Source organism: Salipiger abyssi (assembly GCF_017311415.1).
Taxonomy (GTDB): domain Bacteria; phylum Pseudomonadota; class Alphaproteobacteria; order Rhodobacterales; family Rhodobacteraceae; genus Salipiger; species Salipiger abyssi_A.
Map to the genome: position 1 here is coordinate 219,871 of NZ_JAEKIS010000006.1, position 55,925 is coordinate 275,795.

51 protein-coding genes (2 of these 51 only partly in view) are annotated in these 55,925 nt (G+C 65.4%); 20 read left to right on the forward strand and 31 right to left on the reverse strand.

Translation table 11 applies throughout. The features are described from left to right. From I6N89_RS10785 to I6N89_RS10795, 3 genes are all read right to left on the reverse strand, one after another. Positions 1-1,263, reverse strand: partial view of a DUF2126 domain-containing protein gene (locus I6N89_RS10785; RefSeq protein ID WP_207018448.1) — the 5' end (the start) only. Its footprint begins 2,157 nt before the window's first position; 1,263 of the gene's 3,420 nt are visible here — the first part of the coding sequence; its start codon is at positions 1,261-1,263; its stop codon lies off the left edge, out of view. 203 nt (positions 1,264-1,466) lie between these two features. After that, entirely contained in the window at positions 1,467-3,233 is a 1,767-nt protein-coding gene (locus I6N89_RS10790; protein ID WP_207018449.1) for a PQQ-dependent methanol/ethanol family dehydrogenase, read from the reverse strand. Between the two features lie 122 nt (positions 3,234-3,355). Further along, positions 3,356-3,763 carry a c-type cytochrome gene (locus I6N89_RS10795; protein ID WP_076702353.1) on the reverse strand — a complete coding sequence of 136 codons (408 nt, stop codon included), beginning with the start codon at positions 3,761-3,763 and terminating at the stop codon, positions 3,356-3,358. 272 nt (positions 3,764-4,035) lie between these two features. On the opposite strand from I6N89_RS10795, the gene I6N89_RS10800 reads away from it, so the two are divergent. Both I6N89_RS10800 and I6N89_RS10805 read left to right on the forward strand, forming a co-directional pair. Continuing rightward, entirely contained in the window at positions 4,036-4,734 is a 699-nt protein-coding gene (locus I6N89_RS10800; RefSeq protein ID WP_207018450.1) for a hypothetical protein, read from the forward strand. A gap of 546 nt (positions 4,735-5,280) precedes the next feature. Beyond that, positions 5,281-5,877 carry a hypothetical protein gene (locus I6N89_RS10805; RefSeq protein ID WP_207018451.1) on the forward strand — a complete coding sequence of 199 codons (597 nt, stop codon included), beginning with the start codon at positions 5,281-5,283 and terminating at the stop codon, positions 5,875-5,877. 413 nt (positions 5,878-6,290) lie between these two features. Here the strand turns inward: I6N89_RS10805 and I6N89_RS10810 are convergent, their stop codons facing one another. From I6N89_RS10810 to I6N89_RS10830, 5 genes are all read right to left on the reverse strand, one after another. Further along, complete coding sequence (locus I6N89_RS10810) at positions 6,291-6,938, reverse strand: hypothetical protein (protein ID WP_207018452.1); 648 nt, start codon at positions 6,936-6,938, stop codon at positions 6,291-6,293. A 106-nt stretch (positions 6,939-7,044) separates the two neighbouring features. Continuing rightward, complete coding sequence (locus tag I6N89_RS10815) at positions 7,045-8,307, reverse strand: MFS transporter (protein WP_207018453.1); 1,263 nt, start codon at positions 8,305-8,307, stop codon at positions 7,045-7,047. 181 nt (positions 8,308-8,488) lie between these two features. After that, positions 8,489-9,019: a tetratricopeptide repeat protein gene (locus tag I6N89_RS10820; RefSeq protein WP_207018454.1), complete on the reverse strand. Its 531-nt coding sequence runs from the start codon at positions 9,017-9,019 to the stop codon at positions 8,489-8,491. Between the two features lie 32 nt (positions 9,020-9,051). Beyond that, positions 9,052-10,017 (reverse strand): YVTN family beta-propeller repeat protein, encoded by a 966-nt coding sequence (locus I6N89_RS10825; RefSeq protein WP_076702330.1) that lies wholly within the window; start codon positions 10,015-10,017, stop codon positions 9,052-9,054. Position 10,018: 1 nt separating this feature from the next. After that, on the reverse strand, positions 10,019-11,188 hold the full coding sequence (locus I6N89_RS10830; RefSeq protein WP_207018455.1) for an ABC transporter substrate-binding protein: 1,170 nt from the start codon (positions 11,186-11,188) through the stop codon (positions 10,019-10,021). Positions 11,189-11,343: 155 nt separating this feature from the next. Here I6N89_RS10830 and pedF point away from each other — a divergent pair, with 155 nt between their 5' ends. Beyond that, positions 11,344-12,027 carry a cytochrome c-550 PedF gene (gene pedF / locus I6N89_RS10835; protein WP_207018456.1) on the forward strand — a complete coding sequence of 228 codons (684 nt, stop codon included), beginning with the start codon at positions 11,344-11,346 and terminating at the stop codon, positions 12,025-12,027. 19 nt (positions 12,028-12,046) lie between these two features. After that, complete coding sequence (locus I6N89_RS10840; RefSeq protein ID WP_207018457.1) at positions 12,047-12,919, forward strand: substrate-binding periplasmic protein; 873 nt, start codon at positions 12,047-12,049, stop codon at positions 12,917-12,919. 143 nt (positions 12,920-13,062) lie between these two features. Here I6N89_RS10840 and I6N89_RS10845 read toward each other — a convergent pair whose 3' ends face one another. The 13 genes from I6N89_RS10845 to I6N89_RS10905 form a co-directional block, all read right to left on the reverse strand. Further along, positions 13,063-13,947 (reverse strand): FAD:protein FMN transferase, encoded by an 885-nt coding sequence (locus I6N89_RS10845; protein WP_207018458.1) that lies wholly within the window; start codon positions 13,945-13,947, stop codon positions 13,063-13,065. Further along, positions 13,944-16,034, reverse strand: coding sequence for a 4Fe-4S binding protein (locus I6N89_RS10850; protein WP_207018459.1), 2,091 nt, complete (start codon positions 16,032-16,034; stop codon positions 13,944-13,946). The genes I6N89_RS10845 and I6N89_RS10850 overlap by 4 nt, the downstream gene beginning before the upstream one ends. 208 nt (positions 16,035-16,242) lie before the next feature. Next, entirely contained in the window at positions 16,243-17,763 is a 1,521-nt protein-coding gene (adh, locus tag I6N89_RS10855; protein WP_207018460.1) for an aldehyde dehydrogenase, read from the reverse strand. A 275-nt stretch (positions 17,764-18,038) separates the two neighbouring features. Then, on the reverse strand, positions 18,039-18,473 hold the full coding sequence (locus I6N89_RS10860) for a Twin-arginine translocation pathway signal (protein WP_207018461.1): 435 nt from the start codon (positions 18,471-18,473) through the stop codon (positions 18,039-18,041). Between the two features lie 64 nt (positions 18,474-18,537). After that, the gene (locus I6N89_RS10865; RefSeq protein WP_207018462.1) at positions 18,538-19,581 is read right to left on the reverse strand and encodes an NAD(P)-dependent alcohol dehydrogenase; all 1,044 of its coding nucleotides are present in this window, start codon (positions 19,579-19,581) and stop codon (positions 18,538-18,540) included. Positions 19,582-19,644: 63 nt separating this feature from the next. After that, a complete protein-coding gene (locus I6N89_RS10870; RefSeq protein ID WP_207018463.1) occupies positions 19,645-21,276 on the reverse strand; it encodes a molecular chaperone GroEL in 1,632 nt (543 codons plus the stop codon). Between the two features lie 65 nt (positions 21,277-21,341). Then, positions 21,342-22,145 carry an iron-sulfur cluster assembly protein gene (locus I6N89_RS10875; protein ID WP_207018464.1) on the reverse strand — a complete coding sequence of 268 codons (804 nt, stop codon included), beginning with the start codon at positions 22,143-22,145 and terminating at the stop codon, positions 21,342-21,344. 4 nt (positions 22,146-22,149) lie between these two features. Continuing rightward, entirely contained in the window at positions 22,150-23,172 is a 1,023-nt protein-coding gene (locus I6N89_RS10880) for an amidohydrolase family protein (protein ID WP_207018465.1), read from the reverse strand. An 82-nt stretch (positions 23,173-23,254) separates the two neighbouring features. Beyond that, on the reverse strand, positions 23,255-23,629 hold the full coding sequence (locus I6N89_RS10885) for an MmoB/DmpM family protein (RefSeq protein WP_207018466.1): 375 nt from the start codon (positions 23,627-23,629) through the stop codon (positions 23,255-23,257). 22 nt (positions 23,630-23,651) lie between these two features. Beyond that, positions 23,652-24,716, reverse strand: a complete 1,065-nt coding sequence (locus tag I6N89_RS10890; protein ID WP_207018467.1) for an aromatic/alkene monooxygenase hydroxylase subunit beta — start codon at positions 24,714-24,716, stop codon at positions 23,652-23,654. A gap of 51 nt (positions 24,717-24,767) precedes the next feature. After that, entirely contained in the window at positions 24,768-25,826 is a 1,059-nt protein-coding gene (locus tag I6N89_RS10895) for a 2Fe-2S iron-sulfur cluster-binding protein (protein ID WP_207018468.1), read from the reverse strand. A gap of 80 nt (positions 25,827-25,906) precedes the next feature. Continuing rightward, positions 25,907-27,571: an aromatic/alkene/methane monooxygenase hydroxylase/oxygenase subunit alpha gene (locus I6N89_RS10900; protein ID WP_076702274.1), complete on the reverse strand. Its 1,665-nt coding sequence runs from the start codon at positions 27,569-27,571 to the stop codon at positions 25,907-25,909. A 532-nt stretch (positions 27,572-28,103) separates the two neighbouring features. Next, positions 28,104-29,360: an RNA polymerase subunit sigma-54 gene (locus tag I6N89_RS10905; protein ID WP_207018469.1), complete on the reverse strand. Its 1,257-nt coding sequence runs from the start codon at positions 29,358-29,360 to the stop codon at positions 28,104-28,106. Positions 29,361-29,452: 92 nt separating this feature from the next. Between I6N89_RS10905 and I6N89_RS10910 the strand changes: the two genes are divergently transcribed. Next, complete coding sequence (locus tag I6N89_RS10910; RefSeq protein ID WP_207018470.1) at positions 29,453-30,409, forward strand: hypothetical protein; 957 nt, start codon at positions 29,453-29,455, stop codon at positions 30,407-30,409. Positions 30,410-30,419: 10 nt separating this feature from the next. Here the strand turns inward: I6N89_RS10910 and I6N89_RS10915 are convergent, their stop codons facing one another. The 4 genes from I6N89_RS10915 to I6N89_RS10930 all read right to left on the reverse strand — a co-directional run bounded on the left by I6N89_RS10915 (position 30,420) and on the right by I6N89_RS10930 (position 33,217). Next, positions 30,420-30,599 (reverse strand): hypothetical protein, encoded by a 180-nt coding sequence (locus I6N89_RS10915; protein WP_207018471.1) that lies wholly within the window; start codon positions 30,597-30,599, stop codon positions 30,420-30,422. A 30-nt stretch (positions 30,600-30,629) separates the two neighbouring features. Beyond that, entirely contained in the window at positions 30,630-31,754 is a 1,125-nt protein-coding gene (locus tag I6N89_RS10920; protein WP_207018472.1) for a WD40 repeat domain-containing protein, read from the reverse strand. Next, on the reverse strand, positions 31,751-32,032 hold the full coding sequence (locus I6N89_RS10925; protein ID WP_207018473.1) for a hypothetical protein: 282 nt from the start codon (positions 32,030-32,032) through the stop codon (positions 31,751-31,753). Before I6N89_RS10925 ends, I6N89_RS10920 begins: the two co-directional genes overlap by 4 nt. A 303-nt stretch (positions 32,033-32,335) precedes the next feature. Then, on the reverse strand, positions 32,336-33,217 hold the full coding sequence (locus I6N89_RS10930) for a LysR family transcriptional regulator (protein WP_207018474.1): 882 nt from the start codon (positions 33,215-33,217) through the stop codon (positions 32,336-32,338). A gap of 113 nt (positions 33,218-33,330) precedes the next feature. Between I6N89_RS10930 and I6N89_RS10935 the strand changes: the two genes are divergently transcribed. Continuing rightward, positions 33,331-34,644, forward strand: a complete 1,314-nt coding sequence (locus I6N89_RS10935; protein ID WP_236016549.1) for an aspartate aminotransferase family protein — start codon at positions 33,331-33,333, stop codon at positions 34,642-34,644. A gap of 6 nt (positions 34,645-34,650) precedes the next feature. Here the strand turns inward: I6N89_RS10935 and I6N89_RS10940 are convergent, their stop codons facing one another. Beyond that, the gene (locus I6N89_RS10940; protein ID WP_207018475.1) at positions 34,651-36,687 is read right to left on the reverse strand and encodes an NADH:flavin oxidoreductase; all 2,037 of its coding nucleotides are present in this window, start codon (positions 36,685-36,687) and stop codon (positions 34,651-34,653) included. Positions 36,688-36,806: 119 nt separating this feature from the next. Between I6N89_RS10940 and I6N89_RS10945 the strand changes: the two genes are divergently transcribed. Beyond that, positions 36,807-37,448: a TetR/AcrR family transcriptional regulator gene (locus I6N89_RS10945; RefSeq protein WP_207018476.1), complete on the forward strand. Its 642-nt coding sequence runs from the start codon at positions 36,807-36,809 to the stop codon at positions 37,446-37,448. Between the two features lie 83 nt (positions 37,449-37,531). On the opposite strand, the gene I6N89_RS10950 is transcribed toward I6N89_RS10945, so the two are convergent. Next, on the reverse strand, positions 37,532-39,187 hold the full coding sequence (locus tag I6N89_RS10950) for a thiamine pyrophosphate-dependent enzyme (RefSeq protein ID WP_207018477.1): 1,656 nt from the start codon (positions 39,185-39,187) through the stop codon (positions 37,532-37,534). A gap of 186 nt (positions 39,188-39,373) precedes the next feature. Between I6N89_RS10950 and I6N89_RS10955 the strand changes: the two genes are divergently transcribed. From I6N89_RS10955 to I6N89_RS10995, 9 genes are all read left to right on the forward strand, one after another. Continuing rightward, positions 39,374-39,658, forward strand: coding sequence for a hypothetical protein (locus I6N89_RS10955; protein ID WP_207018478.1), 285 nt, complete (start codon positions 39,374-39,376; stop codon positions 39,656-39,658). Then, complete coding sequence (locus I6N89_RS10960; RefSeq protein ID WP_207018479.1) at positions 39,655-40,029, forward strand: response regulator; 375 nt, start codon at positions 39,655-39,657, stop codon at positions 40,027-40,029. The genes I6N89_RS10955 and I6N89_RS10960 overlap by 4 nt, the downstream gene beginning before the upstream one ends. 2 nt (positions 40,030-40,031) lie before the next feature. Beyond that, positions 40,032-42,170 carry a chemotaxis protein CheA gene (locus I6N89_RS10965; protein ID WP_207018480.1) on the forward strand — a complete coding sequence of 713 codons (2,139 nt, stop codon included), beginning with the start codon at positions 40,032-40,034 and terminating at the stop codon, positions 42,168-42,170. Next, positions 42,163-42,630: a chemotaxis protein CheW gene (locus tag I6N89_RS10970; RefSeq protein WP_207018481.1), complete on the forward strand. Its 468-nt coding sequence runs from the start codon at positions 42,163-42,165 to the stop codon at positions 42,628-42,630. The genes I6N89_RS10965 and I6N89_RS10970 overlap by 8 nt, the downstream gene beginning before the upstream one ends. After that, entirely contained in the window at positions 42,627-43,496 is an 870-nt protein-coding gene (locus I6N89_RS10975; protein WP_207018482.1) for a CheR family methyltransferase, read from the forward strand. The genes I6N89_RS10970 and I6N89_RS10975 overlap by 4 nt, the downstream gene beginning before the upstream one ends. Positions 43,497-43,505: 9 nt before the next feature. Beyond that, positions 43,506-43,892 (forward strand): response regulator, encoded by a 387-nt coding sequence (locus tag I6N89_RS10980; RefSeq protein WP_076695904.1) that lies wholly within the window; start codon positions 43,506-43,508, stop codon positions 43,890-43,892. Between the two features lies 1 nt (position 43,893). Continuing rightward, positions 43,894-44,250 carry a chemotaxis protein gene (locus I6N89_RS10985; RefSeq protein WP_207018483.1) on the forward strand — a complete coding sequence of 119 codons (357 nt, stop codon included), beginning with the start codon at positions 43,894-43,896 and terminating at the stop codon, positions 44,248-44,250. Between the two features lie 126 nt (positions 44,251-44,376). Further along, positions 44,377-45,441 carry a CheB methylesterase domain-containing protein gene (locus tag I6N89_RS10990; protein ID WP_207018484.1) on the forward strand — a complete coding sequence of 355 codons (1,065 nt, stop codon included), beginning with the start codon at positions 44,377-44,379 and terminating at the stop codon, positions 45,439-45,441. Further along, complete coding sequence (locus I6N89_RS10995) at positions 45,438-45,968, forward strand: chemotaxis protein CheD (RefSeq protein ID WP_207018485.1); 531 nt, start codon at positions 45,438-45,440, stop codon at positions 45,966-45,968. Before I6N89_RS10990 ends, I6N89_RS10995 begins: the two co-directional genes overlap by 4 nt. A gap of 10 nt (positions 45,969-45,978) precedes the next feature. On the opposite strand, the gene I6N89_RS11000 is transcribed toward I6N89_RS10995, so the two are convergent. The 4 genes from I6N89_RS11000 to I6N89_RS11015 all read right to left on the reverse strand — a co-directional run bounded on the left by I6N89_RS11000 (position 45,979) and on the right by I6N89_RS11015 (position 50,011). Continuing rightward, entirely contained in the window at positions 45,979-46,701 is a 723-nt protein-coding gene (locus I6N89_RS11000) for a peptidase (protein ID WP_207018486.1), read from the reverse strand. A 91-nt stretch (positions 46,702-46,792) separates the two neighbouring features. Continuing rightward, a complete protein-coding gene (locus tag I6N89_RS11005) occupies positions 46,793-47,629 on the reverse strand; it encodes a transglutaminase family protein (RefSeq protein WP_207018487.1) in 837 nt (278 codons plus the stop codon). Continuing rightward, positions 47,626-48,579: an alpha-E domain-containing protein gene (locus tag I6N89_RS11010; protein ID WP_207018488.1), complete on the reverse strand. Its 954-nt coding sequence runs from the start codon at positions 48,577-48,579 to the stop codon at positions 47,626-47,628. Before I6N89_RS11010 ends, I6N89_RS11005 begins: the two co-directional genes overlap by 4 nt. A 7-nt stretch (positions 48,580-48,586) precedes the next feature. Continuing rightward, the gene (locus tag I6N89_RS11015; protein ID WP_236016550.1) at positions 48,587-50,011 is read right to left on the reverse strand and encodes a circularly permuted type 2 ATP-grasp protein; all 1,425 of its coding nucleotides are present in this window, start codon (positions 50,009-50,011) and stop codon (positions 48,587-48,589) included. A gap of 471 nt (positions 50,012-50,482) precedes the next feature. Between I6N89_RS11015 and urtA the strand changes: the two genes are divergently transcribed. The 4 genes from urtA to urtD form a co-directional block, all read left to right on the forward strand. Next, positions 50,483-51,772, forward strand: a complete 1,290-nt coding sequence (gene urtA / locus I6N89_RS11020; protein WP_207018489.1) for an urea ABC transporter substrate-binding protein — start codon at positions 50,483-50,485, stop codon at positions 51,770-51,772. Positions 51,773-51,855: 83 nt separating this feature from the next. Continuing rightward, positions 51,856-53,814: an urea ABC transporter permease subunit UrtB gene (urtB, locus tag I6N89_RS11025; protein ID WP_207018490.1), complete on the forward strand. Its 1,959-nt coding sequence runs from the start codon at positions 51,856-51,858 to the stop codon at positions 53,812-53,814. 193 nt (positions 53,815-54,007) lie between these two features. Next, on the forward strand, positions 54,008-55,249 hold the full coding sequence (gene urtC / locus I6N89_RS11030; protein ID WP_207018491.1) for an urea ABC transporter permease subunit UrtC: 1,242 nt from the start codon (positions 54,008-54,010) through the stop codon (positions 55,247-55,249). Next, positions 55,249-55,925 carry the 5' portion of an urea ABC transporter ATP-binding protein UrtD gene (urtD, locus tag I6N89_RS11035; protein ID WP_207018492.1) on the forward strand. 64 nt of this gene lie beyond the right edge of the window, so 677 of the gene's 741 nt are visible here — the first part of the coding sequence; it begins with the start codon at positions 55,249-55,251; its stop codon lies off the right edge, out of view. The genes urtC and urtD overlap by 1 nt, the downstream gene beginning before the upstream one ends.

A 55,925-nucleotide genomic window follows, 5' to 3' on the forward strand; every position in this document is an offset into this window, starting at 1 on the left:
GGTGGCGCCCTTGGCGCTTTCCTTGGCGACCAGATCGGAGTTCTTCCAGATCGGTTTGCCGTCGCGGCGCCAGTAGAGCGAGAAGGTCCAGCGCGGCAGCGTCTCGCCGGGATACCACTTGCCCTGCCCGTAATGCAGGAAGCCGCCCGGTGCGAAACGATCGCGCAGGCGCCGGATCAGCGTATCGGCGAGCCCGCGTTTCTGCGGCCCCACGGCGGCGGTGTTCCACTCGGCGCTTTCGAAATCGTCGATCGACACGAATGTCGGCTCGCCGCCCATGGTGAGCCGCATGTCCTGTGCCTTGATGGCGTCGTCCACTTTGTGGCCCAGCGTATCCAGCGCCTGCCAGGCCTCTTCCGAGAACGGCTTGGTGATGCGCGGATGTTCGGAAACCCGCGTCACCGACATGTCGAAATTGAAATCGACCTCGGCAAAGCTCGCCATGCCGGTGATGGGGGCCGCGTTGCGGTAATGCGGGGTCGAGGCGAGCGGGATGTGGCTTTCGCCGGTCAGCAGGCCCGAGGTGGGGTCGAGCCCGATCCAGCCGGCGCCGGGCAGAAACACCTCGCACCAGGCATGCAGGTCGGTGAAATCGTGATCGGTGCCCGCCGGCCCGTCGAGCGAGACGAGATCGGGCTTGAGCTGGATGAGATAGCCGGAGGTAAACCGCGCGGCAAAGCCCAGATGCCGCAGGATCTGCACCAGCAGCCAGGAGGTGTCCCGGCAGGAGCCGCGCGCGTGCTGAAGCGTCTCTTCCGGGGTCTGCACGCCGGGCTCCATGCGGATCACGTAGCCGATATGCTGTTGCAACGTGGCGTTGAGATCGACCAGGAAATTGACGGTGTTCTCGGCCTTTTTCGGAAGCTGGTCGAGATAGGCCTGCAAGCGCGGCCCGGCCGCCTCGGGCATGCGGTAAATGTCGAGATCGCTGCGGAACTCCTCGGGGTATTCGAAGGGCCAGGTCTGCGCCTCTTCATCGACGAAGAAGTCGAACGGATTGTAGACCGTCATGTCGGCGACAAGATCGACCTCGATCTTGAACTCGGTCACCGGCTCGGGAAAGACGAACCGCGACAGCCAGTTGCCGTAGGGATCCTGCTGGTGGTTCACGAAATGCCCGGTCGGGCTGACCTTCAGCGAATGCGAGATCACCCTTGTGCGCGAATGCGGCGCCGGTCGCAACCGGATGAGCTGCGGGCCCAGCGAAACCGGCCGGTCGTACTTGTAATGGGTGAGGTGATGAATGCTCGCCGTAATGGCCATGGGGGATCCGCGCGCGCTGTTTCCGTTTGATTACCGGTCACAAGAGCCGGTTCCCCCCGGCTTGTAAAGTCCGGCCCAAAAATGCCGTACCAATGGTGGCTTGCGCGCCATCGCAATGATCGCCGCTTGCGCAGATCCGGGGCGGCGACGGCAAAAAACGATACGCCGCAGGCGCGGCGTATCGCTGGGATCCCAGAGCCGGATCAGTCGGCGTTGGCCAGTTGCTTGGGCAGCTTGAAGGTCCAGACCGTGCCGCCCTGATTGAGGTAGTTCACCTTCTTGGCGACCTCGCCGCCCCAGAGCGGCACAGCGCCACCCCAGCCGGAGACGACCGAGACATATTGCTCGCCCTCCATGTCCCAGGTGACGGGCTGTCCGACGATGCCGGAGCCGGTCTGGAACGACCACAGCTCTTCACCGGTCTCGTCATCCAGCGCGATGAACTTGCCCTCAGGCGTGCCGAAGAACACCAGACCGCCGGCAGTGGTCATCACCCCGCCCCAGAGCGGCGCGTCGTTCTTGTACTCCCATTTCCACTCGCCGGTGGCCGGGTCGATGGCCTTGAGCGAACCGATATGGTCCTCGTACATCGGCTTGATGGTGAAGCCCGAGCCGAGATAGGCGGCGCCCTTTTTGTAGGTCACCGGCTCGTTCCAGATATCCATGCCCCATTCGTTCGAGGGCACGTAGAACAGACCGGTATGCTGGCTGTAGGCCATGGGCATCCAGTTCTTGCCGCCGAGGAAGCCCGGCGCCGAGAACACCACCTCGCCCTTGCCGCCATCGGCCGCCGAGGAAGGATCGCCCGGACGGTTGTCCTCGTTGTAGATCGGCCGCCCGGTCTCGTCGATGCCGCTTGCCCAGGTGATGTCCTTGACGAAGGGATGGGCGCTGACGAAAGAGCCGTCCTCGCGGTTCAGCACGTAGAAAAAGCCGTTGCGGTCTGCGGTGGCGAACAGTTTGGTGCCGTCCGCGTCCTCATAGGCCACGACCTCGTTCACGCCGTCATAATCCCAACCCTCGCGCGGGGTGGACTGGAAGTGCCACTTGATCTCGCCGGTGGCCGGGTCGATGCCGAGGCGCGAGGCGGCATAGAGGTTGTCGCCGGCATTGCCTTCGGTGGGCGCGCCTGCGTTGCGCAGGTGGCTGTTCCAGGGCGCCGGGTTGCCGGTGCCAAAGACCAGCGTATCGGTCTCAGCATCGTAGGAGCCGCCGAGCCAGGTGGCGCCGCCGCCGGTCTTCCACATGTCGCCCGGCCAGGTGGCGTTGAGCTCACCGGTCATGGTCGACTCTTCGCCGTTCAGCGTGCCCATATGGCCTTCGATCACCGGACGGGTCCAGACCATGTCGCCGGTCTCGACGTCACGCGCCTGCACCTCGCCGACAATGCCGAACTCGCCGCCGGAATTGCCGGTGATCACCAGCCCGTTCACGATCAGCGGCGCGGCGGTGTAGGAATAGCCCGCCTTGTAATCGGCGATCTTGTCGCGCCAGACCACATCGCCGGTCTTGCGGTCGAGCGCCACAAGCCGGGCGTCGAGCGTGCCGAAGATGATCTTGTCGCCATAGATCGCGGCGCCACGGTTGATCACGTCGCAGCAGGGCAGAATACCCTCGGGCAGACGCGCATCGTATTGCCAGAGCTCTTCGCCGTTCATCACGTCGATGGCGTAGAGCCGCGAATAGGAGCCGGTGACATACATCACGCCGTCATAGATGATCGGCTGCGTTTCCTGCCCGCGCTGCTTTTCGCCGCCCATGGAAAAGGCCCAGGCGGGCACGAGGTTTTTCACGTTGTCCTTGTTGAGCGTCTCCAGCGGGCTGTAGCGCTGAAGATGGCGCCCCATGCCGTTGGTGACGACCTGTTCGGTCATGGTCTGGTCGTTGGCCAGATCCTCTTCGGTGACCTGCGCCTGCGCGACACCGGCGGCGAGCAGGCTGGCCGTGACGGCCAGGATAAAGCGGTTCATGATGTCCTCCCTTCGAGACGGTTCGGAAATGCCGGCGTGGCGGGCCGGTCCTCCGGTGAAAATCATCCCCGGCAGGGCGCCGGAGATGAATTGCACCATGGTCGTACGACCTTTGGGCCGGATCACTCCTGCCCTTCGATGGCGCGGTTGTCCTGGGTGGTGATCGACGTCAGATAGGCGAGGATAAAGTCCTGCACGGTGCGGTCCTCGATGCCCACATGGCGCATCTTGGTGCCCGGCATGAAGCCGTCATTATCCGCCATCCAGGCGCGCAGGGCCGCCGGGGTCCAGACGATGCCGGAGGCCGAAAGCGCGGTGGAATAGTCGTAATCCGGATAGGTGCCGGCGCCGCGATAAAGCACGTTCTCCAGCGGCGGACCGTAGGAAGGATCCGTGGAATCAACGGCATGGCAGCGGCGGCATTCGGCATCGAAGAGCTGCTTTCCCGCCGAGACCTTGACCTCGTCGAACGTGTTGGACAGGGCCGGCGTGGCCAGGCAAAGCGCGGCGAGCGCAATGAAACGGTGCATGGTGTATCTCCCGGGGTTTGCATCGGTTCCGGACGCGCGCACAGCACCGTTCGCGCAAGGGGCCCGCGCATCCGCCCCGAGTATCCCGCCTGCGCTGTGCGGGGTGTATTGCACCATGGTCTAGGGGGCTGGCCGGAGTTCGGCAGGGCCTGTCTCAGACATCCCGGCCACCCGCACGCAACATGGCAAGGCACGTTCACACCAATCCCCGACTCTGATGACACCGGACCTCCGCTCCGGATAGAGTCAAGAAAGGCACTCAGGAAACGATCATGTCGAATATCTGGATATTTCTACTCGGAACCTTGATCATCTTTTCGATCGCGATCCTCGCGACATCTCTGCTGTTCCTGAAATTGTTTGCGCATTCCTCGGCGCCGCTCCCCTCCTCCGCTTCAATCGAAAATGCACGGGAGTGGATCGGGGCAACCAGCGGATGGTTTGCCGGGTTCGTAGCCATCATTGCGGTGCTCGCCTCCGTGCTGATGATATCGCGGCAGATTTCCAGCGCATCGGACCAGCACCTTGAGCTTATGAAGTTCCAAGCGCATGAAAAGCTTGTGCTGGCGACACAGGTTCAGACCGCCGCAAGCGGCGCGCATGGGACCATCGTGCAACTCCATGACTCCGTCATAAACCGGGACGACGAACTCACAGACGGGAAGCTCCACAACGATCTCGCGGCGGCCAGATCGGTCTCGAAGCTGCTGAGCGATACCGGCCTGTCAGATAAGGCCTACCAGCTATTCGGGCACCGATCTGCCTTCGGATCTTTCGAGGCTGCGCTAGACGACTGGATTGCAAAGGCCATGTTGATGCTGAGAACATCGGTGGAGCCGGAAACCGGCGAGACGCGGAGACAAATGCTCAAGCGATTGAGCGGGGCTCTGGTGATCCTAGAGATCGAATTACGACATACGCAGAGTGAAGCGCGAGATTTCATCAAGATATGGGGGCATTTAACGCCTTAAACGACGGGATAATCTGCCGCAGAGTGCCGGAGACCCGCGCCGACAAACGCCAGAGGCACGGGCACAGCACAGTTGGCGCAAGGGGCCCGCGCGTCCGCGCCGAGTATCCCGCCTGCGCGGGGCGGGCTGTATTGCACCATGGTCTAGGGATTAGGACGACAGTGCTGTTGATGAGCAGCACATTTATCCTTTGGGGTCACAAACTGCCTTTTCGACCCGCTGCATGAAAATCTGAAGGGCGGCTATGAGCCCGAAGTTACCTATGCTGCGCATTGCTCGAATGTCTGCGTTTCAGGATGCGGCCAAAAACGTGACAAAATCATAGATGGTTTTGCCGAGGGTTTGTGGCACAAGGTTTTCCAATGATCTCGGTGAACCCACGGTTCGTGACAAAAACGACCGTTTTTGGCCGAGGTGTTTTGGCAGGGGGTATTTGTCCCATGTGCGTGCAGTGCTGACGTACGCGCGAAGTCCGCTCTTGGAGTGCGAACTTTTGAACGAGATTGTCAAACGGGTTCATTCTTTCGGATCGTTAACAGGGCTTTGGTGCTGGGAACTCTTGCTTTCCCTGTGCTTTTGGCAAAGCATTCACACCATAACAAACTGGAAGAACGGTATTTCATCATGGGTGCACTAGCACAGCAAGTTTCCATCATACTACCGTTCGTCATTGGACTTTTGGTTGGTGGCTTGGGTGTTTGGTTGTGGACGCGAATTTCAACCGAGACATCGAGAGAAGAATTGAGGCTGTCGTTTGTGAGCGAAACGGCCCTGATTGATCAGCTTCGGCATCATACCAATGAAAATAATAGGCTAGCAGGCTCAGAAGGTGAGGAGGCCCTCTTCGATTTTATAACTTCGGAAGCATTGTTAGCGGGTAGAATTGATGAAATTGCGGAAGCAATTGATAGCTCGGACAGTTACGACGAAGCCTTCGCTAAGGCTCGAGTCATTCCGTTTCGACCAAGAGAAGCCCCTGGAGAAGACAATAGCGACCTCCAACCACCAGAAGACGATCCCTCTCGCTGGGAGCGTATAAAAGGGAAAGCCAAGGGAGTGAAGGATAAAGCTCTAAAGGTTGCCAACCAAAAGCTTCAATCAACTGTCAAAAGTTGGGCTGGCGATGCCTCCCAAGACGAATAGTAGGAAGATCGCGACCCAGCTGGCAGCTTCTGGTGGAAATCGCAGTGGTTGCTCGATCTCCCTATTAACAAATATTAATTTCTAACATGCCAAAACTCATACGTTTATGACACCAGAAAAAACGACCGTTTTTGACCCGGCGATTTCCCGGAAGCCGCCGTTGGCGCATCCGCAACGAAAGCCCGCTTTGTCCGCATAGCTACCCTCTGGCTCTGTCCACCCCGGTCAAAACCCGTGACAAAAAAGGCACTTTCGTTGCTGATCCACAATCGGTCCACATGTTTGCAGCGGGTTGCCGAAGTCCGACAGGACAAATTCGGTGCCTCGGGAGAAGCGCGCCAGGCAGCCAGCGATCACACCGGCAATTTCAACTCAAGCACCTGTGACCGGATATCCGGCGGGGCCAATCCGGATCAGCCCTGATACGCGGCCTCACAGTTCAACGCGTATTCTTCCAGCAGATCGATGAATTCGTCGGTTTTCTCGGGTGCCATGAAAAACGTGACCGAAGACGCGCGCAATGGCGTGGTCAGTTCTGCGCCCGAACAATACGAAACGGTCTCTCTTGATTTAGAATAGCTCTGCGGGTCGATCTCTTCCCGGTATCTTTCACTGAGCGACTCGAGCCGGCTGGCGACGTCTTTGGGGTATTTCCTGAACTCTTCGTCGAAAATCCGATCGCCGGTTGCGTTCGCAACCTTCAAAAGCCGGTTGTAGGCCCACCTGTAGGAATAAACCAGGCCCGCTCCGGGCGCACCGGGAAACGGTCTCGCCGGCCTGCTATGTTCGACATCCGCCCTGTCGGCTTTGAGGATCCGGATATCAATATAGGTGTCTGACCTTCCGACACTGGCGCCCTTCGAACAGGCATCCAGTTTGTCCAAGGTCAGTTTGAGAACGCAGCCTTCGAAGGAGGCGGTTTTCCGGGATGCAAGCTGTCCCTCGGGGGTGACGTAATCCCATGCCAGGATGTCCGCCAATCGCTCGGCCGGACCGGCCTGTACTGAACCGGACATTAAAGATAGGACAGTCATCACCGTCGCAGCAACAGAACGTTTCATCGGGCACCCTTTTCACTCATGACGAGTGTCGGGTTACACGACTCTCAACCCCAAGGCCACCCGGTCCAGGTCGCAAATGCCCTTCGGGCGACCCCACGCCGCACCGTCAGCTCTCCTCCTCCTCGCGTTCCGCTTCGGCGTTTTCCGCCGCCCAGACACCCGCCGCTTCGACCGCGACCATCGAACTCGTCGGCAGCACGTTCAGATAGCTCTCGCTTTCCTCCTGCGGCGCGCTCACGCGCTGGGTCATCCGGTAGACCGCGTAGAACGCAATTGCCGCGAAGGTCACGCTCAGCACCAGCCAGAAGGCCTGCGGCCCCAGCACCTCCATCGCCCAGCCGGCAACCAGCGGGCCGGCGATGGCGCCGAGGCCGAAGGTAAAGACCAGCCCGCCCGACGCCGCCGGCATGTCCTCGGTCGAGAGCACATCGTTGGTGGTCGCGATGATCAGCGCATAAAGCGGCGTGGTGACGCCGCCGGCAAAGAACGCCGCCGCGAGCAGCGCCCAGAACCCGCCGCCCATGGCCCAGCCGAGCGCACAGACCCCGGCGCCGAAGATCGAGGAGCCGAAGATCAGCTTGCGCCGGTCGAGCTTGTCCGAGAGCCAGCCGATCGGGTACTGAAGCACCAGCGCGCCGGCAAAGAGCATGGCGATGAAGAGTGCGATCTGCCCCGCGCTCAGCCCGATCTGCGTGCCAAAGACCGCCCCCATGCCCGATTGCGTCGCGTAGACGCCGCCGAGCAGGAACATCCCCACCGTGCCCAGCGGCGAGGCGCGGAACAGCGCGCGCAGCGGCATCGGCCGCGCCACCTCGACCGCCGGCACCGGCGTGATCGACAGCAGGATCGGCGCGAAGGAGATCGACACAAGGATCGAGGCGCCGATGAACAGCACCGAGGTGCCCGCATCGCCCAGCGACAGCAGCCCCTGCGCGCCGATGATGCCCAGGGTCTGGGCGATCATATAGGCCGAGAGCACCTTGCCGCGGGTCTCGTTCGTGGCCGCGTGGTTGAGCCAACTCTCGGCGGTGACATAGACCCCAGACATACAGAAACCCAGCAGCAGGCGCAGGATGGTCCAGGCCCAGGGCTCGGCGATCAGCGGAAAGGCGATCAGCCCGGCGGACATGAAGCTGCCCAGCGCCGCGAACACGCGCACATGGCCGACGCGGCGGATCAGCTTGGGCGCGGTCTGCGCCCCGGTCAGGAAGCCGATGAAATAGCCGGAGGTGACGACAGCCAGTTCCGCTGCGGAAAACCCTTCGATCCCGCCGCGCAGACCGATCAGGGTGAAGTGCATGCCGTTGCCCAGCATGATCAGGACGATACCGAGAAGGAGCGCCCAGACGCCCGCCAACACATTGATCATGACGACTGCTTCCAGCTCCCGGGCACGCGCACTTACCGCTTTGTCGCCGAGATCGGGCCGATCCGCTTACATATGCGCGGCATGAATCTTCCGCTTTGCGACACCGGAGCCCAGTTCTGACACCAGCGGGTATCTCTGCCCCCTGCCCGTTTGCTTCGCCGCAGCACGATTCGTAAAAACCTCAGAACAAAGGTGCGTAGCGCCAGTTGTCGGCATCCGGCGTGATCTCGTCGAGATCGTAGCCCGCGCCCTGCAAGCGCTTCGCGACAGGCAGGCCCGCACCCGCCGCCTCGTCGATCAGGCGGCGCCCGGCGGCCTCGTCCTGTGCGATACCGAAGCCGCGCATCAGGTTCACACCGTGGTTGAATTTGCCCACCGGGTCGCCGGCCTCGGCGGCCTGCCGGTCCCAGCGCGCGGCGGCGTCGGGGTCGAAATCGCCGCCGAACCCGTTCTGCTCCATATAAGACATCCAGGTCATCGCCCCGGTATAACCCGCCGCCGCACAGGCCTCGAAGATGGCGCGGGCGGTGGCGTGATCGCCGGATTTGGTCATCAGATAGCCCGAAGCGCAGACCATCATGTCGGTGTCACCCTCCGCCGCGCGGTCGCGCAGGGACTGCCAGGTCAGCTCTTCGGGATTGGTTGTGCCGTATTCGTCCGCCGTCACGGGCAAGGCCGCCAGCAGGCAAAGGGCCGTGAAAACCGTTCGCATTCTCCGTCTCCTCTCGCGATTGCGCCGGCGGGTCAGCCCCCTTCCGGCCTGAAGGCCGCGCCCCAGGGGAAGCGCCCGACCTTGATCGTCTTCACCGGCTTGCGCGCCGCCACGTCGATCACCGTCACGTCGCCCGAGACGCCGTTCGTGGTGAAAAGCCGGCTGTGATCGCCGTCGAAGGCCATATGCCAGACACGGCGGCCCACCAGCAGATACTCCTCGACCTCATAGGTCTCGGCATCGACCACGGCGACGTGGTTCGCCGGGCCCAGCGCGATAAAGGCGGTCTTGCCGTCCGGCGTCAGCTCGAACCCCACCGGCTGGAGCCGATCCTGGTGCACGCCCTTGATTTCGAAATGGATCTTGGCCTTTTCCGCCTGCGTCGCGGTGTCGAACACGGTCACCGTGCCGCCGATCTCGGCAGAGACCCAGAGCTCGGCCCCGTCCTTTACGAATTCGGCATGGCGCGGACGGCTATCCACCAGCGTATTGGCAAAGATCGCCTCGCTCTCGGTGTCGATCCAATGCGCCATATTGGTGGTCTCAGAGGTGGTGATGACTATCTTGCCGTCCGGGCTCACCGCCATGCCCTCGGGCTCGATGCCCACGTCGATCTGTTCGATCACCCGGCGAGTTTCAGTATCGACCACGGTGGTGATCGCATCGTCCTCATTGGCGATATAGAGCCGCCGGTCGTCGGGATGCAGCACGAATTGCTCCGGGTCTTCGCCCGAGGGCAGATCGTGCAGGATCTCGCCCGAGACCGGGTCCATCACCTGCACCGCGTCGCTGTCGGAGGCGCAGATATAGACGCGGGAATAATCGTGGCTGAAGGTGATGCCGCGCGGGCGCTCGCCGGTGGGGATGGTGCGGGTGACTTCAAGGCTGTCGATGTCGATCACGCTGATCGTGTCGTCCTTTTCATTGGTCACCCAGATCTCGCCGCCCGCCAGCGCGGGCGCGGCCAGAAGCGTCAGGATGGCGGTCAGTCGCAGCATGTCAGTTCTCCTCGAATGCGCGGCAGGCGCTTTCCGGGGCGTCGCGCCCCAGCGTGTCGAGCTCGTTGCCCTGATGGAAAAACCCCTCCAGCGGCGCGGTGGCGACCACGGCGCGGTCGGTGACGATCGGGATCGGCTGGCGCAACTGCCCGTTCCACGGGCGGAAACTCAGCGGACGGCCCTTGAAGCCGGCCAGTTCGAACGCGTCCGAGAGGATATAATCGCGCAGCACGCCCGCCTCATCCGAGCCGGTGCGGGTCACCGCCTCGCCCAGCGTGCGCAGCGCCGCCCAGGTGGCGTAGTCCTCGGACGTCATGTCGCGATGCGCGAGATCCTCGAAGCGCGATTGCAGCTGCGCCGCGCCCCATTGCTCGACCACCGGCGCCCAGGCCTGCGGCACCAGCTCTTCGGAGCCCGCGACCGGGCGCGGCAGCCAGGTGTTGTAGACCACGTAGCGGCCGAAATCGCCGATCTCGTCGGCGATGAGCAGAACGTCGTGATCGCCGAACTCCTGTGTGAAAAGCGGCACCTCGGCACTGGCATTGCGACGCATGTCGGCATCGAAGATCCAGTCCTTCTCGCCCACCAGCTTCAGCCGGAATTTCTCGACCGAAGCTTTCAGCGCCCCGGCAAAGGCACGGTCACTGTCATGCCCGCCGGAGATCAGCGCGACATCGCTCCAGCGGCGCTGGACGAGGAACTGCGCCAGCGCATCCGCACGCATCGCGTCCGACGGGATCGCGTGCAGCAGGTTGGCGCGGCAGGCATCGTCGCGCAGCGCCGCATCCGGCGCGCTGGTGTTGAAGAGCAGCGCGCCTTTCGCCTCCGGCAGATCGGCGATGGCGGTCAGGGTCTCGGCGGGCGCGTCGATCACCAGAAAGGGCGTGCCGGCCAGTGCTGCCCGCGCCGCCGCCAGCGCGTCGCCGCCCTCGGGCACGGCGGTTTCCATGAGCGTCCAGCTCTGGCCCAGGAACTTGCCGGTGGTGGCATTGTCGGCCAGCCCCAGCCGCGCCCCCGCGAGGCCCAGATCCTCCGGGTCGGGATCGAGATTCGACAGCACCGGCGGCGCCGGACGCTCCACCGAAAGATAGCCGACCCGAACCGTCGTTTCCGACGCCGCGGCGGCGCCGAGCGACAGTGACAGCAAGGCTGCAAGCCCGAAAACACGCATGGATTGTCCTCCCTGCGATCAGGCTACCCCGGCGCGCGCGCCGGCGCCGTAAGACCATGGTCGAAGACAGGCCGGTTTCGCGACCAAGGTCCAATATGGCCCCCGGGGGCGCCTTGCTAACCAAACTGAAACCAGTGGAAACGGAGGAGGTCCCCATGTCCGCATTTCGAGTGTCTCGCCCTGTCCTGACAGGCGCCGCCGCCTGTGTTCTGACCGCAACCCTCGCCTTCGCCCATGGCGATGTGGCGCCGCAGCCGGTCGATACCGATGCACTGCCCGAGGTCGGCGAGGAGTGGCTGACCGAAAACCCCTATCGCGACGCCGGAGAGGATGTCTGGCTGAAGGCGGTGGAGATCGGCTCCTCCGGCTACAACCAGAACTGCGCCCGCTGCCACGGGCTGGAGGTGATCTCGGGCGGGCTGGCGCCGGATCTGCGCTTTCTCGAGGCCGAGGAATACGGCGACGAGTGGTTCATCGAGCGCTTCCGCCACGGCTATACCCAGAACGGCACCACCAAGATGCCGGCCTTTGGCGAGCTCTTGGGCCAGAAAGCCGCCTGGGCGATCCGCACCTATGTCGAGGCGCGCCCCGACGACATGGCGGTGGAGGATCAATCGGACGAGCTGAAGGGCATCCGCGACCAGCTCGCCGCCGGTGAGGGCGACGTGGCGGCGTTGCAGGCGCGGCTTGCCGAGATCGCCGGCGAGATCGAGACGCTTTCCGGCGCGCCGGTGGCCGACAGCATCGCCTTCCGCGCCGCCAATCAGCTTGCCGCCGATCCCGGCGCCACGGCGCATGCCGCCGAGACGCTGACGATCGGGCTCTCCGCGGCGCACTGACATGTTGCGGCGTCATCTGATGGCCGCGCTCGCCGGGCTTGCGCTTGCAGGCCCGGCTTTCGCGCGTTGCGGGGACTGGGTGCCTCAGCCGAAACCGCAAAACGCCAGCCGCGACATTGTCGGCCAGGATCTCGATCAGATCGTCGAGCGCGGATTTATCGACTTCGCCGCCTATGAGGATTTTGCGCCCTGGTCCTATCAGGAGAAGGGCAAGCCTGTGGGCGTGGATATCGAGATCGGCCGGCTGATCGCTCAGGATCTCGGCGTCGAGGCACGGTTTCAGCTGGTGCCGGCGGGCGAGAATCTCGACGCGGATCTGCGCAACAATGTGTGGAAAGGCCCGGTGATCGGCGGGCGCGTCTCGAACGTGATGCTGCATGTGCCCTATGACAGCGAGTATGCCTGCCGGGTGGAGCAGGTGGTGTTCACCGGGCAATACGCAGCCGAGCAGATCGCCATCGCCTATCGCGAAGAGGCCTATCCCGAGGAAAAGCCCGTTCCCGCCTATTTCCGCTTCGACACGGTGGCGGTGGAGAACGACTCGATCTCGGATTTCTACCTGACCTCCTTTGCGAACGGGCAGCTCGCGCAGGGCGTGCGGCGCTATCCCAGCTATGCCGCCGCGATGGGCGCGCTGGCGGCGGGCGAGACCATGGCGGCGATGGGGCCTTTGGCGCAGCTCGAAGCGGGCGCGGCGCCGGGCATCGGCATCCACCAGCCGCCGCTTGCGGGCTTCGCGGTGAGCCGCTGGACGGTGGGCGTGGCGGTGCACATGCGCTACCGCGCGCTGGGATATGCGGTCGACGACGCGATCCGCGCGGGGCTGGAGGACGGGCGCATCGCCGCGATCTTTGCCGCCCACGGGGTGACGCATCTGCCGCCGGAGCGGTAACGGTTGCGGCCAAAATACCCGCCCCGGACCTGATCCGGGGCCTCCACCTCACCGCCCCACGCTGCCTCGGGGCATGAGGCCCCGGGTCGAGCCCGGGGCGGGTAGCGCCCCCCGTGGGGTGGGCAATCCGCCCACCGCCCGCGCTACACCTCCACCACCCGCAAATCGCCCCCCCGATCCACCAGCGTCACACGCCGGATCCCGGGCAACGCCCCTGCCGCCCGCGCGAGCTCCTCCGCGCTCATAAGACAGCCCGCTGTCGAGACCCCGTCCGCAACCGTGGCACTCTCCGCCTCCACACTCACCGTCGACCAGCGCGCCGCGCCCTGCCCGCGCGGATCGAGGATGTGGCCCCCCTTCCCCAGCATCAGCGCGCCGGGGCTGGAGGTGGCGATCGCCCCGCCCTCCAGCGTGCGCGTGCCGAGATAACCCTGCGCGGGATCGGAGAGACCCAGCCGCCACGGCCCGCCCAGCGCCCGGAACTCGCCGATATTCACCAGCGCCCGGCCAAAGCCCCGCGCCGCCAGAAGATCCGCCACCAGATCCGTGGCATAGCCCTGCGCGATGCCGTTGAAGGTCAGCGCCTGCCCACGCGCCAGAACGATCCGCTCGCCCCGCGCCACCCGGTCCCAGCCGATGGCCTCGCGCGCCACACGCACATCGCCCCCCATGGCCAGCGCCCGCCAGAGCGGCTGCACACTCGGATCGAAGGCCCCGCCAGTGGCGCGATGGATCGCATCCGCCTGCGCCATCAGCGCGCGGAAATCCTCCGACGGCACCAGCCGACCCTCGCGGTTCAGCACAGACAACTCAGAACGCGGATCATACAGGCTGAAGCACCGCTCCACCCCACGCAGCCGCGCAACCGCCTCCTTCAGCGCCGCCGGCGCCTCCGGCCCGTAGAGGGTGATCTCGGCCTCTGCCCCCATCGCCACACCCCGCCAGCGCGCCGGCGCGGCATCGGCCAGCGCCGGCGCCGCGACACAGGCGGCGGAAATCGTCAGGAAACGGCGACGCGACAGGCTCATTCGGCGGGCACCCCGTCTTGCCGGCGAATAGGCCGCTTGCGCGCCTTCGCCGCCAGCACCAGCGGCACGCATTGCGCCGGGTCGTCATGGATTTTCACACAGTCGAGGCACTGGAAGCATTCGGAATAGGCGATCCTGCCGCTCTTCTCGATGGCGCCGTAGCGGCAGCGCACCCGGCAGAGCTGGCAGGGCGAGCCGCATTCGGCGCGCCGCGCGATCCAGTCGCGCCCGCGCAAAAGCCCGCCAATGGCCATCACCGCGCCCAGCGGGCAGAGATAGCGGCAGAACCCCTTGAAGAGCATCGCGCTCAGCAGCAGCAGCCCCACCGCCCAGGCGACGTAAGGCCAGGGGCGCAGGAAATGCGTGGTGATCGCGGTCTTGAACGGTTCGATCTCGGCCGCCGTGTCGATCTCGCCCGGCGCCACGAAGACCACCGCCACCATGCCCGCCAGCACGAGATATTTCAGCCCCTTCAACCGCCAATCCCAGCGCGGCGCGGGGTCGAACTGCGGCAGGCGCAGCAAGTGCCCCAGATGCGCGGCGAATTCCTGAAGCGCGCCGAACGGGCAGAGCCAGCCGCAAAAGAAGCCCCGCCCCCAGAGCACGAATCCCGCAATGGCCGCGCCCCAGACCAGCAGCGAAAACGGATCGTAGAGCAGGAAGGCATAGCTGCCGCCGTCGAGCGCCGTGCGGATCACCCCCAGCACCGTGACAATCGAGAGCTGCCCCTGCCCCCAGAACCCGACAAAGCCTGTCATCACCGCCAGGATCCCCAGCCGCAGCGGCGTGAACACCCGCGACGCCGCCAGCCGGTTTTGCGCCGGCCCCACCGCCAGCAGCAGCGCGATCAGAAAGACGCAAAGCAGGATCAGGTCGCCCTGCCGGTTGAGGATCGCCTCGCGCCAGGGCGGCAGCGTCTGCACCGCGCCGGGGCGCAGGAAAAACCGCTCGGGCGTGGCGTGGCGCACACTCAGCTCGCGCATGCCGATCTCGGGCTGGAACATGCCGTGTTCGCGCACCGCCTCGACCTTTAGGATCCACTCGCGCGACGGATCGAAGCCCAGCCGCCGGTCGGTGCGCAGGATCATCGCGATGCCCCCGGGCACACCCTCCGCCAGCTCGACCAGCAGATCCGCATCGCGCAGCGCCACCGGCAGCCCGTCCTGTTCGGCGGCGATGCGGTCGGGCGCGGTGTTGCGGATGAACTCGGGCGAGACCAGCCCGTGCCGCCCGGCCTCGATCAGCAGAATCGGCTCGTCGTCCGGAGAGATCGCCAGGAACCGCGCCAGCTCGGCCTGCGTGTCGGGTGCCAGCAACGCGCGGGCGATAGACGGCGGGCCGAGATCGACGATCCAGAGATCGAGATAGGCGCCTTCCGGATCGTCCGCCGCCTCCGGATCGTCATCGGCCCAGATCGTGCCGGCAAAGAGCGCGTCGACCTCGGCATTGCTGACCCGCTTGTGGGTGGCGATGCCCTGCGCCACCAGATCGCCCCAGCTCAGCACCTCGTCACGGTCGGGGTCGGGATAGGCGGGCGGGCCGGCGGAAATGCCCTGAAGCTTTTCGCGCGCCACCTCGCGGGCGGCGGCCATCAGGCTTTCATGGGCGATGCGCACGCTGGCGGTCGCCTTCGTCACCCCGTCGAGATAGACCAGCGGCGAGCCGGCGCCGCCCTCGCCATAGGCGTTGCCGACCACCATGGTCTCGGAGATCGAGCGCCCGGCATACTGCTCGAAGAACTGCCGGAACGGCGCCTCGCCCAGCCCGGAGACAAAGATCGGCTCGTTATGCGAGATCAGCCGTACGTCGAGAAACCGCCCCTCCGGATCGAGCATGGCAAAGATATTGATCGGGGCGCCGGAAAAGCCCGGCAGCGGCGCCATCAGCTCGGTCTCGAAGGCATAGCCGGCCGGCCCGCCACCGGAATTCAGCAGCTCCCACACGCCTTTGTCGTTCACCTCCTCGCCCAGCACATAGGGCGCATAGACGAATTCCGCCATCGCCTCGCGATCAAGCGGCGCAGCATGGGCCCGCCCCGTCAGCAGGGCGGCGAGGCTTAGCAGAAAAAGGACCAGAAGGCGCCGCATGACGCGACCCTAGCAACGCCCCGCGCGGCTGCCGATGCGACCAAGGTCTGAGAGTGCGATTTGGGAGAAGGATCTGCGGTGCCTTTGGGGAGGGGAGAGTGTGAAGAAAGGCACCGCAGAGGGGTGCTGATGCGCTCCCGAAAGCGCATCGGCACCGGGTCCGGCCCGGGCGGCAGTTGACAAGGAGTGCCCGGGACGGGAGGAGCTCTTAGAAGAAGCCCAGCTTGTTGGGGTTGTAGCTCACAAGCATGTTCTTGGTCTGCTGGTAGTGGTCGAGCATCATCTTGTGCGTCTCGCGACCGATGCCCGACTGCTTGTAGCCGCCAAAGGCCGCATGCGCCGGATAGGCGTGGTAGTTGTTGATCCACACCCGGCCCGCCTCGATGTGACGGCCGAAGCGGTAGCAACGGTTCGCATCGCGGGTCCAGACGCCGGCGCCGAGCCCGTACATCGTGTCATTGGCGATGGCGAGGGCCTCTTCCTCGTCCTTGAAGGTGGTGACCGAGACGACCGGGCCGAAGATCTCTTCCTGGAAGACCCGCATCTTGTTGTGGCCCTTCAGGATGGTCGGCTGGATGTAATAGCCGTTCGCCAGATCGCCGTTGAAGCGCGCGGCATCGCCGCCCACCAGCACCTCGGCGCCCTCTTCGCGGCCGATGGTGAAGTAGGACATGATCTTGTCCTGCTGCTCGGCGCTGGCCTGGGCGCCCACCATGGTCTCCATGTCGCGCGGATCGCCCTGCTTGATGGCCTTTACGCGCTCGATGCAGCGGGCGATGAACTCCTCATAGATGTCTTCCTGAACCAACGCTCGGCTCGGACAGGTGCAGACTTCGCCCTGGTTGAAAGCGAAGAGCACGAAGCCTTCGACCGCCTTGTCGAGGAAGGCGTCGTCCTCGGCCATCACGTCGGAGAAGAAGATGTTTGGCGATTTGCCGCCCAGCTCCAGCGTCACCGGAATGAGGTTCTTGGTGGCGGCCTTCATGATGATGCGGCCGGTCTCGGTCGAGCCGGTGAAGGCGATCTTGGCGATGCGGTCGCTTTCGGCGAGCGGACCGCCCACCTCGGCACCGAAACCGTTGACGATGTTCAGCACGCCGGCGGGCAGCAGGTCGGCGATAAGCTCCACCAGCACCATGATCGCGGCTGGCGTCTGCTCGGCAGGCTTCAGCACGATGCAGTTGCCGGCGGCGAGCGCGGGCGCCAGTTTCCACGCCGCCATCAGGATCGAGAAGTTCCACGGGATGATCTGGGCAACGACCCCCAGCGGCTCGTGGAAGTGATAGGCCACGGTGTCGGCGTCGATTTCCGACATGGAGCCTTCCTGGCTGCGCAGGACACCGGCGAAATAGCGGAAGTGGTCGATCGAGAGCGGGATGTCGGCGGCGGTCGTCTCGCGGATCGGCTTGCCGTTGTCCCAGGTCTCGGCCTGGGCGAGGATCTCGAGGTTTTCCTCCAGACGGTCGGCGATCTTAAGCAGCGTGTTGGAGCGCTCGGCCGCAGAAGTCGCGCCCCAGCCGGCCTTGGCGGCATGCGCGGCATCCAGCGCCAGCTCGACATCGGCGGCATCGGAACGGGCGACTTCGCAGACAGTGCTGCCGGTGATGGGCGTGATGTTCTCGAAATAGCGGCCGTTGACGGGGGCCACGAATTTGCCGCCGATGAAGTTGTCGTAGCGGGCCTTGAAGGGAGAGGCGTATTTGCCTTCCGTTTCGGTCATGACGTTCATGGAAATCCTCCTTTGAGCCCGGGTCCTCCGCCCGGTGTGCCTCATACCTGCCGCGCGGAAGCGGTCGTGTCAGCCCGGGCACGGCGGGAGACGGGGCGAAACCGTCTCAGTTGCGAGACAGTTTTGTCGGAGAATGTGGTGGTAGAGGGAAAGAGAGAGCGTGTGGTGGGCATATTGCCCACCCTACAAGTGACATGTCAGCGCGAGCCACGCCGGGTATTTTTCCCATGTAGGGTGGGCAATATGCCCACCGCCGCGCAAAACACCGGCACGGCTCAAAGCGCCGCACAGACCGCCGGCTGACCGTAAAGGCCCGTTACCAGCCTCCGGCGCAGCCGCGCGAGGAAGGCGCTGTCGGGGATCTCCTGCCGCAGACCGGCGCGCAGCGTTTTGGGCATGTCGACGTAGCGGCGGTAGCCGAAGCCCAGCGCGGCAGAGTCGAGCGTGGCGATCCCCGTCGCGACCTCCCGCGCCTCATCCGCGCGGTCATAGCCAAGAAGCGCCTTGGCATAAGCCTCATCGTGCAGCGCACCATGCGGGTAGAGATCGCGCGCCAACAGGATCAGCGCCGCCATATGCTCCGGCGCCAGATGCGCCAGCTCCATCGCCCAGCCTGCCCCGGCCACAAAGCCCGAGCCGATCACCAGGCCGCCCAGCTCGCGCATCGGCAGCGGCGCGCCGGTCAGCGCGCCCGCATCCTGATGTCTCATCGCCTTCTCCCCCAGTCGGTTCGCACCGGGACAGCCCCTGCCCCGGCGCCTGCATCTGCGACGCTCAGGGCACGATCACGCCGCGCCCGGTGAAGCGGCGATGTTTGAAATCGTCGATCGCCTGGTTGATATTGGCGAGCTTGTATTCGGTCTGATGCATCTTCACCTTGCCGTCGGCATTGAGCTCCATCAGCTCCACCAGCTCGATGTAATCGCCCACGAGGCTGCCGCCGATCTTGATCTCGTTGACCACGAATTCCAGCGTCGGGATCTCGATCTTGCCGCCATAGCCCACGACGATCAGCTCGCCGCCCTGGCGCAGCAGCTTCCAGCAGATATTCTCCACCCCGAGCTCGCCGACGAAATCGATCACCACATGAGCACCGCCGCCGGTGACCTCCTTGACCTGCTCGATCAGATCCGGAGCGCCGTCGAGCACCACATCCGCGCCCAGCTCCCTGGCCAGCACCTGCGCCGCCGGCTCGCGGTCCACCGCGATGACCCGCCCGCCGCTCATGTGCTTGAGGCATTGCAGCGCGATATGGCCAAGCCCGCCGATGCCCAGCAGCACCGTCCAGGCGCCGGGATAGGTGAGCTTGGCGGCCTTCTTGGCGGCGCGATAGGCGGTGATGCCGGCATCGGCCATGGGCGCGACTTCGAGCGGGGTGATGCCGGTGTTGAGCTTGATCACCGAGCTTTCGGAAGTCTTGAAATACTCCGCAAACCCGCCATCGAGCCCGAGCCCCGGAAACAGCCCGTGGTCGCAATACATATCATGGCCATAGCGGCAGTTGAGGCAGATGCCGCAGCTCCGATGCGGGTGAACGATCACCGCATCGCCCGGCTTTACCGAGGTCACGGCGCTGCCGACATCCTCGATCCAGCCGGCATTCTCATGCCCCATGATATAGGGCAGGAGCGTGCCCTCGCCGTCCATGATGTCTTTCCAGACACCTTCGATGATGTGCAGGTCGGTGCGGCAGAGTCCCGCCGCGCCGACCTTGACGACCACCTCGTTCGGGCCGGTGATCTCGGGGGGAGCGACGTCCTCGATCTTCAGCTCGACATTCATCGCGGGGTCGTATTCGTAAAGTCTTGCCGCTTTCATCTGCGGACTCCTTTCGTGGGAAAAGGGCCGCGCGCCCCTTGCGGCGCGCGGCGGCGACAGGGGTCAGGGACGGCCGAGCAGCTCGGCGCCGCCGCCGAGGGCCGGACCTTCGGTCGGGTCGGCCTCGCCCTCGTCGAGATCGCCGACCAGGGTTTCGGTGGTCAGGATCAGCGTGGCGACAGAGGCCGCGTTGACCAGCGCCGAGGCGGGCACGCGCGCCGGGTCGATGATCCCGGCCTCGTACATGTCGCCGTAGGTACCGGTGGCCGCGTCATAGCCATGGCCTGGCGCGCCGGCGGTCACCGCCTCGACCACCTGCTCGGCATCGGCGCCGGCATTCGACGCGATGCGCCGCAGCGGCTGGGTCAGCACCGAGCGCACGAGGTCGATCCCCTTGCCGATATCGCCGATGGCCGAAAGGTTGCCGAGCACCGGCGCGGCCTGCGCCAGCGCCGTACCGCCGCCCGCCACGACGCCGTCATCGGCGGCGGCGCGCACGGCGCAGAGCGCATCCTCGATGAGCTGGATCTTGCGCTTCTGCTCCACCGGAGTGAAGCCGCCGGCATAGAGGATCGCGCTGCCGCCCGAGAGCTTGGCCAGCCGCTCGCGCAGCTTGTCCTGCTCGATATTGGGCGGCGCCACATCGTACATGCGCTGCACCTGGTTGCGCCGGGCGACGACCGCCTGAGGATCGCCCTGCCCGCGCAGCACGCTGGTGGTCGATGCGGTGGCGCGCACCATCTCGGCACCGCCGAGCTGGGCGCGGGTGACATTCTCGATCTTCTTGCCGAGATCGCGGGCCAGCACCTCGCCGCCGGTGATGATCGCCAGATCGTCCATCATCGCCGTGCGCCAATGGCCGTATTCCGGCGGGTGCACGATCAGGAACTTGCCGGCGCCGCCATTCTCCAGCAGCCGGATCACCACCTCGGGGGCGATCTCCTCGGCGACGATGGCGAGCGGGCGGCCCTCCTCCTCGGCGATGGCAATGGCATTGTCCAGAACCGACGGCTGGAGGATCTTTTGATCTGTCAGCAATATCAGCGGGTTGCGCAGCACCGCCTCCATATGCTCGCGGTCGGTCACCATGTGATGCGAGATATAGCCGCGCTCGAATGACATGCCCTCCATCACATCCATGGTGGTCTCGATGGTGACGCCGAAATCGGCGGTGATCACCCCCTCGCGACCCACCCGGCGAAAGGCCTCCGCCACCAGATCGCCGAGCTCGGGATCGGTTGCCGAGACCCGCGCCACCGCCTGGAGATAGTCCGGATGCGCGGCGCAATCGCGTGCGCTTTCGTCGATGGCGTTCACGATGCGCTCCACCGCCATGTCGATGCCCTTGCAGAGATCGACCGGTTTCACACCATTATCGGTGAGCGCCACGCCGCGCTGGATCAGCGCGTTCGCCAGCACGATGGCGGTGGTGGTGCCGTCGCCCGCCACCTCGTTGGTCTGCATCGAGACCTCGCGGACGACTTGCGCGCCCATGTTCTCGAACCGGTCGGTCAGCTCGATCTCGGACGCGATGCTCACCCCGTCGCGGGTGATGAGCGGCGTACCGACCGGACGGTCGACCATCGCGTTGAGCCCCTTGGGCCCCAGCGTCGGCTCCACCGCCGCCGCCAGCCGCGCAACCCCGCGCGCCAGCGCTTTGCGGGCGAATTTTCCGTGTACAAGCAGTTTGGCCATAGTGTCCTCCTTCGCCGTGCGGCATGCCGCCGGCGTCCTCCCAGAATTCTTGTTGTGTCAGTCGCTTACTTGCGCATCGCCGCGTCCTCGCGCGGCGGCACACGGCCCAGCATGAAATCCACCAGCGTCGGGCCGTCGGCGCCGATCTCCACCTCCTTGTAGCGGGTGGAGGCGAGGCCCCGGCACATGGCGCCGTTGAACTCCATGCTGATCCGCGTGCCCCGAAGCCGGTCGAGATGCGCCGGAAGATCCGCGGGCGCGATGGGCTGCCCGTCCCAGGTCGGAAACGCCGGAGCATCCGGGGTATCCGCCAAACCCTGAGTTTCGAGCAGATCACGGTAGCGTGCCATCTGCCGGATCTCGTCCTCGCTGCCGAAGACCACGCGGTCGAGCGCGCCCACGGTCATCGCGACAATCTCCTCCGCCCCGAGGCCGCGCCGGCGCAGACCGCGCAGCACCACTTCCTGCCGCCGGTCGAAGGCCTTGGCCATGAATTTCTCGACCACCTCGCCCAGATCGGCCCCGTCGCAATATTCAGCAAAGACCTCGCCGAAGGCCCGCCCGCTGTTGACGCCCTCATTGACCTGATCGCCGAAGCAGTGGTCGTTGAGCCAGACCTGCACCTCGCGCACCCAGGGCAGCGCGCCGACCTCGCGGCGGATGCCGAAGGCCATGAGAAAGGCGAAATTGGGCGAGCACCAGTAGGTGGGAAGCCGGAACTCGACCTCCACCCGACGGGCGTCGATGACCTCCAGACGCTCGACAAAGCCCATATCGGTGATGGGTTCGTCGAGCTCCGGATCGGTCACCATCTCCAGGCATTCCCAGACCTCGGTTTCGAGATCCGCCCTGATGATGTCCGTCAGCATGGCCTCACTCCGCCGCGATCTGCACCGGGGCGCCGGCGAGCTCGGATTTCTTCGCTCCGACGTCGATGCCGTAGAGCTTGGCGGCGTTGAGCCCGAGGATCTTTTCCTTGATCTCGTCGGTGAGCTGCACGCCGCGTTCCTCGGCGATGTCGTCGGGGATCTGGAAGTTCCAGAACTTCTCGACCAGCCAGCCCGGCGTCCAGATCGCGTAATCCGAGCCGAAGAGGATCTTGTCCTCACCCACCCAGAACAGCAGCTCGGCGATCATCTCGGCGAAATAGCGCGGCCGGGCATGGATGAAGGGCAGCACCACTGCGAGCCCGCCATAGACATTGCTTTCCTGCACCGCGATCCAGCAGAAATCGTCCAGCCGCGGCTGGCCGCAATGCTCCACGATCCAGTTGAGGTTGGGGAAATCGGTTGCGGCGTAATCGACGTCATGCACGTCGAAGGCATCCTTCGACAGCGGAATGATCGTCGGGCCCTTGTGGACATGGATGTTCCTGATGCCCAGCTTCTCGCAGAGCTCGAAGCACTTGTAGGCCTGCGGATCGTTCAGCGCCCAGCCCTTGGAGGCCCCGTTCCACTCGGCGGTGTACATCTTCACGCCGGTGATATTGTGCTCTTCCTTCATGTAGTGGATGTATTCCAGCGCCTTCTCGCCATCGCGCGGATCGAAGGCGCCGTTGACGATAAAGCGCTCGGGGTGACGCTTGGCCATTTCGGCGGTGCGCTCGATGCAGCCGAAGCCTTCCTTGTAGAAATCGCCCAGAACCGTGGTCTGCACGATGGCCATGTCGTCGGGTCCGTCGACGAAAAGGTCGCGATAGATGTCGTCCTCGGAGTATTTCTCGAAGCGGGACTTTTCCCAGAGATGCTCCTTGGGGCTCAGGTTGGTGTGGTAGGCGTAGAAGCAGTCGATGAACTGCTTGCCATGGATATTGGCCTGGTTCTCGGGGCTGCCGTCCCAGAAATGGGTGTGGCCGTCGAGAACGAAAATCTCCTTGCCGTCCGGTGTCTTGTACATGATGTCCTCCCTTGCTGACGTCTGAATGGCTGAGCGGTCGCCGGGGCCGGATCCGGCCGGCCCCGGGCGGTTCCGAGGCGGGTCAGATGTACTCCATCACCTCGTCCATATCCCCGAAGAGGATCACCGTGTTGTCGTCGATGCGGACCATCCGCCCATAGTGGGTGGAGGTGTTCACCTCGAAGATCTCGGCGGTCATCTCGCGGCCCAGGAACTCGGTGATCTCGTCCATCTTGAAGATCAGCTTGCCCTCGCCGTCGATCCGGATGGTCGCCGGGTTGTAGGTGACGGTCACCTTGGGGTCGTTCTCCTCCATGAACTCGGCGATGGCGCGGGCCTCGACGCTGTCGTTCATGGTGACCCCGCATTCGTGCGAGATTTCACGGCTGCTGAGGTCGATATCCTTCATCGACTTGAAGATGTTCTTCTTCGAAGCGTCGCGTGCGGCTGTCGACATGATTGTCTCCTCTTCCCTGTCGTTAGCGGTTGAGGCCGAGTTCGCCGAGGATCTGGCCGATGCGCTCATGCGACACCGCCTTGACGTCCTCGAAGGAGACCGGCTTGGAATGGGGCTGCGACCAGATCGGTTGCAGCGCGGCGGCGGCCTTGTCGGCCAGATCGCCATGCTTGTTGACCCAGCTCTGGAACAGCGCCCTGTTCTGGGCGCCATAGGTCTCGTCATTGGCCAGCAGGTAGATAAGGTCGATCGTGTTCGCGAGATTGCGCTCGTAATCGGCCTCTGCCGCCGAGATCACCGGGGGCGTGATGAAATCGTTGTTGGCCGCCGCCGCCTGCATGAAGAAGCCCGAGCGGATCAGCTCGCCCACCAGCGGCTCGAAGACGATGTTGATGGCGAAATACTGCTCGAGATAATCCTCGCAGCCCATGATCGTCTCGATGGCCTCGCGGCAGGGCTGCCAGATCGGATCCTCGAGCCAGGCCTTCTTGCCGAGCTCGTCGTCCCAGCCCTCGATATCCATGCCGATCTCGGCGAGGTAGAGCGTGATGTCCTGCGCCAGCCGCATCTTGTAGGACGAATTGGTCAGCGTGGCGTTGTTGATCATCTGGGTATAGCCATAGCGCTGCGCCTGCATGAGCGAGGTGCCGAGGCCGAATTCCGCGTGTTTCCACGCGCCCAGATGCTTTTGCAGGATCTTCGCCCAGTTGGCATCGAACGCCGCCGGCGCGCCGGCCTTGCGGGCATTGGCGATGACCGCCTGCACCATGGTCTCGATCTTCGACTGGCGCTGGTAGTGGGTGCGCTCCCATTCCTGATCGGGCGCGCGGAAGGCGTGCCAGTTGGACGATTGCGCCCGCGTGTTATCCTTGGTGTAAGCGCCGCCACCCTTGCCGCCCTCGAACTCGATGATCCAGTTCTGAATGAGGTAGCGCTCGGGATCGGGCTGCACGTCGACGGTGACGTCCTCGTAATGCGTCGCCCGCTTGCCGCGCGGTTCGAAGTAGTTGTATTTGCGGCTTTTCGAGCCGGCAAAGATGGCGGCACCCGCCGCCCCGGACCCGACCGAGCTTGATGTTGCTACCATGGTAGCCTCCCTTGTCTGCTGTTTTTCACGTCACTTGCGTTCGGGCCGGTTTCAGTGGCCCGAAGAACCGGAAGTGGGGGTGAACCTGTCGTAGAAGATGCGATCCGTGTCGAAATCGTGCATGAAGAGCACCGGTGTCAGCGCGTCGATCATCGGCGGCGGACCGCAGGCATAGACATCGCCCTCGCCGTCGATCCCCAGCGCCTTGAGCCGCCGGTCGACCGCCTCGTGAACGAAGCCGCGCTCGCCGTCCCAGCCGTTGCCCTCTTCCTCATGGCTGAGCACGGGAATGAACTGCACATTCGGGCAGGTCTCGGTGACCGCGCCGATCTCGTCGAGCTTGAAGAGGTCGTTCTGGGTGCGGGCGCCGTAGAAGAAATAGATCGGGCGGTCCTCGCCGCAGCTCACCTGATCGTTGAGGATCGACCAGACCGGCGACATGCCCGAGCCCGCGCCGACCAGGATCACCGGTCCTTCGCGCTCTTCCCGCCGGAAGCACATCCCGTAGGGTCCTTCGACGGAGACGTCGGCTCCGGCGCGGATTCCGCCGTCGTCGAGCTCGTTGGAGAATCGTCCGTCGGGGTATTTCTTGATGATGAAGGAGAGTTTCTGGGCTTCGCTCGGCGGATTTGCCATGGAGAACGAGCGTGTAATCTCCTCCCCTTTTTCCGTCCTGACTGTGATGTCGACATATTGGCCCGCCCAGAATTTCAAAGGCGCATCCAGTTCGATCTGCACGCCCCGGATGTCGTGGGTCAGCTTCTGGAAATCGACGATCTTGCCGGAATACTGCTTTACCGGAATGGACTTGGAGAGCACCTCCTCGTCATAGTTCAACAGCTCGATCTCGATATCGCTGTAGGCGAGCGTGCGGCACATCAGGATGTGGCCGCTGTCCTTCTCCATGTCGTTCAGCGCGAAGGTGGAATATTTCAGCAGCTCGGACTCGCCGTCGAGCTGCACGCATTTGCAGGCCGAACACTGCCCCTCCTTGCAGCCATGCGGCAGTGCGATGCCCTGGCGGAAGGCGGCGTCGAGCACGGTCTCTCCCTCCTCGACCTCGAATTCCACGCCGACGGGCTCCAATCGGACGGTATAGATATCCGTCATCTTCAGTCTCCCTGGGTCCGCCGTGCCTCTTGCGGACACGGCTCTGGCGGGGAGGCCGGCGCGCGGCCTCCCCCGATGGCTCAGTTGCAAGGATTGATGGTGAATCCCTTGCGGTACTCGGCGATATGCGCGTCGCGGTCGGCGGGCGACATGGCGCGCAGCGCGTTGAGCGGCGAGGCCAGCGTGTGGCCGCGGACATGCTCCAGCTTCCACATGTCCTTGTCGTCGAAGCGCAGATGCGGCTGCGGCACCAGGGTCTGACCGTCCTCGCGGACGAAGTTCAGATCGGTGATCGCATCGGCGAGATCCCAGCCGTCATAGACCGTTTCCCACTCGCGCTTGCCCGAGAACTTGCCCATCGCGGGCGTCGGACGGCCCTGATACTCGTCGGCAAAGGCCTCGACGGCGGTCCAGCGGTCCAGCTCATGCGCGAAGGTGTGCAGCTGGCCGTCGATCTCGTCGACCACCATGTCCTCGCGGATGAGGCAGGGCACCAGGCAGGACCAGCAGCGATGCGGGTAGACGTAGCCCACGTCCTCGTTGAACACGAGCACCTTCTCGCCCGGCTTGCTGAGCTTGTCGTACCATTTCCAGAACTCGCCGAACTCGGCATACCAGCCCGGATACTTGTGCTCGAACCACTCGAAATCCTTCTCGGTCTGAGCCTCGATCCGCCAGAAGTTTACCGGCCAGCCGACCGCGAAGAACTGCGCGACCTTGTGGACATAGTTCTTCTCGGTGATCCGCTTCCAGGCTTCCTGGACGTCGTCGTGATGCACCTTCACGCCGTATTTCTCGAGCGGCAGCATGTAGGTCCGGTAGTAGTCTTCAAAGATCCAGCGGTGCCACATCTCCGCATAGGACTCCTTGTCCTTGTCGCGGTTGGTGGTGCCGTATTCGATGAAGGTGCCGATGGCGGCATCGACGATGGCATGGTTCTGCCAGAAGGCGTAGCGCAGATCGCGCTCCAGAAGCAGGTGGTTCTCCGGCTCCTTCAGCGCCGCCATCAGCATCGAGTGGCCGTTGCCGATATGGCGGCTCTCGTCCGACTGCACCGACAGGAACACCGTGGGCAGCGCGTAGTCGCCGTTGCGGGCGGCTTCCGACGGCATGGCCACGAAGAGCGTGTTGGTAAAGGCGGTCTCGGCCACCACGGTCAGGTACATGCAGGCCGAGGTCATCACGTCACCGGTGATGAAACCCTCGCCGAACTGCCGGCCGATGGTGGTGGCGTAGCACTTGCCAAAGGCTTCCTCGGTGATGTCGAAGCCCGCCGGGTCGATATAGTTCTCCATGTACCACTTCTTCAGGTTCATCTGAATCGTGGAATGGCGGAACTCGTCGACCATCTGCATGGTGAAGCCGGTGCGCAGGTCTTCGCCGGGAGCGAGGCGGGCGACCATGGCCATCGAACGGGCGGCCGAGATTTCGGGGAACGGGATGATCGCCAGGAAGAGCTTCATCCATTCCACCCAGCGCGGTTCCACGTTGCGGAACATGTCGCCGCGCAGCGCCGCGTCGAGCGCACCGTAGACCCGGTTGTCCTTTTCTTCCTGCATCGGGAAGTAGGAGCGCAGAACCTGCTTCATCGGATCGCGCGGGGCCTTGGTGATCTTGTAGTCGGTGGGGAAGGTCGATGCCTCCTGGACAAAGGTGGGGTTCCAGCCGAGATCCGAGATCTTCTTCGTGGCCTCCCCGACCGAAATGCCACGCTGAGACGTGATCTTGTTCAACGTCAAAGTCATGCCATGAGCCTCCTTTCAAGCTCGGCGACCGTGTTCCGGCCGCAGGTCAGACGGCTTGCGCCGCCGGTTGATGGCCCGGCAACCGGAATGGTCGCGGGCGCCGGTCACGGCAAAGGTTGCTGAGCCCGCGCGTCACGGGCGGTTGCTTGGGGGCACCACCGGGCCGGAATTGGGGACCGGGCCGATTGTCCATGACGCGCTGCGGCATCCTCTCCTTCGTTCTTGGGACGGTCCCTTGAGGGCCGTTCGTCTTGTGCCAATCCAATAGGCACGCGCTGTTCCAGAACGGGGGAAACGGCAGCATTTTGAGGAGCTGCGAGCGCAATCACCTGAAAAACCTACATTCTTTTTTAACATTTTTTCGCAGGGTGCCGGGCGGCGCTGTTAGCGCCCAATGCGACCGTCTTCCGTAACGTTAAGAAGCGTTACACCGCCCGCAAAACCGTTGCGCCGGACATTACAAATGGACAGTGCGCGGCGTTACACCACGGCCCCGCCAGGCCATGCCGCAATGCAGAAAAACTGTGGAAAATCAGGCGCGTCTGCGCCGCAGCGCAGCGGGCGCATAGCCCGCCTGCTGGCGATATTTGGCCACCATGCGGCGCGAGATCGTGATGCCCTCGGCCAGCAGCAGCGCCACGAGCCGCGCGTCGGAGAGCGGCGCCGCCGGATCCTCGGCACCAAGATGCGCGCAGAGCCGCGCGGTGACCTGCGCCCGCGAATGCGCTCCCGTGCCTTTCGAGGCCGCCCCGGCACAAAGCACACGGGCCGCGATCACCCCCTGCGGCGTGTCGAGCAGATAGCCGTTCAGCACCCGGCTCACTGTGCTGGGATGAAAGCCCGTCGCCGCCCCCAGCCCGGCCATGGTGAGCGGCGCCAGCGCCTCGGCGCCGTGGTCGAAATAGCCCTGCTGGCGCGCGACCAGCGCCGCCAGCACCTGGCGCATCGCCGAGTGCCGCAGCGCCATCGCCTGTTTCAGCATCCGCGCCTGTTTCTGCGCTTCCGCCAAGCTCTCCGACCGTGCCCGGTCGGGCAGCGCCCGCACCTCCAGCTCCGGCTCCGCCCCGCGCAACAACCGCACCTGCCAGCCCTGCGCGCCGCGCTCCACCACCGCATCGGGTGCGCGGCTCAGCGTCGGGTCGGCTGCGAAACGCGCCCCCGGTTTCGGATCGAGCCCGCGCAGCACGGTCAGCCCCTCGACCACCGCCTCCACCGTCAGCCCGGCGGTCCGCGCCAGCGCCGCCGGCGTGCCGCGTTCCAGTACTCCCAGATGCGGCAGCATCGCCGCGAGCGCCGGCGTCATCGCCTCGCGCTCCTCCAGTTGCAGGCGCAGACATTCCGCCAGATCGCGGGCAAAAAGCCCGGCTGGCGAGATCCGCCGCTGCACCAGCGCCAGAACCCGCTCCATCACGCTCGGCGCCACACCCAGCCGCTCGGCCAATACCGACAGATCGCCGCCGAACCAGCCGGAGGGCTCCAGCTCCTCGATCAGCGCGATGACCGCGCGCGCCATCGGCCCGCCATCGGCCAGCAACGGCGCAAGCTCGGCGCTGGCATGGGCGAAAAGGCTCGACGCCTCGGCGGCGGCCACCGCCTCCAACACGTCGGTCGCCGCGTTGCCGATAAACAGCCGCCGGCGCGGGCGCGAGACCCGCAGGAGCGGGTTCACCTGCGCCACCTCCAGCAGATGCTCCGTCAGCTCGGCTGCACTCATGCGCAGGAGCGTCATGGACTGGCCCAGCACAAAGCTCTGGCGCGTCGTCGCGACGAGGCCGAGACCCGGGGTCATCGCCCCCTCCCTGACACGAGGGCAGAAATCGCTGGCCGGATTTCGCCCGCGCTTGCTATCCTTGCCCGACCGCATATCCGCGGAGGACGCTTATGAGCCATGACGATATGATCGGTGCGGTGACCACGCTGCACCACGCGCCGCCGGAACTGTCCTATCCCGGCCTCTCGCCGCAATTGCTGGCGCGGGTGCGTCAGCTCTGGTCGGCGCGCGGGCTGGATTTCGACCGCGCCTGGGCGCGCGGCGTGCACAGCCTGCCCGGCTTTCGCGCCCTGCCCCGCCCCGAGGGCGCGCCGAGCAGCGCGCAGGTGGATCTGGTGTTTCTCTTCGATCAATGCGTGATCTGGCTGCGCGCCCTGCACGCGGCGGCGGAGCTCGGTCGCCGGCAGGAGACCGAGGGGCTCGACCCGGCGCAATGGCACGGGCTCGCCGCCGTTTCGGCGCGGCTCACCGATCAGGTCTCGGCGCTGCGGCTGCTGGCGCTGACCGGGCTGCCGATGCAGGCGATGCAGATCTCGCGCTCGGTCTCGGAAGATGTGGATATGATGCTGGTGCTTCTGGCGCGGCGCAAACTCGCGGCGCGGTTCACCGCCTGCCGCGACGTGGAAGAGGCCAATGCCTTCTGGCGCCGGCATATTTCCGGGGGCCGGGCGTTTCGCGCGATCACCGAAAAGCTCTACGATGTCGGGCTCGATTACTCCGCCGATACGGACTATGCGCGCTGGCGCCGGCAGGTGCTGGCAGTGCTCGGCGCAGCGGTACATGGCACCGCGCTCACCCCGCCCACCGGAGACCCGGCGCTGCGCAACGACGATTCCGTCTATTTCTGTGCCTTTCGCATCCATGAGCTATGCGCCTATGCCCAGCTGATCCGCCCCGCGCTGACCGAGGCGCTGGACCGCGCCGCCGATGAGGCGGCGCAATCGGGTCTCGCCGATGACGGGCTGGCCGCGCTGGCCGCCCCGCTGAGCGCCGTGCTGCTGAACCAGATCCAGAGCCTGCCCCAGCCCGCCGCCCCCAGTGCGGCGCGGGAGGCCACGCGGCACTAGGCGACGCACCTCAGTGCATCGGCTCTTCGGCCTTGCCGAACTTGCCTTCGGCGATCCAGCGCGCCGCCAGCACAAGCGCGCCCATGGCGAAATCCTTGCCATGGGCCTCGACCATCTCCTCAGAGACCTTTGCCAGCGAGGCGAAGAAACGATCCTTGCTCTGTTCGTCTGCGGACAGTTCCGGTTTCATGATATCCTCCCAATCGTCTTTTGTTTTCGGTCACTTGAACATGATCTTCGGAAAGGTCGCGATGGCCGCACGACCATCGGCGAAGCCCGCCGCCAGATGCATGCCATCCGGCGACCAGGCGAGCGCGGTGACCGCCGCGCCGCGCCCCTCGATCAGCATCAGCTCGTCGCGCTGGCCCAGCGGCGACAGCACCACCAGCCCGTTGGCATAGCCCGCCGCGCAGAGATCGCGGGTAGGATGCGGCGCGACACAGTCGACCAGCGTCACCCCCGGGCGCCCGGTGTCGAGCGGCGTGCCCGCGTGATCGCCAAAGGGCAGATCCGGGGTCTTCCAGGCGACGACACGGAACGCCCCCGACGCCACCAGCGCCCCGGCCTTGCGGCTGAAGCCCAGCGCACCGACTGAAGCGGGGAAATCGGCGATGCGGTCGGCGGCGCCGGCGTCGAGATCGACCAGCGTCAGCGCGCGGTCGGTGCAGCCCGCCGCCAGCCAGCGCCCGTCCGGCGACCAGTCGAGACAGACCGCCTCGCCCGGCGCCTCCAGCGTCGTCTCCGCCTCCAGAGTCTCGGTCCGCAGCACCGTGACGCGCCCGTCGCCCCAGGCCGCGAGCCGGCGCCCGTCGGATGAGACCGCCAGCCGTTCGACCACCCCCGGCAGGCCACAGCGCAGCCTGGGCGCCAGCCCGTCCGGCGTGGCAAGGCTCAGCTCGCCGCCCCGCGCCACCGCCACCCCGCCGCCACGCAGCGCGCAGAGCGCCGAGACCGGCGCCACGCCCTGCTTTTCCAGCGGCAGGCACTGGCCCCGCGCGGTGACCCGCCAGAGCGTTTCCTCCGGCCCGGCCACGGCAAAGCCCTGATCGTCCCAGGCGCAGAGACCCGCCTCGGCGCGCAAGGGTTGCGTCACCACCGGCGGCGGCAGCGGCTTTTCGCGCGGTCGGATCGTGCTGCGCCCGGTCTCCAGCTCCATGCGGATGCGCTGCTCGGGATGTTCGGCATCGGCGACGGCCAGCAGCGCCAGCGCGCCATCCGCCTGCACACAGGCCAGCGCCGAGCCTTTGGCGTTGAAGGCCAGTGCCGTCACCGGCTGCTCCAGCACCCATTCCCGTCCGATCAGCTCGAACAGCGTCAGCGCCTGCGGCGGCTTTGTCTCGATCATTGTCCTTCTCCCCCTGCCTTGCGCTCCAGCTCGGCATCGAGCCCCGCCATGCGGGCCTCCAGTTGCTCGATCTCGTCCTCGCAGCGCCGCAGGGCCGCTGTGTCGCGGGCCATGTCTTCGGCGTCCTCCTGCGTCTCCTCGCCGCCCATGCGCAGCACCTCGAACCCGCTCAGGCGCTGCGACAGGCGCAGATGTTCGGCGGTCGCCGCCGAGATCTCCTGAGTGATCTCCAGCCGTGCCGCCAGGATCTCCTGCATCCCGCTTGGTCGCTCTGTCATTCTCTCCTCCCGGGCGGCTGGATCGCGCATCGCGTGCCGCCCCTTGCCCGTCGCTTTCGGCCTCTCCCCAGGCCGCCGCGCCCCTTGTCCGGTCCCTGACCGGACTTGTCTCAGACCGGTTTTTCTGAGACCGTCAGGCTAATCCCGCGCCACGGACACGCAATAAAAACCTTTGAAATACATCAATTTTCGCCCGGGAATTTCAATCCCGGCGGGAAAGTGTAATACCCCGTTACGGCGTCCGCGCGCGGACGTAAAAATCTGTTCCACCGCCGCAGGACGCCAGCCGCCAGCCGCGCCGAATCACTCGCGCGGCAGCATGGCACCGGAGGCCGGCAAGTCGCTCAGCCTGCGCTCGACAAATGCACCGAATGTCCGGACCAACGCCGAGGGCCGCGCCGCCGCATAGGCCAGCGTCATGCCGATCTCGGGCAGTGCCGGCAGTGGCGCGCTCAGCGTGCAGAGATCGTCCGGCACCGCCGAGCGCGTCACCACGCTCACCGCCTGGCCCGAGCGGGTGATCGCCAGCAGCCCGGCGAGGCTGTTGCTGGCAAAGGCGATGCGATAGGCCCGCCCCGCCTCCTCCATCGCCGCGCAGGCAGCGCGGTGGTCGAGCGTGTCCGGAGCCGAAAGCGCCAGCGGGATCACCGGGTTCTTGAGAATATCGGGATCCGGACGGCTGGCCACCCAGACAAAGGCATCGCGGCGGATGATCCCGGCGCCCTCCGCATCGCCGGGCAGCGAGACCAGCGCCGCGTCGATGCGGCGGCGCTGGAGCAGCCCGCGCAGCTCGACCGTGGGCGCGCAGACCACCTCGATCTCGACTCCGCCATGACGCGCGCCGAAGCCGCGCAGCAGATCGGGGAAGAAGGCGGTGAGATAATCCTCCGGACAGCCGAAGCTGATCGCCCCCTGAAGGCCGCGCCCGGACAGGCTTGCCAGCGCCTCGTCATGGGCGGCGAGAATGCGCTCTGCATGGGCCAGCAGCCGCTCGCCGGCGGCGGTCAGCGCCACGCCGCTGCCGGTGCGCGACAGGATCGGCTGGCCGACCACCGACTCCAGCCGCCGCATCTGCATGCTGACCGCGGATTGCGTGCGCCCGACGCGCTGCGCCGCCGCGCTGATCGAGCCGCTGCGCGAGACGGCGTGAAAGCTGCGCAACAGGAGGATGTCGAGATCGGCCATGAAGATATCAATAATACTGATTTCAGATTCGCACATTACGAATTTGGCTGAAATCCCAATTCTGCGTAGCCTGTGACAAACGACAGATCTCACCCGAAACGAAAGGGCCCGTCATGACCATGCAAGCGACCGAGACCGAAACCGATTTCTGGGCAGCCACCGAGCGCCATGTGATGCGCTACGGCCCGAAATTCGAAACCCGGGTGATCGACCGCGCCGAGGGCGCGCATGTCTACGACACCGAGGGCAACGCCATCCTCGATTTCACCTCCGGCCAGATGAGCGCCATTCTCGGCCATTCGCATCCGGATATCGTGCGCACCGTGCGCGAGCAGATCGGCCGGCTCGATCATCTGTTCAGCGGGATGCTGTCGCGCCCGGTGGTGGAGCTGTCGGCGCGGCTCGGGCGAATGCAGCCGGGGCTGGAAAAGGTGCTGCTGCTCTCCACTGGCGGCGAGTCGAACGAGGCGGCGATCCGGCTGGCGAAATGCGTCACCGGCAAACACGAGATCGTCGCCTTCTCGCGAAGCTGGCACGGCATGACCGGCGCCGCCGCCTCGGCCACCTACAGCGCCGCGCGCCGCGGCGTCGGCCCGGCCAATGTCGGCTCTTTCGCGATCCCCGCGCCGAATACCTATCGCCCGCGCTTCACCCATGCCGATGGCAGCCTCGACTGGCAGACCGAGCTCGACGACGCCTTCGCGCTGGTCGACAGCCAGTCCACCGGCAGCCTCGCCGCCTTCATCGCCGAGCCGATCCTCTCCTCCGGCGGCATCATCGAGCTGCCCGAGGGCTATCTGGCGGCGCTGAAAAGGAAATGCGAGGAGCGCGGCATGCTGCTGATCCTCGACGAGGCGCAGACCGGGATCGGGCGCACCGGGCAGATGTTCGCCTTCCAGCGCGACGGGATCACGCCGGATATCCTCACCCTCTCCAAGACGCTGGGCGCGGGCCTGCCGCTCTCGGCGGTGCTGACCAGCCGCGAGATCGAAGAGACGGCGCATGAGCGCGGCTTTGTCTTCCTGACCACCCATGTCTCCGACCCGCTGCCCGCCGCCGTCGGCCTCACCGTGCTGGACGTGCTGGGCCGCGACCGGCTGGCCGAGCGCGCGGTGAGCGCCGGGGCACGGCTGCGCGACGGGCTGGAGAGCCTCAAGCAGCGCTACGACTGCATCGGCGATGTGCGCGGGCGCGGGCTGTTGCTGGGGATGGAGGTCGTCACCGACCGCGAGAGCAAGACGCCGGATCTGGCGCTCGGCGACCGCATCGGCGCCGAGGCGATGGCGCGCGGGCTGAGCATGAACATCGTGGCCCTGCCCGCCATGGGCTCGGTCTTCCGTATCGCGCCGCCGCTGACCATCCGCGACGAAGAGATCGACAAGGCTGTCGAGATCATGGGCGAGGCCATCTCCGCCGCCCGCGCCTAACCCGCCTCAGAGCGCCCGCAGCAGCCGCAGCGCGTCGTAGATCGCCGCGTGGGTGTTGCGGGCGGACACCGCGTCGCCGATACGGAAGAGCCGATAGGTGCCCTCCGGGTTGCGGCGCACGTTCTGCGGCGCCAGCGCAATCAGCGCCTCGTAGTCGACTTCGCCGAGATTGAGCGAGCCGGGGCGCAGCTCGAAATAGAGATCGTCGAGCGGTCTCGTGCCGAGATTGACCACCACCTGGTCGACCTCGCGGGTCTGGCTGAAGCTGCCGTAATCGCTGCCCAGTTCCGCCACCAGCCCGTTCCCCGCCCGGCGCACCGCGTCGAGCTTCCAGGTCACGGTGAAACGCACATCACGGCCCTGAAGCGCGCGCAGAGCGGGCGTCAGCGACATGCCCATGACCTCGGAGGCGATATTACGGTCGCGGGTGACGATCTCCACCGACGCGCCGGTGGCGGCGATGGTCTCGGCGGCCTGAAGCGCCGCGAAATCCCCCGCATCGTCGAAGATCAGCACATTGCTGCCGGGGCGCGCATCGCCCGAGAGGATATCCCAGGCGGTCACCACCAGCGCGTCGCCCTCCGCCAGCCCCTCCGCATGGGGCAGCCCCCCGGTGGCGACGATCACCACGTCCGGCGCCTCGGCCCGCACGGTGTCGGCATCGGCGAAGCTGTTGAAGTGAAAGCGCACCCCCATGCGCTCGCATTCGGCAAAGCGCCATTCGATCAGCGACATCATCTCGGCCCGGCGCGGCGTCTGCGCGGTGAGCCGCACCTGCCCGCCGGGATCGTTCGCCGCCTCGTGCACCACCACCTCATGGCCACGCAGCGCCGCCACCCGCGCCGCCTCCAGCCCCGCGGGACCCGCGCCCACGATCACCACGCGGCATGTCTCCGCCGCCGGCGCGATCTCATGCGGCAGCTCCAGCTCACGCCCCGTCGAGGGGTTGTGCAGGCAGAGCGCGCCGCCACCCATATAGATCCGGTCGAGGCAGTAATTGGCGCCGACACAGGGCCGGATCCGGTCCTCCTCGCCGCGCAGGATCTTGGCGACGATATGCGGGTCGGCCATATGCGCGCGGGTCATGCCGACGATATCGAGCTTGCCGCTGGCGATGGCGTGGCGGGCGGTGGCCACGTCCTGGATCTTGGCGGCGTGCAGGGTCGGGATCTGTGCCTCGGCGCGGATCTCGCCGGCGAAATCCAGATGCGGGGCGCTGCGCATGCCCTGCACCGGGATCACATCGGTCAGCGCCGCGTCGGTGTCGATATGGCCCCGGATGACATTGAGGAAATCCACCAGCCCGCTGGCTTTCAGCCGCCGCGTGATCTCCATCCCCTCGGCTTTCGTGATGCCGCCCTGTTCCACCTCATCCGCCGCGTAGCGGATGCCGACGATAAAGTCGTTGCCCACCCGCTCGCGGATCGCCCCCAGCACCTCCATGGCAAAGCGCATGCGGTTGTCGAGCGAACCGCCATAAGGCGCCTCCATCTCGTTGACCAGCGGTGTCCAGAACTGGTCCATCAGGTGACCGTAGGCTTCGAGCTCGATCCCGTCGAGCCCGGCGGCCTGCATCCGCTCGGCGGCGTCGGCATAATCTGCGATCACCCGCGCGATATCCCAGTCCTCGGCCTTTTTCGGAAACGCCCGGTGCGCCACCTCGCGCGCATGCCCGGAGGAGAGCGAGGGCAGCCAGTCGCCCCGGTCCCAGCGGGTGCGGCGGCCCAGATGGGTGAGCTGGATCATCACCGCACAGCCGTGATCGTGACATTCCTCGGTCAACGCACGCATCCAGCCGACCACCTCGTCCTTCCAGGCGAGGATATTGTTGAAGGCCGGCGGGCTGTCGCGCGACACGCTGGCCGAGCCCGCCGTCATGGTGAGCCCGATCCCCGCCCGCGCCCGTTCGGCGTGATAGGCGCGATAGCGCGCCTTGGGCATGCCGTCCTCGGCATAGGCGGGCTCGTGCGAGGAGAGCATCAGGCGGTTCCTGAGCGTGAGATGTTTCAGCTGGAAGGGCTGGAGCAGCGGATCGGTCGACATCTGGCGGACTCCCTGTTGGCCGGGATGACGCTGCGCAAAATGTTCACTTATGTCAAGTTTGCGATCACCTCTGACCATTTCCGATTGTTGCGCCCTGCAAGACCGGCTAATCTGTTAGCATGAGCAGTCAGGACGCGCAGGCAGAGACCGACAAAACCGCCGGCTGGCGCGGCTCGCGCGAGCTCTGGCTGGAGGCGGCAAGGCAGGCCTTTGTCGAGAGCGGTCTGGAGGCGGTGAAGATCCAGCCTCTGGCTGCACGGCTGGATCTCTCTCGCACGAGTTTCTACTGGTTTTTCAAGGATCGGGGGGCCCTTCTTCAGGCATTGCTCGAACTCTGGGAGGCGCGGAATACCGGCGCCATCCAGACCGCGTGCGAGGCCTATGCCGAGACCCTGCCCGAAGCGGTTCTGACGCTGATCGCCGCCTTTCTGGAGGAAACCGGGTTCGAGCCGCGTTTCGATTTCGCGGTGCGCGGCTGGGCGCATCGCGACGCGGCGGTCGCGGCGCGGGTGCAGGCGGCGGATGAGGCCCGGCTTGCGGCGATTCGCGCCATGTTCACCCGCTTCGGCCTGCCCGCGACGGAGGCGGATGTGCGCGCGCGGACGGTCTATCTCACCCAGATGGGCTATATCTCGATGCAGGTGCAGGAGACGCTGGAAACCCGGCTGGCGCGCATCTCCGATTACGTGACGATCTTTGCCCGCCAGCCGCCGCAGCCGAACGAGATGGCGCGGTTTCGCGCACGGTTTGGCAGGGGCTAGCGGCGCCGTAGGGTGGGCAATTTGCCTACCGCGCCGGGCGGTTGCGTGGGATGACGCTGGAAGCGGTGGGCAAATTGCCCACCCTACGAGCCTGCGCGGATCTGTGTCAGCGTCCGGTAGGGTGTCAGCGCCTCGGTGTCCACCGTCAGCTCCAGCAGCGCGCCATCTGGCGCCGCCAAGGCCCGCTCGAAAGCCTCGGCGAATTGCGCGGTCTCGGAAACCACCTCGCCATAGAGCCCGCAGGCCCGGGCAATCGCCGCAAACTCGGGGTTTTGCAGGTCGGTGGCGCTGACCCGTGCCGGGAATTCGCGCTCCTGATGCGCGCGGATTGTGCCGTAGCTGCCATTGTTGACCACGATCACGATCACCGCCGCCCCCGCCTGCCGGGCGGAGGCAAGCTCCTGCATGGTCATCTGGATATCGCCATCGCCGGCGAAACAGAGCACCACCGCATCGGGGCGCTCGAGCTTGGCCGCCACCGCGGCCGGCAGCCCGTAGCCCATCGCGCCGGATTGCGGCGCCAGCAGCCGCATACCGGGACGGAACCGGAAGAACCTAGAGGACCAGACGGTGAAATTGCCCGCGCCATTGGTCAGCACCAGCTCACGGTCTTCCATCCGCTCGCGCAGATGCGCGCAGACCGCGACCATATCCACCGGACCGGGCTGCGCCGGCGCCTTGTCGATGAAGCCGAGATAGGCCTCCCGCGCCGCCTCGCGCCACGCCGCCCAACCGCCGGAAACCTGCTCCGTCAGTGCCAGCGCGAAGCGCTCGGACGAGGCGTGGATTCCCAGCGCCGGACGGTAGACCTTGCCGATCTCCCGGTCGGACGCATGCACATGCACGATCTTCTGCACCGGATCGGGCACATTGAGGAGCGTGTATCCGTCGGTCATGTTCTCGCCGAACCGGATGCCCAGCGCCAGAATCACATCGGCGTCGCGCAGAAGCGCCTTGGTCGCAGCGCTCATCCCCACCCCGGCATCGCCGCAGAACACCGGTGAGCGATTGTCGAACTGGTCCTGATAGCGGAAAGAGGTCGCGACCGGGATGTCCGAGCCTTCGGCAAAACGCTGCAAGGCCGCGCTGGCCTCGCGATCCCAGGGCGCGCCGCCCATCAGGATCAGCGGCCGCTCGGCGCGCTCCAGAATCTCCAGCGCCTCGACCACGGCGCCCGGCGCGGGCTCTGGCGGGAAGACCGGCACCGGCCCGTCGAGCGCCGCCGCCTCGGTCTCGGCCATCAGCATATCCTCGGGCAGCGCGATCACCACCGGGCCGGGGCGACCGGTGGTGGCCACCGTCCAGGCGCGCGACAGGATCTCGGGCACGCGGGCAACATCGTCGATCTCCACCGCCCATTTCGCCACGGTGCCGAAAACGGCGCGGTAATCGACCTCCTGAAACGCCTCGCGCCCGCGCATGTCGGTGGCGATCTGGCCCACCAGAAGCAGCATCGGCGCGCTGTCCTGCATCGCCGTATGCACCCCGATGGAGGCGTTGGTGGCGCCCGGGCCGCGGGTCACCATGCAGATGCCGGGCTGACCGGTGAGCTTGCCATGCGCCGCCGCCATGAAGGCCGCCCCGCCCTCCTGCCGGCAATTGACGAAATCGAGCCGGCCTTTGCTGTCATGCATCGCATCGAGCACCGCCAGATAGCTCTCGCCCGGCACGCCAAAGGCCCGCCGCGCGCCCAGCGCCGTCAGGCATTCCACCACCAGTTGCCCACCATTGCGCGCCATCGCCACTCTCCTTTCCCCAATGTGCGTGTTGTGAAGAAATCCCAGGACAACCGCAAGCGCGTGCAGAAAACGCGATCCGCCAGAACGCTTTGTTAAGACACGAGCCGTATTTCTCGTTCCGGACCGGCGCGGATATGTGCCCGCCGGCGACAGACCCGCGACGCTGCCAGAGGTGCCGATCCCACGATGTCCGACCTTCACTCCCACCTTCTCGAACCCGGGCGGAACCGCAACGGCGAGGATGCGCTGGTGCCCTTCCTGCTGGGTGCGCGCCACATGCCGGTGTCGATCTCGGCCCGCGACGTGGCCCGGCTCGATGCGCACCGGCTGCAAATTCTGCTGGTCGCCGAAAAGCAATGGGCCAGCGAAGGGCTGCCCTTCCGGCTGACCGACACTTCCGACACGTTCCGCGCCGGGCTCGAACGGCTCGGCCTGGCCCCCGATCACTTCGACAAGGACCCGATGCAATGACCACCAAAGTCCTCGCGATCGACGATTCCCGGACCATCCGCAACCTGCTGCGCGTCTCGCTCGAAGGGGCCGGCTTCGAATACCATTCGGCCTGCGACGGGGTCGAAGGGGTCGAACAGTTTTCCGAGGTCGAGCCCGATGTCGTCATCACCGACATCAACATGCCCAATATGGACGGGTTCGGCGTGATCGAGAATCTGCGCAGCGGTCCCAACCGCACCACCGTTCCGATCATCGTGCTGACCACCGAGAGCGGCCCCGATCTCAAGGCCCGCGCCCGCGAGGCCGGCGCCACCGGCTGGATCGTGAAACCTTTCGACGACGCCTCGCTGGTCTCGGTGCTGCGCCGTCTCACCGGGCATGTGGTGTAACCATGTCGAACAGCTCGATCCGCGATACGTTTTTCGAAGAGTGCGAGGAACTTCTCGAGGCGCTCGTCGAGGGGCTCTCGGCGATGGAAGAGAACGCCGAGGATATGGATGTGGTCAACGCGGTGTTCCGCGCGGTGCATTCGATCAAGGGCGGCGCCGGTGCCTTCGCGCTCGACCGTCTGGTGAACTTTGCCCACACGTTCGAAACCGTGATGGACAAGGTGCGCTCGCACGAGCTTTCCGTGGACGAGTCGCTGATGCGACTTTTCCACCGCTCCGGCGATCAGCTCGCCGATCTGGTCGAAGCGGCCCGCGACGAGCGCGAACCCAACGCGGAATCGGAGGCCGCGATCCTAAAGGAGCTCGACACCTATCTCGGCGATGCCGACAAGAGCGACGATTTCGCCTTCGACGCGGTGACGCTGGATTTCGACGCCGGCCCGGTGCCGATCGACCTCTCCGAGCCGGAACCGGTCATGCGGCATTTCGATATCCGCTTCCAGCCCACGCCCGCGCTCTATTCCAACGGTCACGAGCCGCTGCTGCTCTTCGATGCGCTCGCGGAGCTGGGCACGCTTTCGGTCCAGGCGAATCTCGACCGTTTGCCGGAGTTTGACGCTTTCGATCCCAATGATGCGGTGATCGACTGGCGCCTGTCGCTGGAAACGTCGGAGGACGAGACGGTGCTGCACGAGGTGTTCGAATTCGTCGACGCGCTCTGCACGCTCGACATCTCCGTGCGCGAGGAGGGCGACGAGCCCCCCACCTCTGCGGTGCTTCCCGAGCCGCCGGCGCAGGAGCCTGAAACCGATGCCGAGCCCGCTTCCCCATCACTCGTGCCCCCCCCATCGTCGGAGCCCAAACCTGCGGCGCAGCAATCGGCAGCCCAGCAATCCGCTGCACGCGAGGAGCCACGCGGCCCGCGTCCGACCCTGCGCGTCGATCTCGAACGCGTCGACCGGTTGATCAATACGGTGGGCGAGCTGATCATCAACCAGGCTATGATCTCCCAGCGCATCGAAGAGCTGGAACTGCCTGCTGTGGCGCATCTTACCAACGAGCTCGAAGCCTACAAGCTGCTTGCCCGCGACATCCAGGAAGGTGTCATGGCGATTCGCGCGCAGCCGGTGAAACCGCTCTTTCAGCGCATGTCGCGCATCGTGCGAGAAGCGTCCGAGGCTACCGGCAAGAAGGCCAAGCTGGTCACGGTGGGCGACTCCACCGAGGTCGACAAGACCGTGATCGAACGGCTCGCCGACCCGCTCACCCATATGGTACGCAACGCGGTGGATCACGGGCTTGAAAGCCCGCAGAAACGCCGCGAGGCGGGCAAGGATCCGACCGGCTCGATCCGTCTCTCGGCCTCGCACCGCTCCGGTAGCGTGTTCATCGAAATCGCCGATGACGGCGCCGGTCTGAACCGCGCGCGCATCCTCGAAAAGGCCATCGAAAAGGGGCTTGTGGCGCCAGATGCCGAACTCTCGGAGCAGGAGGTGGACAATCTGCTCTTCCTGCCCGGCTTCTCCACTGCCGCCGAGGTCTCAAGCCTCTCCGGGCGCGGCGTCGGCATGGATGTGGTCAAGAACGCGGTCTCCGCGCTTGGCGGGCGCGTCTCGATCAGTTCGGTGCCCGGCAGCGGCACCACCTTCACCATCGTACTGCCGCTGACGCTGGCGGTGATGGACGGGTTTGTGATCTCCATCGCAGATCAGACCATGGTCATCCCCATCGCCTCGATCATCGAGACGATCCGCCCCAACAGCAAGGATCTGCACTGCATCGGCACCAACGGCCAGGTGATCTCCGTCCGCGGCGCCTATGTGCCCATTGTCGATGTTGCCCGCAACCTCGGCCTGACGCGCGAACGCGCGCCCATCGGCACCGGCGTGCTGCTGCTGGTCAGTACCGAAGGTCAGGGGCTCACCGCGTTGCGTGTCGGCGGCATTCATGACCAGCGGCAGGTCGTCATCAAGAGCCTCGAAAGCAATTACGGCGCCATTCCCGGCGTTTCGGCCGCGACGATCCTCGGCGACGGAAAGATCGCCCTGATCCTCGATCCAGACGAACTCGTGAAACTCAACCCCGGGGCGCCCTTCCTGCCGCCCGCCCCCTCCCCCAGAATGGAGCTGCGCCATGCTTGACGTCATCGAAGCCCCGACCGAGACTCAGTTCGAGTTCATCACCTTCTCGGCGGGCGAACAGAGCTTCTGCCTCGAAATCACTCAGATCCGCGAGATCCGCCGCTGGACCCCGGTGACCAAGCTGCCGCACACGCCCGACGACGTGCTCGGCGTGATGAACCTGCGCGGCGCGGTGATCCCGATCTTCGATCTCGCCGCCCGCTTCGGCCTAGGCACCACACCGGATAACGAGCGCAATGTGGTGATCGTGGCGGCCGCCGGCGGCACTACGATCGGGTTGCTGGTCGAATCCGTCTCCGAAATTCTCTCAGTGGACAAATCCGCGATACAGGAAACACCCGACATCAAATCCGAAGCGGCGCGACAGGCCATTCTGGGCGTCATCTCGGTGGGAGAGAACATGGTGCGCGTGGTCAACCTCGACGCAGTGCTCGACAACGAGATGGGAGGCGCGGTATGAGCGACGCCGCGCCAGATCTGGGGTCGCGGGAATTCAGCTTCAGCGATCAGGATTTCCGTGCACTTGCGCAGCTGGCCCGCGCCGAATTCGGCCTCAGCCTTGCCGAAAGCAAGAAGCCGCTGGTCTATTCGCGCCTCGCCCGGCGGTTGCGCGCGCGCCATATCTCGAGCTTTCAGGACTACATGACTCTGCTCGGCGGGCAGGCGGAGGCGGATGAGCGGCTGGAACTGATCTCGGCGCTCACCACCAATGTGACGAGCTTCTTCCGCGAAAAGCATCATTTCGACACGCTGCGCCGCGAGCTGCTGCCGGCACTGGCGAAGCAGTCGCGTATCCGCCTGTGGTCCGCCGGCTGTTCCTCCGGGCAGGAACCGTTCTCCATCGCCATGACCCTGCTAGACGCACTGCCTGAGACGTCCCGGCGCAATGTCCGAATCCTCGCCACCGATATCGACCCCGCCATCGTGCGCCGCGCCCGGGCTGCGCGCTACCCAAAAGAAGAGGGAGAGACCATCCCCGCCGAGCTGCGCCGGACCTGGACAAAGCTTTGCGCCGAAGATGGCGACCAGGTCGAGATGGCAGAGACGACGCGTCAGATGATCTCTTTCGCCGAGCTGAATCTAATCGAGCCCTGGCCCTTCCACGGCCCCTTCGACGCGATCTTTTGCCGCAACGTGGCGATCTATTTCGACCACGACATTCAGAAGACGCTGTGGAGCCGCTTTGCCGGCATGTTACGCGACGGTGGCTTCCTGTTCATCGGCCATTCCGAGCGGGTATCCGGCCCGGCGCTGCAGAGTCTCACCACTGCAGGGGTCACCACCTATCGCAAGACATCCGCGGCCGGCCCCGCCGCCGCGACCTAGGAGACGACAATGAGTCTAAAAGAATCCCTGCGCGTTATGGTGGTCGACGATATGGCGACGAGCCGCGGCCTGATCACCCAGGCGCTCGACGAGATTGGCATCAAGAACTACCAGACCGAGAATGACGGGCAGAAGGCCCTGACCCGCCTCGCCGCCAGCCCCGTGCATCTTGTGCTGTCGGATTTCAACATGCCCAATATGGACGGGCTGGCCCTGTTGCAGGCGGTACGCCAGAACAAGGCGACCCAGCGCATGGGCTTTATCCTCGTCACCGGCAAGCCGACGCCCGACATGGTCGCCGCCGCAAAGAAATGGGGGCTCAACAACATGATCAAAAAGCCGTTCACTTCGCTGTCGATGAAACAATGCATCGAGAGCGTGGTGGGGAAGCTCTGACATGCCGCTGAGCGACATTCACCTGTCCCCGTCGGAGGCGACGCGGCTGCTGTCGCAGGAGATCCGTCACCTGCAACACCGGCTGGAACGGCTCGAACAGGGTATGGAGCATTTCTACGCCGCGAGCAGCGGGCGGCTCGGGACCGTGGCAGTGACCGCGCTGCAAGAGCTCGACATGCTGGCGCAATCCACCGACGCGCTGGCCGGCTATGTGGAAAAGCTCTCACCCCGGCTCGATGCGGAAACCGCGCTGGATCTGACGCCCGAGCTGCGCGCCATTCCACTGCGCGCACTCGGCCGGCGGCTGAGCGGTGGGCAGCAGGAGGATCTGGCGGCCAACGCGCCGGAGCTGTTCTGAACGCGGCGCAGCCGACTCGGCGGGCCCCGCCCACGCTCTCAAGGCAGCCCATAGCGGGCTGCGGTCAATCCAGTCTCGCCAGCGCGCAAATGCGCGTCTGGCAGCCAAAAAAAGAAGGGGGCGCCGATGACTCCGATCTCGCTGATCATCGCCATTCCGGACAGAAGCCTGCGGCGCAGGCTTGCGCAGGAGATGGGGAGCTCGCCCCAGATCGAAGTGATCGCCGAGACCCACGATCTCATGACCACCTATGCCGATGTGGAAGAGCGTGAACCGATGGCAGTGCTGATCTCCGGGCAGCTGGCGCGCCAACCGGAATTCGAGGTGATGCGCGCGCTCTTCGCCACGCTCGATGTGCGCTGGCTGGTGATCACCGAGCGCCCAGACACCGGCGCGCGTGCGCCGGATTCGCCCTGGGGGCGCAGCTCGGACCTGTTCGCAGTGGACACCGGCGCGCCGGCCAGTCTGCTGGTCGAGACCCTGTGCAGCCTCACCCGCACCGCGCGGCGCCCTGGTCGCGCACCCTCTCCGCCCCTCGGCACACGCGCCCCGGCGCAGCCGCGGGGCGAGGCGCCGTCGCTCGGCCACAGCAACCGCTTCATCCTGATCGGCGCCTCCACCGGCGGGGTCGATGCGCTGCTGACCGTGCTCTCCGCCTTTCCCGCAGATTGCCCGCCCACCTTCATCGTGCAGCATACCGGCGGCGGATTCGGCGAAAGCCTGACGCGGCTGCTCGACCGGCAATGCGCCGCCGAGGTCCGGCCCGCGCGCGACGGCGACCGGATCGGGCACGGGCAGATCGCGCTTGCCGCGGGCAGCCGGGCGCATATGCGCCTCGCCGGCGGCAAGCCGATGCGCATCGTGCTGGAGGCGGGTGCGCCGATCTCCGGCCATATGCCCTCTGTCGATGCCATGTTCCACTCCGCCGTGCCGGGGGCGCAGCGGGCGGTGGCGGCGCTGCTGACCGGCATGGGGCGCGATGGCGCCGAGGGGCTGAAGGCGCTGCTCGACGCCGGCGCGGCGACGATCGCGCAGGACAAGGCCACAAGCACCGTCTACGGCATGCCGCGCGCGGCGATGCAGCTCGGCGCGGCTCAGATCAGCCTGCCGCTGCAAAAGATCGGCCCGGCGATCCTGCACGCCTGCGCCAAAGAAGACACAGGGACCGGCAAGAGGGTGGCAACGAAATGACGCATGCGGCGGAAAAAATCGAAAACGTGATCCAGGGCGAGTACCGCATTTCGGACGATCCGACCTGCGTGCTCTCGACGGTGCTCGGCTCCTGCGCGGCGGTCTGCCTGACCGATCCGGTCGCAGGCGTCGGCGGCATGAACCATTTCCTGCTGCCGCACCGGGCCGGACGCGATGGTGAGGATGTGCGCTATGGCGCCTATTCGATGGAGCTGCTGATCAACGGGCTCCTGAAACGCGGCGCGCGCAAAAACCGGATGATCGCCAAGCTCTTTGGCGGCGCCAAGATGCTCACCCAGCTGCGCGATATCGGCGATTCCAACGTCGCCTTCGCCCGCGAATTCCTTCAGAACGAGGGCATCCCCGTCGCCTCGGAAAGCACCGGCGGCAATGCCGCGCGGCGAATCCGCTTCTGGCCGACCGATGGCAGGGTGAAACAGTTCATCGTGCCGGGCGAGGTCGAGCGCGTGGCACCGCCGGTCGCCGCCCCGGCGCCGCCGTCGCATGGCGAAATCGTGCTGTTCTGAGCCCCGCCGCTCAGATCGGATCTATCTGCTGGAAGGCGTTGCGCAGCGCCTCGGACCAGGCGGCGCTCATCCGGGCAAAGCCCTCGTCATCCGGCTCGATCCGGCGGCGGCGACCGATCTTGAACGCATCCGCCTCGATAATGGCGAGGTCGAGCGGCATGCCGACACTGAGATTCGACCGCAGCGTCGAATCCATCGACAGCAGCACCGCCTTCTCGGCATCGGCCATGCCGGTGCCGGGCTCGATCACCCGGTCCAGGATCGGCTTGCCGTATTTATGCTCGCCGATCTGCAAGAACGGCGTGTCGGCGGTGGCTTCGATGAAATTGCCTTCGGGATAGATCAGGAACATGCGCATCGGCCCACCCTTGCGCTGCCCCGCTACGATCATCGAGGCGGTGGCGCCCTGGCTCATGCGCTCCATCCGCGCCGCAACCTCGGAGGTAACATCCGACAGCATGCTGCCGACGATCTCGGCCACCTGCAACATGGTCGGCGCGGTCAGGATCGACTTGCCGCTTTCGGGGTCGTCAATGGCGTCGGTCAGCCGCGCCATGGTGGTCTGGGTGATCGACAGCGAGCCCGCCGTCATGATCCCGATGGCGCGCTCGCCCGGTTTTTCGAAGAGAAACATCTTGCGGTAGGTCGCGATATTGTCGAGCCCCGCATTGGTGCGCGTGTCGGAGAGCAGCACCATGCCCGCGTCAAGCAGCAATCCAACGCAATAGGTCATTCCCGAATCCCCTGAAGCAACCTGCCCCGCCCCGGCTATAGTGCCGCGCGGCGCACCGGGCAATGGGGGCAAGGCGCCGCGCGCCGCCGCATCACTGTGCCTGCTGCTGGCCCGGCGCCGCCGTCACGACGACCTCGACCTTGAGATGTTCCTCCGGCGTGCTGCCCTGCACCACACCGCGAATCGGAGCCGCGTCCTGCGCATCGAAGCCCGAACCGAGGCGGATATAGCGCTCGTCCGGGCAGCAGCGGTTGGACGGATCGAAGCCGACCCAGCCCAGATCGGGCACGAAAAGCTCGGCCCAAGCATGGCTGGCCTCATGCGGCTTGCCGTCCTCGTCCACCTGCAAATAGCCGGTGACATAACGCGCCGGAATGCCCGCCACATGCGCGACGGCAATCAGCGCATGGGCGTGATCCTGGCATACGCCCTTGCCGCCCGAGAGCGCCTCGGCGGCGGTGGTGTGCGGCTTGGTCTCGCCCGGTGCATATTCGATGGCCTCGGCGACCGCGCCCGACAGCGCGTGGGCGCGGTCGAGATCGGTGGCCGATTTCATCCCCTCCAGCGCCGAAGCCGAAAGCTCGCGCAGATCGTTGTCCGGGCGGATGAACCGGGTGGAGCGCAGATAGAGCGAGGCCGGCCCCTTTTCGCGATGATCGCGCAGCACGCCAAAGAGATCGACGGTCTCGACCTCGCCGGTCACCTCGACGGTCAGCTCGTCGAGCGGGCCGCGCCAGCTCGCCAGCGCCGTGCGGTCGCCGGCGCCGTCGGTGAACTCGGCGCCGCGCAGGGCGCCTTCGGTCTTCACCTCCCAGGACAGCAGCTTTTGCGAGGCGCAATCGGCCGGCCAGAGCCGCAGCGACTGCACCACCCCGCGCACGGGATGGTCGAAACGGTAATGGGTGATGTGGCGCACACTCAGTTTCATGCCGGCATCCCATGCAGATAGACATCCTGGACGGTGATCGCGAGCCCCGCGTTGCGCGCCATGAAGCGCCCGAGGAATTCATGCAGCCCCTCGTCGAAGATATCCTCGACCGTGGCGCGGCTGAGATCGTCGAGCAGCTGATGCGCCACGTCCTGAGCGCGGGTGCCGGTCTGGTAATTCTCAGCGATATTGTCGAGATGCTCGCAACTCCACCGCACGCAGGACAAAAGCGAGCGCGGGAACTTGCGGTTGAGGATCAGCAGATGCGCGATCTTCTGCGCGGTGATCTCGCCGGTATAGGTCCAGTTGAAGGCGCGCTGCGCGGTCATCGACTGCAAGAGCAGCGCCCACTGGCTCTGATCGAGCCCGGAGCCGACATAGGACAGCGACGGCAGCAGCACGTAATATTTCACGTCGATCAGCCGCGCGGTGTTGTCGGCGCGCTCGACCGAGGTGCCGATGCCCATGAAATCGTAGCCGTCATTGCGCAGCTGCGTCGCCTGGATGCAGCCCCGCACCAGATGACAGGTGCGCAGCGTCCATTCGCTGAGATCGCTCAGCATGAGCTTGCTGCGCTCGGTGCGCTGGAGCTGCTTGAGCTCCTGAAAGGCGGAGTTGATCGCATCCCAGACCGGCGCGGTCAGCGCGGTGCGCACCACGCGGGCATTCTCGCGCGCGGCATTGATGCAGGAGAGCACCGAGGACGGGTTCTCGGCATCGAAGAACAGCCAGGTCTCGATATTGCGCTGGTTCGGCTCGCCGTATTTCTCCTTGAACTCCTCCAGCGTGCCCTTGGCCTGAAGCACGGCCTCCCAGTCGTTGCGATAGCCGCCGGAGGGATCGGGCAGCAGCGCGTTGCGGGCGCCCACTTCCAGCAGGCGCGCGGTGGTTTCGGCGCGCTCGAGATAGCGGGCCATCCAGTAAAGGTGATCTGCGGTGCGGCTCAGCATGTCGTCTTCACTCCGCCAGGACCCAGGTGTCTTTCACGCCCCCGCCCTGCGAGGAGTTCACCACCAGCGAGCCTTCGGTCAGCGCCACGCGGGTCAGCCCGCCCGGCACGAGTTCGATCTTTTCGCCCACCAGGCAGTAGGGGCGCAGATCCACATGGCGCGGCGCGATACCCTCTTCCACGAAGGTCGGGCAGGCCGAGAGCGACAACGTCGGCTGCGCGATATAGTTTTCGGGGTTTTCGCGGATCTTGGCCTCGAATGCCTCGATGGTGGATTTGTCCGATTTCGGCCCGACCAGCATACCGTAGCCGCCCGATCCGTGCACCTCTTTCACCACCAGCTCCGGCAGATGTTCGAGCACGTATTTGCAATCGTCCTTCTTGGCGCATTGCCAGGTGGGCACGTTTTCCAGCACCGGTTCCTCGCCGAGATAGAAGCGGATCATGTCCGGCACGTAGGTATAGATCGCCTTGTCGTCGGCCACGCCCGCGCCCGGCGCAGAGCAGATCGTCACCCCGCCCGAGCGGTAGACATCCATCAGCCCCGGCACGCCCAGCATGGAATCGGGCCGGAAACACAGCGGATCGAGGAAACTGTCGTCGATCCGGCGATAGATCACATCGACTTTCTTGGGGCCCTCGGTGGTCTTCATCCAGACGAAATCGCCTTCGACGAAAAGATCCTGCCCCTCGACCAGCTCGACCCCCATGAGATCGGCCAGGAAGGAATGTTCGTAATAGGCGGAGTTGAACTGGCCGGGCGTGAGGATCACGATATTCGGCTCGCTCATACATTTCTTGGGCGCGACCGAAGCCAGCGTCTTTTTCAAGAGCCCGGCATAGCCATCGACCGGTGCGATGCGGTTCTCCATGAAGAGCTGCGGATACATGCGCATCATGATTTCGCGGTTCTGGAGCATATAGCTCACACCCGAGGGGGTGCGGCAGTTGTCCTCCAGGACGTAAAACTGATCCGGCCCGGTGCGCACCAGATCGACGCCGACGATATGGCTGAACACACCCTTGGGCGGCATGAAGCCGACGGCGGCCTTTTCATAGGCCTCGTTATTGGTGACCAGATGTTCGGGGATGCGCCCGGCGCGGATGATCTCGCGCCGCCCGTATACATCGCAGAGAAAGGCGTTCAGCGCCGCGGCCCGTTGTCGGATCCCACGGTCGAGCTTGCGCCATTCCCCGTCGGTCAGCACCCGGGGGAACATGTCGAACGGAATGAGCCGCTCGGGATCGCCACCCTCGCCATAGACGGCAAAGGTGATCCCCACCCGCCGGAACAGCGCCTCGGCCTCGGATTGCTTGAGGCTTCGGAGCTCCGCAGGCATGGAGCGATACCATTGTTCGAGATTTCGATAGGCGGCGCGAACGTCTTCGCCATTCATCATTTCATTGAAGATCGGGGCTTGCTTAGCGCTCATTGTGTTCCCTTCGCTCTGCGCCTCAAACTCCACGTTTCCGGGCGAGAGGAAAAGGCCCGCCACGAAAATTTTGTCCCTCACATGGAGCGTCGCCCAATTCTTGGGCATCGCCAACACTCGAATCCCGAGAGGCTCGCCTCAGGGCTGTTTTTCGTACTTATCATGAAAATTATGCAAGCAATCGAACACATTTTAAGCACAACGCGCAATATTCGCCCACAAAGCAAGCAAAACCTCCGACTGAGAGACACCTTTCGGAAATTGACGTGGAGGCAGTTCGGCGCTCCGCTAAGCATCTGGAGTGCTCCAGAGAGGGCATAACAACGGGGATGCTCCGACGCGACGGCACAAAAGCCTGCTCCGTCGGCGCGAAACAAAAACGAAGCGGCGAGCAGTCATTTTCTGCCCCGCCCGACCGGTGACGGCGGGCGGCGACGGGAGGATCGCGCCGCGCAAAAGGGATGAGTTCTTATGATTAAATCGCTGAAATTGTCGGGTGTGGCCGCCGCCGCCCTGTTCGCGGCCGGCACGGCCTCGGCACAGGACGTGTCCTGCCCGATCAAGGTGGGCGTCCTGCACTCGCTTTCGGGCACGATGGCAATCTCGGAGACCACACTGAAAGACACGATGCTGATGCTCGTCGAGGCGCAGAACGAGAAAGGCGGCCTGCTGGGCTGCGAGCTCGAGGCTGTGGTGGTCGACCCGGCGTCCGACTGGCCGCTCTTCGCCGAAAAGGCGCGCGAGCTGCTGACCGTGCACGATGTCGACGTGATCTTCGGCAACTGGACATCCGTGTCGCGGAAATCGGTGCTGCCGGTGATCGAAGAGCTGAACGGCCTGCTCTTCTACCCGGTGCAGTACGAGGGCGAGGAAAGCTCGAAAAACGTGTTCTACACCGGTGCCGCGCCGAACCAGCAGGCGATTCCGGCGGTGGATTACTACCTGGAAGAGCTGGGCGTCGAGAAATTCGCGCTGCTCGGCACGGACTATGTCTATCCGCGCACAACCAACAACATTCTGGAATCCTACCTCAAGGACAAGGGCATTCCCGAAGAGGACATCTTCGTCAACTACACCCCGTTCGGCCATTCCGACTGGGCGACCATCGTCGCCGATGTCGTGGCGCTGGGTGAGGACGGCAAGCAGGTGGGCGTGGTCTCGACCATCAACGGCGACGCCAATATCGGTTTCTACAAGGAACTCGCCGCCGCCGGCATCTCCGCCGACGACATTCCCGTCGTGGCCTTCTCGGTGGGCGAAGAGGAACTTTCCGGCCTCGACACCTCGAACCTGGAGGGCCATCTCGCCGCGTGGAACTACTTCATGTCCGCCGACACGCCGGCCAATGCCGAATTCATCGAGCAGTGGCATGCCTTTATCGGCGATGACGCCCGCGTCACCAACGACCCGATGGAAGCGCATTACATCGGCTTCAACATGTGGGTGAACGCAGCGACCGAGGCCGGCACCACCGATGTCGACGCGGTGCGCGAAGCGATGTGGGGCCAGGAATTCCCGAACCTGACCGGCGGCACCGCCGTGATGGGCGTGAACCACCACCTCGCCAAGCCGGTGCTGATCGGCGAGATCCGCGCCGATGGTCAGTTCGACATCATCAGCCAGACCGATCCGGTGCCGGGCGATGCCTGGACCGACTTCCTGCCGGAATCCGCGGTGCTGAAGTCCGACTGGAAAGATCTCGAATGCGGTATGTACAACACCGAGACCTCGACCTGCGTGCAGATCAAGTCGAACTACTGATCTGACACCAAAGCGGCGGGCGCGCAGCTCCCTTTCGTGCCCGCCGTCCCAACGATCGTCCCTCTCCTCCGCAAAGGCTCTCCATGCTGCGTGCGTTCTTTCTCGCCTTCGCGCTTGTTCTCTGTCTCTGCCTCCCCGGCGCCCGGGTAGAGGCGCAGACACAGGATCTCCAGTCGATCCTCCAGACCCACGCGGACGAGGTCGCGAGCCCCGGACGGCGCAGCGTCGGCACGGTGATCGACGCGCTTGTCGCCTCCGGCCTGCCCGCGGTGCCGCAGTTTCTCGAACGCTGGGCCGACCGCAGCGTCTATCAGCGCGAAAGCGACGGGCTGTTCTACTATGCCAAGGAGAACGGCGACACTTATTCGCTTACCGACATCTCCACCGGCGCCGACGCGGGCACCGCGCCAAGCGCCGAGATGACCGAGATCCGCCCCAATGGCGGCGTCCGCCGGGTCATCGCCACCGCGCTGGTGCAGTTCCAGCTCTCCGATCCCGATATCGCCCGGCGCCGCGACGCGCTCGACGCGATCTCCCGCAGCCCCGAGGCCGATCAGCTCGAACCGCTGCGCGCCTCCATCGAGGGCGAGACCGATGACGATCTGCGCGCCCGCAAGGAACGCCTCGCCGGCATGCTCGCCGCCCGCTACGGCGACACGCCCGAAGAGCGCATCGCCGCCATCGAGGCGCTTTCCGGCGCGCTTTCGGTCGATGTGCGCGCGGTGCTGAACCAGATCCTCTCCTCCGACACCGCCGTTGCCGCCGCCCTGCCCGAGGGCGCCAATATCGCCCGCACACTCACGCCGGGTGAGGATCTCACCGAGGCCGAGGCCTATGCCCAGCTCGTCGCGGCGGATCTCGCCCCCGCCATCCAGAGCCGCGACCAGATCAAGGCGGCGCTCACCGCGAACATCGCCGACGGCCGTGTCGGCGGCGTGCCCATCGGCGCGCTCAACACCGAAGACGGCCGCGCCCGCGCCTATGCGGCGCTGGCCGGGGCCGGCACCGTGCCGCCGCTGGTCACCGAAGAGGACCGCAACGCCGCCCTCGCCGCGCATGTGTTCTACGAGGAATACGAAGAGCCCGACGCCGCGATCACCGATGCCGCCCGCGAAGCGCTGGACGAGGTCGAGACCCGCGTCGCGATGAACCAGGCGCTGGATCTCGGGCTCGATGCGCTGTCGCTGGCCTCGATCTATTTCCTCGCCGCCATCGGGCTGGCCATCACCTTCGGCGTGATGGGGGTGATCAACATGGCGCATGGCGAGTTCATCATGATGGGCGCTTATACCGGCTATGTGGTGCAGCAGATCATCCCCGATTACACGGTGAGCATCATCGTCGCCCTGCCGCTGGCCTTTGCCGTTACCTTCGGCGCCGGCGTGGCTATGGAGCGGCTGGTGATCCGCTGGCTCTATCACCGCCCGCTCGAGACGCTGCTCGCCACCTTCGGCATCTCCATCGCGCTGCAACAGCTCGCCAAGAACATCTTCGGCACGCAGGCGCGCCCGCTGACCTCGCCCTCCTGGCTGGATGGCGCCTGGGTGCTGAACGACGTGGTGAGCATCGCCAATATTCGTATCGCGATCTTCGTGCTGGCGCTGATCTTCCTCGGGCTGATCCTCTTCGTGCTGAACAAGACCCGGCTCGGACTGGAGGTCCGCGCGGTGACGCAGAACCCCGGCATGGCGGCTTCGATGGGCATCAACCCCGACAAGATCAACATGCTGACCTTCGGCCTCGGCTCCGGCATCGCCGGCATCGCGGGCGTCGCTATCGGGCTTTACGCCAAGGTCACCTCCGAGATGGGCGCCGATTACATCGTGCAGAGCTTCATGACCGTGGTCGTGGGCGGCGTCGGCAATGTCTGGGGCACGCTCGCGGGCGCCGGGCTGATCGGCATCCTCCAGAAGGGAATCGAGTTCCTCAACCCGTCCAACACGCTGGCGGCGCAGACCTATATGATCCTCTTCATCATCCTCTTCATCCAGGTCCGCCCCAAGGGCATCGTCGCCCTAAAGGGCCGCGCAGCAGGAGACTGAGCATGAGCGCCCTTTTCTCCATCCTCACGCCCGGCCCCGCCCTCCGGCCTGCCTCCGGCGGGGATATTTCCGGCCAATGGAAATCCAGAGCACAGCCCCTGTCTTCCATTGGCTCCAAATATCCCGGGGGGACGCGAGCCCCGGCTCGCGGAGGGGGCAGCGCCCCCGCCCTTGCAGAAGGACAGCTGCCGTCATGACCCGACAGACCTTTCTTACGCAGAATCGCTCGATCTTCTGGTTCCTGCTGGCACTCGCCGTCTTCGTGCTGATCGTCACCGTGCTGTCGGAAGCGACGGGCAACGGCATGATCTCCACCAGCTTCGTCAAGACGCTGGGCAAGACGCTCTGCCTGATGCTGGTCGCGATCGCCATGGATGTGGTCTGGGGCTATACCGGCATCCTCAGCCTCGGCCACATGGCGTTTTTCGGGCTCGGCGGCTACATGATCGGCATGTGGCTGATGTATGCCCGGACCGAGATCATCGTCGCCGAAAGCCTCCGCGCCGCCGCCATCCCCCCGACCCCGGAGGAGATCCACGACGCCATCGGCACGCAGATCTTCGGCGTGGTGGGCAGCTCGGATTTCCCGCTGATCTGGGCCTTCGCCTCCAGCTTCTGGGCGCAGCTCGCGCTGGTGGTGCTGGTGCCGGGTGTGCTGGCGCTGGTCTTCGGCTGGCTCGCCTTCCGCTCGCGCGTCACCGGCGTCTACCTGTCGATCCTGACCCAGGCGATGACCCTGGCGCTGTCGCTCTATCTCTTCCAGAACGACAGCGGGCTGCGCGGCAATAACGGGCTTTCCGGGCTGCAAAACCTGCCCGGGCTCGACGCGGTGCCGCAATCGCAAGTCTCCATCGCCTTCTTCTGGGCCTCGGCGGTGGCGCTGGGGCTGGGCTATGTGCTCTTTGCCTGGGTGGTGTCGGGCAAGATGGGCTCGGTGATCCGGGGCATCCGCGACAATGAGAGCCGGGTGCGGTTTCTCGGCTACCATGTGGAGAGCTACAAGCTCTTCGTCTTCACCCTGACCGGCATTGTCGCGGGCATCGCGGGGGCGCTTTATTACCCGCAGGCGGGCATCATCAACCCCAACGAGATCGCGCCCATCGCCTCGATCTATCTCGCGGTCTGGGTTGCCATCGGCGGGCGTGGGCGGCTTTACGGCGCGGCGCTCGGCGCGGCCTTCGTGTCGCTGCTGTCGAGCTGGTTCACCGGCGGCGGCGTGCCGTCTATCCCGCTGGGCTTCTACACGATCCAGTGGACCGACTGGTGGCTGGTGCTGCTGGGGGTGAGCTTTGTCGCGGTCACGCTGCTGGCGCCCAAGGGCATCGGCGGGCTCTTCGACCTGATCACCGCGCGCCACGCGGTGCCCGAGCGGGTCGGCGATTTCGGCCCCGACAAGGGCGCGCGGCGCACGGTCGAAGGCGAGGAGGAACGGTAATGGCCACGCTTCTGGAAATGTCCGGCGTCTCGGTGAGCTTCGACGGGTTCAAGGCGATCAACAATCTGAGCTTTCAGATCGGCGAGCCGGAACTGCGCGCCATCATCGGCCCGAACGGCGCCGGCAAGACCACCTTCATGGACATCATCACCGGCAAGACCCGGCCCGACGAGGGCAAGGTGATCTATGGCGAGAAATCCATCTCGCTGCTGAAGATGAGCGAGAGCCAGATCGCCATGGCCGGCGTCGGGCGCAAGTTCCAGAAACCCACGGTGTTCGAGGCGCAGACGGTGCGGGAAAACCTCGCCATGGCGCTGAAGAACAAGCGCGGGCCCTTCGACGTGCTGCTCTATCGCAAGACGACGCGCGGCGCGGAGCGGATCGGGGAGCTGGCCGAGACCATCGGCCTCACCGAGCAGCTGCCGCGCGTGGCCGGCGAACTGAGCCACGGGCAGAAACAGTGGCTCGAGATCGGCATGCTGCTGGCGCAGGATCCGCGCCTCTTGCTGGTCGACGAGCCCGCCGCCGGCATGACCCCCGCGGAGCGCGAGCACACCACCGACCTGCTGAAACGCGCGGCACGGAAACATGCGGTTGTCGTGGTCGAGCACGATATGGAGTTCATCCGCCGGCTCGACTGCCGGGTGACGGTGCTCTGCGAGGGCTCGGTGCTGGC

What these genes read in the sequence shown, in the direction of transcription:
- I6N89_RS10920 (WP_207018472.1), bottom strand. Translation starts at nt 31,754, where the DNA reads ATGATCGAGACAAAGCCGCCGCAGGCGCTGACGCTGTTCGAGCTGATC.
- I6N89_RS10950 (WP_207018477.1), bottom strand. Translation starts at nt 39,187, where the DNA reads ATGGCGCGCAATGGTGGGCAACTGGTGGTGGAATGCCTGACGGCGCTG.
- I6N89_RS10845 (WP_207018458.1), bottom strand. Translation starts at nt 13,947, where the DNA reads ATGAGCCTGTCGCGTCGCCGTTTCCTGACGATTTCCGCCGCCTGTGTC.
- I6N89_RS10800 (WP_207018450.1), top strand. Translation starts at nt 4,036, where the DNA reads ATGTCGAATATCTGGATATTTCTACTCGGAACCTTGATCATCTTTTCG.
- I6N89_RS10960 (WP_207018479.1), top strand. Translation starts at nt 39,655, where the DNA reads ATGACCACCAAAGTCCTCGCGATCGACGATTCCCGGACCATCCGCAAC.
- I6N89_RS11010 (WP_207018488.1), bottom strand. Translation starts at nt 48,579, where the DNA reads ATGCTGAGCCGCACCGCAGATCACCTTTACTGGATGGCCCGCTATCTC.
- I6N89_RS10945 (WP_207018476.1), top strand. Translation starts at nt 36,807, where the DNA reads ATGAGCAGTCAGGACGCGCAGGCAGAGACCGACAAAACCGCCGGCTGG.
- I6N89_RS10880 (WP_207018465.1), bottom strand. Translation starts at nt 23,172, where the DNA reads ATGTACAAGACACCGGACGGCAAGGAGATTTTCGTTCTCGACGGCCAC.
- adh (WP_207018460.1), bottom strand. Translation starts at nt 17,763, where the DNA reads ATGAACGTCATGACCGAAACGGAAGGCAAATACGCCTCTCCCTTCAAG.
- I6N89_RS11005 (WP_207018487.1), bottom strand. Translation starts at nt 47,629, where the DNA reads ATGAAACTGAGTGTGCGCCACATCACCCATTACCGTTTCGACCATCCC.
- I6N89_RS10935 (WP_236016549.1), top strand. Translation starts at nt 33,331, where the DNA reads ATGACCATGCAAGCGACCGAGACCGAAACCGATTTCTGGGCAGCCACC.
- urtC (WP_207018491.1), top strand. Translation starts at nt 54,008, where the DNA reads ATGACCCGACAGACCTTTCTTACGCAGAATCGCTCGATCTTCTGGTTC.
- pedF (WP_207018456.1), top strand. Translation starts at nt 11,344, where the DNA reads ATGTCCGCATTTCGAGTGTCTCGCCCTGTCCTGACAGGCGCCGCCGCC.
- I6N89_RS10795 (WP_076702353.1), bottom strand. Translation starts at nt 3,763, where the DNA reads ATGCACCGTTTCATTGCGCTCGCCGCGCTTTGCCTGGCCACGCCGGCC.
- I6N89_RS10815 (WP_207018453.1), bottom strand. Translation starts at nt 8,307, where the DNA reads ATGATCAATGTGTTGGCGGGCGTCTGGGCGCTCCTTCTCGGTATCGTC.
- I6N89_RS10995 (WP_207018485.1), top strand. Translation starts at nt 45,438, where the DNA reads ATGACGCATGCGGCGGAAAAAATCGAAAACGTGATCCAGGGCGAGTAC.
- I6N89_RS11015 (WP_236016550.1), bottom strand. Translation starts at nt 50,011, where the DNA reads ATGAGCGCTAAGCAAGCCCCGATCTTCAATGAAATGATGAATGGCGAA.
- I6N89_RS10890 (WP_207018467.1), bottom strand. Translation starts at nt 24,716, where the DNA reads ATGGTAGCAACATCAAGCTCGGTCGGGTCCGGGGCGGCGGGTGCCGCC.
- I6N89_RS10860 (WP_207018461.1), bottom strand. Translation starts at nt 18,473, where the DNA reads ATGAGACATCAGGATGCGGGCGCGCTGACCGGCGCGCCGCTGCCGATG.
- I6N89_RS10925 (WP_207018473.1), bottom strand. Translation starts at nt 32,032, where the DNA reads ATGACAGAGCGACCAAGCGGGATGCAGGAGATCCTGGCGGCACGGCTG.
- urtA (WP_207018489.1), top strand. Translation starts at nt 50,483, where the DNA reads ATGATTAAATCGCTGAAATTGTCGGGTGTGGCCGCCGCCGCCCTGTTC.
- I6N89_RS10910 (WP_207018470.1), top strand. Translation starts at nt 29,453, where the DNA reads ATGAGCCATGACGATATGATCGGTGCGGTGACCACGCTGCACCACGCG.
- I6N89_RS10810 (WP_207018452.1), bottom strand. Translation starts at nt 6,938, where the DNA reads ATGAAACGTTCTGTTGCTGCGACGGTGATGACTGTCCTATCTTTAATG.
- I6N89_RS10975 (WP_207018482.1), top strand. Translation starts at nt 42,627, where the DNA reads ATGAGCGACGCCGCGCCAGATCTGGGGTCGCGGGAATTCAGCTTCAGC.
- I6N89_RS10905 (WP_207018469.1), bottom strand. Translation starts at nt 29,360, where the DNA reads ATGACCCCGGGTCTCGGCCTCGTCGCGACGACGCGCCAGAGCTTTGTG.
- I6N89_RS10875 (WP_207018464.1), bottom strand. Translation starts at nt 22,145, where the DNA reads ATGCTGACGGACATCATCAGGGCGGATCTCGAAACCGAGGTCTGGGAA.
- I6N89_RS10940 (WP_207018475.1), bottom strand. Translation starts at nt 36,687, where the DNA reads ATGTCGACCGATCCGCTGCTCCAGCCCTTCCAGCTGAAACATCTCACG.
- I6N89_RS10820 (WP_207018454.1), bottom strand. Translation starts at nt 9,019, where the DNA reads ATGCGAACGGTTTTCACGGCCCTTTGCCTGCTGGCGGCCTTGCCCGTG.
- I6N89_RS10900 (WP_076702274.1), bottom strand. Translation starts at nt 27,571, where the DNA reads ATGACTTTGACGTTGAACAAGATCACGTCTCAGCGTGGCATTTCGGTC.
- urtB (WP_207018490.1), top strand. Translation starts at nt 51,856, where the DNA reads ATGCTGCGTGCGTTCTTTCTCGCCTTCGCGCTTGTTCTCTGTCTCTGC.
- I6N89_RS10790 (WP_207018449.1), bottom strand. Translation starts at nt 3,233, where the DNA reads ATGAACCGCTTTATCCTGGCCGTCACGGCCAGCCTGCTCGCCGCCGGT.
- I6N89_RS10825 (WP_076702330.1), bottom strand. Translation starts at nt 10,017, where the DNA reads ATGCTGCGACTGACCGCCATCCTGACGCTTCTGGCCGCGCCCGCGCTG.
- I6N89_RS10990 (WP_207018484.1), top strand. Translation starts at nt 44,377, where the DNA reads ATGACTCCGATCTCGCTGATCATCGCCATTCCGGACAGAAGCCTGCGG.
- I6N89_RS10865 (WP_207018462.1), bottom strand. Translation starts at nt 19,581, where the DNA reads ATGAAAGCGGCAAGACTTTACGAATACGACCCCGCGATGAATGTCGAG.
- I6N89_RS10985 (WP_207018483.1), top strand. Translation starts at nt 43,894, where the DNA reads ATGCCGCTGAGCGACATTCACCTGTCCCCGTCGGAGGCGACGCGGCTG.
- I6N89_RS10930 (WP_207018474.1), bottom strand. Translation starts at nt 33,217, where the DNA reads ATGGCCGATCTCGACATCCTCCTGTTGCGCAGCTTTCACGCCGTCTCG.
- I6N89_RS10830 (WP_207018455.1), bottom strand. Translation starts at nt 11,188, where the DNA reads ATGCGTGTTTTCGGGCTTGCAGCCTTGCTGTCACTGTCGCTCGGCGCC.
- I6N89_RS10870 (WP_207018463.1), bottom strand. Translation starts at nt 21,276, where the DNA reads ATGGCCAAACTGCTTGTACACGGAAAATTCGCCCGCAAAGCGCTGGCG.
- I6N89_RS10840 (WP_207018457.1), top strand. Translation starts at nt 12,047, where the DNA reads ATGGCCGCGCTCGCCGGGCTTGCGCTTGCAGGCCCGGCTTTCGCGCGT.
- I6N89_RS10970 (WP_207018481.1), top strand. Translation starts at nt 42,163, where the DNA reads ATGCTTGACGTCATCGAAGCCCCGACCGAGACTCAGTTCGAGTTCATC.
- I6N89_RS10965 (WP_207018480.1), top strand. Translation starts at nt 40,032, where the DNA reads ATGTCGAACAGCTCGATCCGCGATACGTTTTTCGAAGAGTGCGAGGAA.
- I6N89_RS10850 (WP_207018459.1), bottom strand. Translation starts at nt 16,034, where the DNA reads ATGCGGCGCCTTCTGGTCCTTTTTCTGCTAAGCCTCGCCGCCCTGCTG.
- I6N89_RS10980 (WP_076695904.1), top strand. Translation starts at nt 43,506, where the DNA reads ATGAGTCTAAAAGAATCCCTGCGCGTTATGGTGGTCGACGATATGGCG.
- I6N89_RS10955 (WP_207018478.1), top strand. Translation starts at nt 39,374, where the DNA reads ATGTCCGACCTTCACTCCCACCTTCTCGAACCCGGGCGGAACCGCAAC.
- I6N89_RS10885 (WP_207018466.1), bottom strand. Translation starts at nt 23,629, where the DNA reads ATGTCGACAGCCGCACGCGACGCTTCGAAGAAGAACATCTTCAAGTCG.
- I6N89_RS10895 (WP_207018468.1), bottom strand. Translation starts at nt 25,826, where the DNA reads ATGACGGATATCTATACCGTCCGATTGGAGCCCGTCGGCGTGGAATTC.
- I6N89_RS11000 (WP_207018486.1), bottom strand. Translation starts at nt 46,701, where the DNA reads ATGACCTATTGCGTTGGATTGCTGCTTGACGCGGGCATGGTGCTGCTC.
- I6N89_RS10915 (WP_207018471.1), bottom strand. Translation starts at nt 30,599, where the DNA reads ATGAAACCGGAACTGTCCGCAGACGAACAGAGCAAGGATCGTTTCTTC.